Raw genomic sequence first — 49,539 nt, 5'->3', positions numbered from 1 at the left:
CCCCGTAAGGGGACTGAAACTCTACACATTTCCGGACTACGTCGTCGCCGATATCAGCCGTCAGCGTACCAAAATCCCCGTAAGGGGACTGAAACATGACACATAACGTATCGTTCGCGATAAATATATCTGTCGTCAGCGTACCAAAATCCCCGTAAGGGGACTGAAACAACAAACCTTTCTTTTCCTTCAACCAATATACGAAGGAGTCAGCGTACCAAAATCCCCGTAAGGGGACTGAAACGACGGCTCGCTGGACGGAGAATTCTTCTTCCGTGCAAGTCAGCGTACCAAAATCCCCGTAAGGGGACTGAAACTTCGTAAGCCGTGCTATCCTGCGTTTCTGCGTAAGCGTCAGCGTACCAAAATCCCCGTAAGGGGACTGAAACAAACATTTTGCTATGTTGTCGGCGCAGAAGAATCAGGAGTCAGCGTACCAAAATCCCCGTAAGGGGACTGAAACCCTCTTGGATAAGATATAAACGAGTAATCGTTGTATCAGTCAGCGTACCAAAATCCCCGTAAGGGGACTGAAACATTCCAACATCGCTTCATCCAAATCCAGAAGCGCGTGTCAGCGTACCAAAATCCCCGTAAGGGGACTGAAACCAAGACGTAAAAATGTGAGTGGTTATTCGGGGTGTTCGGTCAGCGTACCAAAATCCCCGTAAGGGGACTGAAACAAAAGTTTTGAGAATATCACAAATAAATTTTGGATAAAGTCAGCGTACCAAAATCCCCGTAAGGGGACTGAAACACGGGATTCCGAAACGCGAGAACATCATTTGGTTCCAGGTCAGCGTACCAAAATCCCCGTAAGGGGACTGAAACTTTCGCCTCTTGTGAGGCAACTTGTTCCGCTAACTTGGTCAGCGTACCAAAATCCCCGTAAGGGGACTGAAATCATCCGACGCCTATCCCACCTGTTAGACTACTCACTCGTCGTATTACCAAAATCCCCGTAAGGGGACTGAAACGGGGATGCATCATCAATCCCGATAAGATTGCCGTCCTGTCGTATTACCAAAATCCCCGGAGTTACATGGACTCCTTTTTTGAAAAAAGAGTTTGTACCATGGGGGGACTGAAACTGAGCGGACTACGACAGAACTGTCGACCAGCACGCCAAGTCTTATTACCAAAAATCCCCGTAAGGGGACTGTTTTAAGGCGTGAAAAAGCCATGGATTTATGCTTTTTTCATAGATCCATGGCTTTTCTATTGGCTGTATTCTATTCTCATGATGTTTTTTCAAAAATGGCGGACTCTGTTTTATTGTATAAACAAATCTCTCCCACAACAGTGGCAAACTGTTGCTTCTGGGCGGCTATATTCCCCACAATATGGGCATTTATGGAAGCCATTTCTAGCTTTTCCTCTATCGTTAGGTTTTATTTTTAAGCTATGAATCATTGCTATTATCCACAAGGTATCACTATAGATAAACCATTTAGCAAAACTTCTACCCTTACGATAGGCAATATTTGATGGAATTAACGCGAGTAGTGCAGTTAAAAAATAAATTGCACTAGCTTCGCTGTCGGAACCGGACAACAAAAATGATGGCAATATGGCTCCAAAGAAAATACCCATGAGATTGTTCATAAGATAATGTGTCTGTGTTGAAATGGTCAATGTTATCGCCTCTTGTTATATATATCATCATATATAGTATACGATAAAATCATAAAAATATCTATTTCAAAATGAAGTACCAATGGAATAAATTTGCTGCCGCCTGGGATTATAGCACCTATATTCAAGCGTTAAGACTCAGTTTGGCCTCTTATGGATTTACTCAAGAAGTTAAGAACTAAAATTCCCAGATTTAGTTAGACTCTTTTTTAGAAAAAGGAGGTAATCCATAGGGGGGGGACTGAGACTCTTATGAAGCTTTCGCCAAACAAGCTTAGCTAGCCATGTCATATTACCGATTTCTCCGCAAGGAGGAAAAGGACGTATTCTTAATCAATCTATTTTGATTCACTAGGATGTTGTGTTACTGGAATTCCCGAGATGGGCTGTGATGGCTTTTCTTGGGGATTTGTTCTGTTTGGCTCCTTTGTTGTGGTGCAGTGGTTTGACAAGGTGCAGCGAAAAAAGTATACTTGAGATAAGTCAAGGTAATACTGATTTTGACTGACCTTTGGAAAACCTATTTCAGGGTCAAAAACCCCATAGGTTTGAAAATTTCCAAAATGGCTACAAATGGCATAACGAAGCGGATAAACAACACTGCCTGATTTTTATTTTTTACCCGGGTCCCCCGAAAAGGCGAAAAAAGGCCGAGGTTTGAAAAAATCGCCTGTGAGCCCAGTCAGGGAGCGGGTACTGGAAGACAGAGTCAGCGTACCAAAATCCCCGTAAGGGGACTGAAACACATATAGCTCCACCAATATTATTTAATGCATAAGGTCAGCGTACCAAAATCCCCGTAAGGGGACTGAAACATCGTCACGTATCAAAATCGAGATGGTGACAAGATCGAAGTCAGCGTACCAAAATCCCCGTAAGGGGACTGAAACATTGATAGTGGCGCTCTCCATGTCAACCAACAGCTCGTCAGCGTACCAAAATCCCCGTAAGGGGACTGAAACGTGGTTCTTTTTAAATTATAAAATTCGCACATTTCAGCGTCAGCGTACCAAAATCCCCGTAAGGGGACTGAAACGTTTGGGCGTTATGCCCGTTCGGATGCCAGTCGTAGCGAGTCAGCGTACCAAAATCCCCGAAGTTAAATAGACTCCTTTTAGAAAAAGGAGTTTGTATTATAGGGGACTGAAACTTATAGTTTGGGCGTTACAGTATGACGTTTGGTCACAGAGTCGTATTACCAAAATCCCCGGAGTTACATGGACTCTTTTTTGAAAAAGGAGTTTGTACCATAGGGGACTGAATCTGACGCTCTGATGTTTCTACTTTTGTCGTAGGGTATTGGCTGCATGCCTTGCCTGTTGGGGAGGGATATTCTTACACCGGCCCCATACCTACTTGGACTCCTTTTAGAAAGGGAGTCATACAATAGGGGACTGAGACGGGTTTGTCCGTAAGCCAACTAATATGCCTTCCAGCGTCGTATTACCGTTTTCCTCGCAAGGGGTCTGAATGCACGACGAAAGACCTATCGTCTTTTTTGGATGATAGGTCTTTGCTTTTTGATATGAGGGGTACTCTATCCCCGCATAAAATATACTTTTCTGAAAAAATTTGATATAATAAAGACAGCAATTTTGCGAGCTCCGGACCTGTGCTGCAACACGGGGCGGAGCTTTTTAATTTGCTTAGATGAGCGGATTGTTGCTGCAAGTAGAAAGAAATAAAAAAGACGGTTGTTGCATATGATACAGCAACCGCTATCGATAATTGTTAATGAAAATGGACGAATCAGAAGACTGAAATTTAATGAGTATGGAGGAATATATATGCCCTCGTTGGAATGGATTGGAAAAGATAAAGTTGTAAATCATCATCTGGAAGTGCCGTATCATGTGTTGGAGAGACAGTACAGCTATGATGAGGATGGACAGCAAACAGAAGATAATGGCAGTGAAAATATGATTATCCACGGCGATAATTTATTGGCTTTGAAGTCGCTGCTGCCTAAATATGAGGGGCGCATTTCCTGCATATACATTGATCCTCCGTACAACACGGGGAATGAAGGCTGGGTTTATAACGACAATGTCAGGGATCCTCGCATCGAAAAGTGGCTCGGTGAAGTTGTAGGCAAAGAAGGCGACGACCTGTCGCGCCATGATAAATGGCTCTGCATGATGTATCCGCGGCTGAAGCTGCTGCAGCGATTGTTGGCTGATGATGGAACTATATTTGTTAGTATTGATGATATAGAAGCTATGCATTTAAAATTGCTGATGGATGAAATTTTTGGTAAAAATAAGTTTATGGCTATTTTAGTTTGGAAAAGTAGGCAAAACAAAGACAATCGTAATGTCACTAATATTTCTATCGATCATGAATATGTTTTATGCTATGGCACTAAATTAAAAGGGTGTAAAAGAGACAGCAATAGATATTCTAATCCGGATAATGATCCTAGAGGTCCTTGGACAAGTGCGAATATGGTGGGACTAGCGACAGAAAACGAACGTCCTAATTTACATTATGATTTGATTAATCCTGAAACAGGAATTAATTATGGAAAGCCGTTAAAAGGTTGGCGCTATGACCGAAATACAATGGCGAAATTAATTGAAGAAAATAAAATATTGTGGCCTTCATCTCCTGATGGAAGACCTAGAAAAAAGCAATTCTTTTCGGAGTTATCTGACAGTTATACGGGTTATTCATCTTTAATCGGAAAAGATTGTTATACCAGCAATGGTACGAAGGAACAATTAGAAATTTTTGGTTCTTCAATATTTGCTTTTCCGAAAAGCAAATTGCTTGTATCTGAATTGTTAAATCAAGCTACAGATAAAGACTCTATTATTCTTGACAGTTTTGCCGGTTCTGGTACGACGGCCCATGCTGTGCTGGATATGAATGCCAAAGATGGGGGGAATCGTCACTTTATATTGGTGGAAATGGAAGATTATGCTGATTCCATCACGGCAGAACGAGTCAAGCGTGCCATCCAAGGTTATCCGACGAATAAAAAGGACGTCCTTTATGATACGGCCATTACGACGAAAAATATAAAGGATGGAGGCGATCTCTTTGCGGAAGCGAAGGAGATTGCTGACGATGCCAAGAATTCTTATGATAAAGTTGAAGGGCCAAAAATGGTTGACGGCCATTTGAAGGTCATCGGTATCGAAAGAGCAAAAGAGCATCAGAAGGGGACCGGCGGAAATTTTAGTTTTTATGAATTAGGGGAACCGCTGTTTCATGGAGAGTTGCTCAATGAAGAAGTCACAATCGATACGATTCGGGAGTATATCTATTTCATGGAAACGCGGCAATCTTTGTCGGAAGAAAAGGCTGATGAGCCGTATTATCTCGGTTCTTATGTAGGGACTGCTTATTATTTCTGCTATGAAAAGGATGAGGCGACGACACTGAACCGTGAATTTTTGCATACCGTCAAGACGAAGGCCGATCATTATGTCATCTATGCTGACCGCTGTACACTGAGTGATGCTGAGCTGGCAAAATTCCAGATAACGTTTAAAAAGATTCCTCGTGATATTGCACGACTTTAGGAGGTGGCAGCATGGAACTGAAAACATATCAAAAACAGGTCATGGACCATCTCGCGGATTACTTGACCAGCTTGCAGGAAACAAATAGTTTAAAGGAAGCCTGGAAAAACTATTGGGAGAAACAAGATATTGCCGTTGGCGATGGCGGTGTCCCGTCTTACAATGATGCCATTGAGGGTGTCCCTCATGTTTGCATGAAAGTTCCGACGGGAGGCGGTAAGACTTTCATGGCTTGCGCGTCTTTGAAGTATCTTTTTGATAATCTGCCGCCGGACCGCCCGAAAGTCGTGGTTTGGCTCGTGCCTTCCAATGCTATTTTAGCTCAGACCGTACGTAATTTATCGACGCCCGGTCATCCGTACCGGCAGCGGTTGGAACGGGATTTCCAGAACCGTGTGGAAGTTTGTACAAAGGAAATGCTGCTTTCCGGGCAAAATTTTTCTCCGGATACGGTACGGGAAATGTTGACCGTCTGTGTTTTGAGTTATGATTCTCTGCGCATTAAAAGTAGGAAAAAGGATATCCGCAAGGTTTATCAGGAAAATGGCAATCTGAATCGATTTGCTGTCGAACTGCCGTATCGTGAGGCGCGTTTAGACAATACGCCGGATACGGCGCTGATGCAGGTTCTGCGTCAATTGACACCGGTAACTATTGTCGATGAAAGCCATAATGCCGGATCGGATTTGAGTACAGAGATGCTTAATAATCTAAATCCTTCTTTTGTCCTGGATTTGACGGCAACGCCGCGAAAGAACAGCAATATACTGGTATATGTTGATGCCCGTGAACTGAAAAAGGAAAATATGGTTAAGCTGCCGGTTATCGTCTACAACCGTCAGAACCGACAGAGTGTCATTCAAGATGCCATTCAACTGAGAGGGAATTTGGAACAGATGGCAAAATCGGAAGCCGCTGCCGGAGGGCGCTATGTGCGGCCTATCGTCCTGTTTCAGGCACAGCCGAATATTCGAGAAGACAGCGAAACTTTTGAAAAACTAAAAGAAAAATTGATCGATATCGGTATACCGGAAGAAGAGATTGCCATTAAGACCGCTGAGGTCGATGAATTAGGAATGGTAGATTTGCTTTCTCCAGACTGCCGGATTCGTTATATCATAACCATCAATGCCTTGAAGGAAGGTTGGGACTGCCCCTTTGCCTATATCTTGGCCTCTTTAGCCAATAAGACGTCTAAGGTTGATGTAGAACAGATTTTAGGTCGTATTTTGAGGCAGCCCTATGCCGAGAAGAATGAACAAAATTTACTCAACTTGGCCTATGTCTTAACGTCGTCGAAGGATTTCCACTATACGTTAGAAAGTGTTGTCCGAGGATTGAATGAAGCTGGTTTTACCCGCAAAGATTATCGCGTGGGATCCGCTGCTCCAATATCGGATATTAGCATGCCGGGATATGAAGAAATAAGTTTAGACTTAGAGAGTGAGCCGGTAGAAACGGTATCAAGTGATGATAGTTCGGAAAGTACGGAAGCGGATAATTTTTCAGATATTGATAGCCGGCAGGTACAGGTAGGGCTTCAGTCTTCTGCAAATGATTCGTCCGAAGATTCGCCGACTTTGCAGGATATGACTTCTCAGGCTTCTGAACAAGCCGAACAGTATGAGAGTGAATTAAAGGCTTCCGAGGAATCTTCGCTAGAAGGTGGTGAGTTAGGGAATATGCTGCATCAGTACTCCATTCAGACAAACTGGCAAGATGAAATAAAACTATTAACGCTGCCTCAGTTCTGCGTAGAAACGGCTCCCGACCTGTTTGGCGGAGCCTATGCAGTGTTGAATCCGGTTCATTTATTGGAAGGATTTTCACTCAGACAGCAAGATGCAACGATTAATTTTGCCATGGCTGAAGGTGACATGTATAAAGTTGATATCAGTGACTACGGGGAAGCTGTGCCTAAATATCAACGGACCCGGCAAATGGAGAGCGACTATCTTCGGGAATATCTGGCGAGGGTTCCGGAAGCTAAAAAAGTAAATGAGTGTACAAAGTTACTGTGTGGTCAGCTCAATAAGTTTAATAATTCATGCTCAGCAGGCGATATTGCAGCTTATGTAGGGCGTGTCATCGAACAGATGGATGCAGATGAAGTCGCGAATATGGAAACAGCACTACCGGTCTACGCCAACAAAATCCAGACGAAAATCAAACAGCTCCAAGCCGTTTATCAGGAAAAGACCTTCTATGAATGGCTGGATTCCGGCAAAATCATTTGTCAAAGTAACTATCAGATGCCAAAAATCATTACGCCGGCAGATGCTACAGATTCTATCCCTAAATCGCTGTATGAGGCCGAACGCAATGACATGAACATTTTTGAAAATAAGGTCATCGATGCCGTTGTCGGATTAGATAATATTAAATGGTGGCATCGGATCATTGACCGTAAGGACTTCTGCATCAACGGTTTTATCAATCATTATCCGGATTTCCTGCTCTGTACGATGAAGGGAAATATTATCCTGCTGGAATCGAAAGGAGACTATTTAGACGGTGATGACAGCAAAACCAAGCTAAAACTCGGTCGTCGTTGGCAGTCTGTTGCAGGCAGTAAATATCGTTATTTTATGGTGTTCGATAAGAGAGCGCTGCAGCAAGAAGGTGCCTATACATTAGAGGACATGCTCGGGGTATTGCAGTCATTGTAAAATTAAAGGTCGTAAAACGAAAAAATGGCAGCCCTTTAATCTGGGACTGCCGTTTTTTTTATAAGATAACGGAGGTCAGTCTGTCTAGTCGCTGCGGTACGAAACTTCAATCTACGCCAGAATAGACATTGATGGCCGCAATGGCTGGCTGAAAGTTTCAACCAAGCGGAGCCTGAGAGACCTTGTATTTGTCGATGAGCTTGTGGAAGATGGCAGCCTTGTTGGGGATTCGGAAATTAGATGGGGCGGACGGTATAAGTGGGCTTATTGTAGACAGGTGTAGTACCTTCGCTTATAATGAGAATAAGAGAACTGTAGGGGGTGACCGTGATGAACAGAGCGATGCCGATTGGTGTTGAAGACTTTAAAAAAGTTCGCGAGAACTATTATTTTGTCGATAAGAGCGATTTTATCCGTCAGCTCATCGACCGCCACGGAGATGTCACCTTGATTACCCGCCCTCGCCGCTTTGGTAAAACTCTGACTATGAGCATGCTGGAATACTTCTTTTCTGTCGATAAAAAAAGGGACAGTCAAGACTTGTTTTCAGAACTCGATATTGGAAAAGCCGGGTCGGAATATATGAAGTACCAAGGCGCTTGCCCGGTCATTTTTATATCGCTGAAAGATTTAAAAAACTTGTCTTGGGAGAGCATGCTGGATCAATGGGGGCTCTTTCTGCGGAGGCTGTATCTGCGGTATCAATATCTTTGCGACAGCGACGATATCGATGATGAGATGAAAGCGGATTTTTATCGTATCATCAAACGAGAGGCGACGGAAAATGAATTGGCCGGGTCTTTGACTCGATTGATGGAAATTATGGAAGCTTATTACCAAATGCCGGTTATTCTGCTGATCGATGAATATGATGCTCCCATTCAGCAGGCTTGGGTATGTGGCTTTTATACGGAGTGCATGGCCTTTATGCGCCTGTTTTTAGGCAGTGCCTTAAAAACCAATCCCGTCCTCGATTTTGCCGTTCTGGCCGGGGTGCTTCGCATTGCCAAAGAAAGTGTTTTCAGCGGATTAAATAATTTAGAGGTATGCTCTGTATTGAGTGATACCTATAGCGATGTTTTTGGATTTACGCCCGGAGAAGTCGCAAATATGGCTGCTGAACTGAACATCACCTCAGCCCTTCCGGAATTACAAAATTGGTATGATGGATACCGTATTGGAACCAGTGAAATCTATAATCCATGGTCGGTCATCAATTATATCAACCATCACTGTATTCCTATGCCATATTGGATTAACACGTCGAATAACGCCATCCTGCGGGAGCTCCTTTCCTACGCTGATTATTTGCGTATCAAATCATTGCAGGGACTTTTACATGACGAGCCGATATCTGTCAGTTTGAATGAAGGTGTCGTTTATGAACGAATCGGCAGGGACCAAAGTGCACTCTACACGCTGTTGCTTACAACGGGTTATTTAACGGTAGCTTCCGATGTACAGACCAGTTATGAGCGGTATTCACTGCGCATTCCCAATGAAGAAATTAAAAGAGTGTATAGTATGGAGATTTTGAATTCTTTGGCCGATGGGGCAGACCGGGATACCTTTGACGGGCTCTTCGATTTATTGCTGAACGGGAAGGGCGCTGACTTCTCTTATCAGCTTCAGCGGATTCTCCTTTGTTTTGCCAGTACGTACGATACTGCGAATAAAGAAAGTTTTTATCACGGATTCATGTTGGGGATGACGGCCTTGTTTTTAGGAAAAGATTATGGTGTCGAATCGAATCATGAAAGCGGATATGGGAGGTTTGACCTGGCCATTTTTCCGAAAGATATTTCAAAAGCCGGTGTCATCATGGAATTTAAGAGTGCCGATGGGGAAAAACAGTTAGAAGAAAAAGCAAAAGAAGCATTACAGCAGATTGAAGATCGAAAATATGAAACAGCTTTTGAACAGCGTGGCATCTCGATGGTATGGAAATATGGCATTGCCTTTTGTGGGAAAAAAGTGCATGTCGTCGTGAAGTGAGATGACTGAGTTTTGAAGGAAAAACGGCAGCCTTTATGGGGGCTGCCGTTTTCCTTCATTGACCTCACCAATTGGTTTTTGATAGAGGTGTTTTCATCGGAATCGAGTTTCCCGAATTTACCTATATAATATGCCTGGACGAAAAAATAGCAGCCCCTTAATCTGGGACTGCCATTTTTTTATGATGATGGAAAACCGGGGTCTTTATTGCTTGTATGACGTGTCAATCGTCTTTGTTCAGATCCTCCATCAAATCGGAGACGCTGTCGTAGTGCTTGAATTTTTCCGGATGATTCTTTAGTTCTTCGGCTTCGGCGATGGCGGCGCGGGTTTCGTCATTAAAGGCTTCTATTCTGCCTTCGAAAGGAAGTCCGTCGCAACGGACGGAGGTTCTTAAAAACAGGGTAATGGCAGAAGGCAGATCCATCCCTAAACGGTTGAATACGGCTTCGGCATCTTTTTTGAGTTTTTCATCTACGTTGATAGTAAGATCCGTCATAAGAAATCTCCTTTCTAAGTGTCGGTATTACTTTGAGTATGCCCGATAAAGAGGGAAAAAGCAATAGATGTCTTGGATATGGAGTCAGATATTATCAAAGATTTTTCGTGCTTTGGTTCTATATTCATCTTCGGAAATAATTCCTTCGTCTTTAAGTTCTTTTAATTGTTTGAGCAAGGCGGCCGGGTCCTTGGTAACGGAGTATGTGTCCATAGGTATCGAATCATCTGCAGTTGTTGATTCGTCTATGTCTTCGTCCTCATCCACATCTTCATCGTAGGACTCTTCGGTTGTGCGACGGGTTTCTAAATAAGCGTCATAAAATTTTTGATAGGTTTGTAAATCACATTCAGCAAGAAATTCTTGGCCACTTTTTAATTTCACGGCCATGCATATGTATTTGGTATTTCCGCCAAAAATCAGGCCGGCAAGAAGTCCGACCGGCCCCAGGGCAACGGCACCTAAGGTTGTCCACCCGGCCTTGGATAAGACTTTCGCCTTATTCTGCTCTGTGATTTGTTCAACTTTGGCGATATTATTTTTCAGCTCATAGGTATCGGATTTTAACGTGAATCCCGGCCTGGGGACTGATAACTGAAATATCAAGCCGAACGTAGTTAAAAGCGATGTTTCTTTAGAAAAATCTCCTCCTAAAATTTTAAAATGTGACATGAATAGAATCCCTTCTTTTGGAAAAAATTTGACAGATGAATCCTTATGCTGGGAGTTGCTGCCTTTCGATTCGTAAAACTCATTTTTATAATAACACGCTCCCCATGAGAGTCAATGACCGTTTTTATAGGTTCCTTACCTTAGTTACATGATGAGCGGATACAGATGGCTCGATTGGAAATAAAGAAATCTATGGTTGGCGAAGTATTGGTTCTGATATAATTATGCGCTATAATGAGTGATATATACTGGTCGGCGTGATCGGCGCCGGCGTTTTTGATATGGGGGAATTGGTATGAATATAGCTGTGTTTTCTATTGTCATGGGGTATTGCGGACTGGCTTTTTCTTATATGGCGGCGTCTGTCCTTTGGGGGCTGCCGGCGTCCATCGGTGAGGGTATCGGCATCGTTGCGGCTGTGATTTATGCAGGCCTGGTTATCGGCTATGGACGGAAGATAATCCGGCGGCCGGATGCGGTTCTTGCTGAATGGAAGAGTCCGGAAGGGGCGCCTTTTTTTGCTACCTTCGGCATGGCGTCGGTACTGTTGGCGGCCATCGTAGAGGCTTGGTCGCTTCCGGTGGCGGCTGTGATTTGGGTCATCGGGGTATTGGTCCTTTTCGCCTGTATTTTTCTCTTGTGGCGGCGCTGGATGCATGAGAAACAGGACATCAGCCGCTTGACTCCGGCATGGCTGCTGATTCTTATTTCACCGCTGACGATTCCTGTGGCCGGCAACAGTCTGAAGCTGTTCGGATATCAGGAGTTGACCTTGTTCAGCCTGAGCATCGGGCTGGGCCTCGGCATGGCCGGCGTCATGTTCTTCCTAAAAGAAGCCGTCTTCGATAAGCATTTCGGGCCGGGCCTTTTGATCCTCCTGACACCTTTCGGCATGGCCTATCTCGACTACACGGCCACCTTCGGAACGGATACCTTTTCGAACCTATTGCTGCACTGCGGTTTGTTCCTGGCGATTCCCCTTTTGATTACGGTATTGACCGACATGGTCAAAGGGACTTTCAGCCTCCTCTGGTGGTCGACAGGCTTCCCTTTCATGGCCTTTACCAATGCCATGCTGCACTATGCGAAATCGTACCCGTCGGACATTACGAACGTCCTCAGCGCTGAATTCCTGGCCGGCGGCACGGTCCTCATCGCCTATTTGTCTATAAAGACGATATTGGGGCTGCTGAAAAATCGCTGATGAACCTGTAGAAATAAGCTTTACATGAAGAATAGCCCTCTCGAAAGAGAGGGCTTGTTTGTACAATCTATGATTCTATATTCATATTTACCAGTGCCTTAAGTTGATCTCGGCGGGAATAAATTACGTTCATGACATACACTGTTCTTGTTTGTTCATCGATTCGATAGTATATAAGGAATTTCTTAGCTGTAATCTTTCGGATTCCATGGGAATGCCACGGTTCATCCTGAATCGGGGGGACACTACTTGCCATATAGGCTAATTTTTGGATTTCCGTTCGGATACTTTGAATATATTTCAAGGCGACGTTAGGAACTTGAAGACCGTGGGCAATGTAATTGCGGATTTTGAGTAAATCTAATTCTGCATCAGGGGTAACAATAATTTGATAAGCATCCACTATTTGAGGCCCCTTTCCAAGTCATCGAATACCTCATCTAATGGCCGACCTTTTCCTTCAAGGGATTGCTCGTAGCTGTGTTGCAGCTTGGCATGTAATTCGCTATCGGTTAGACTGTCTTCGGTTTGAGGAATTTCGGGAAGCGTAAGGGAAAATGGAATCCCATGGCTATAGATAATCTGACGATACAGGGCGTTGATGACGACGGAAACCGGGATGCCAAGTTGCTGAAGAATGGACTCAGCCTCTAACTTTACGTTATTTTCGACACGGGCGCTTACTGTTGAGTCTTTCATGATGACCACCTCCTACTTATAGTGTAATGCATTGACTTGCAAATTGCAATACATAAAACCCCGAAGGATGAATGGTTTTACCTAAAAATGGAACTCCTCTTATTTTAAAGAAATACTTCGTAAAATATAAAACTATATGATTTTATGCGTGAATTTAATTCAAAAAGAAAGTTTGGATATGATACAATAGAAGTATCTTAGCCGTTTTTTTTGGTGCGCATGGGTGTTTCACCGCGATTTTCGTTTTGTCGAGGTGAGTTTTGGAATGATTTTATATATATTTTTTATAATTTTTTTAAATATATCTTATGAAGTTTATGTACTTATGATAAAATGGAAAGTAGTGGGGCTCATCTATTATATCTTGTTATAAATAGAAAGGATAGAAAGACATGATTAAAGTACTGTTTATTTGCCATGGAAATATTTGCCGCTCGCCGATGGCCGAGTTCGTCTTCCGCAAGATGGTCGATGAGGCGGGGCTCTCTGATTCGATTGAAGTCGCGTCGGCAGCGACGTCGGACGATGAGATTTGGAGCGGCAGCGGAAGTCCGGTCTATCCGCCGGTGGAACGGCTGCTCAAGGAACACGGCATGGACCCCAAGGATAAGCGGGCCGTACGGCTCACTGCCGATGATTACGACAAATACGATTATTTCGTGGGCATGGATGATGCCAATCTGTCCGACATGAAGCTGACTTTGAACGGCGACCCGCAGCGCAAGTGTTCGCTCCTCCTCGATTATACGCACCATCCGCGGTCGGTGGCCGATCCCTGGTACACCCGGGATTTCCAGAAGACCTGGGATGACGTCGATCACGGCTGTCGAGCTTTTTTGGAATTTTTGAAGAAGCGTCATTTTTAAGAGACCTATGAGTCTCAAGGGGTACACTTTGTTAGGAGATGAGGAATATGGCCATTGATGTCGACTCTCTTTTGGCCGTATTGGAAGATCCGGCGCCGGAAGAATGCTGGGTCAAAGCCGAGCCTAAAAAGGGCGATCATATCCGCGTGCGGCGCATCGGCGGCTTATATTACCATCACGGTATCTATGTCAGTGACGACGAGGTCATTTCTTTTGCCGGCGACGACGATTATAATCCCGTCGACTGGTGGGATACGGAGATACAGGCTACGTCGTTTGAGCAGTTTCGCCAGGGTGGCGAAATCGAGGTTCGGCAGTATACGGAAAAGGAACGGGAAAGCCTCTGTGACGTCGACGATACGATCGCCTTTGCCCGGGCTTGTTTAGGCAACAAGGACTATGACTTGTTGTTCCATAATTGTGAGCACTTTGCCAATGCTTGTAAGCTCGGCGTCTACCGCAGCCAGCAGACGGAGAACCTCCTCTTGGGGGATGCCTTGACCAAAGCAATCCAGTGCCTGTGGGATGAAGAGGCCCGCCGGCAGTGGTTTACTGAGGCCTGGCAGGATCTAAAGGCTCAGGTAGAGGATAAATTGCGCCGGGACAAGGAAGAGGAAGAAAATCAATAGATCGTCTGCTCGTCGATTTGGCGGAATAAGGGTTCGTAACGCTTGGCATCCCTTTTCAGGCAGACCAGGTAATAGTCGGTTTGGCATTCTTCGTCGACGATGGGCACATTGATGCGCCCCGGCATGTCCTCGCCGCGGTGCATGAAGTAGCTCGAGACGAAGAAGGGATAGTCGGAATTTTGGGCCAGCTCCAGGAAGGACTCGCGCTGGACCTGCAGTAAGTAACGGGTGTTCGGCGTCTTGTCTTTGGTCATCTGCATCCAAAAGCCGATGTGCGATAAGAGCAGGATGGGCCGGCCGTCCAGATCTTTGAGGTGGATTTCCGGGTAAAAGGCCAAGGCATCGGATGGAGGGATGGAGAGAAACAGTTTTTCACTGCCGCATTTTTTGACGAATAAATCGTCGCCGTCGGGAATCGTATGGGTGACGGCCAGTTGGTATATGTTGTTTCTCAGGCCTTCGGCAAAGGAGGCATCGTCTTTCATGTCGGCCGAGATCGTCTTGCCTTCAAAGAGGCTGTTGATGATAGGTGTCAGCACCATTTGCGGGACCGGAGCGCAGTAGCCGATGGAAATGGTGTGAAGGCTGCGCTCGTAACTGCGGACGCGGCTGCAGAAATCGAGGTTTTCCTGTAATACCCGTTTGGCATAGGGAAGGGCATAGCGGCCCGTTTCTGTGAGCGCGAGGTGATTTTTGCTGCGGACAAATAAGGGGACGCCTAATTCAAGCTCCAACTTCTTCATGGCTCTGGTCAGGGCCGGTTGAGAGGTATGGAGCTTTTCTGCTGCCCGGGTCAAGGTGCCGGCGTCGGCAAAGGCGGCAAATTGGGCCAAGAGGTTCATTTCAATCATATCGGTCTCCCTTTCAGTATAAAATAATCGAATAGTGAAATCCTTTGTTGGTATTGTACAATTTTTTCCGGATGCTGTAAACTTCTACATGTGGACAGGAAATATCCAATACGCACAGTCTGCGTATCTCATAGATTGATTCACCGTAGAAAGGAGCCTTATTTATGGAATATACGAAACTCAGCAATGACGTCCGCCTTCCTTTGTTGGGACTGGGAACCTTTATGATTAGTCCGGAAGATACGGAAAAATCGGTGTACGATGCCTTGAAAATGGGCTATCGCCTCATCGATACGGCCAATGCCTATCTCAATGAGGAAGCCGTCGGCAAGGGCCTCAAGAAAGCCTTGGATGAAGGCTTGGTCAAACGGGAAGATATCTTTTTATCGACTAAGATTTGGCCGACCCTCTATGAAGCGTCGGATGCCGTCGATAAGACCTTGGAACGGCTCGGCGTCGAGTACGTCGATCTCTTATTCATTCACCAGCCCGCCGGTAATTACAAGGCCGGATATGCCTTGATCGAAAAGGCTTATAAAGAAGGAAAGGCCCGGTCCCTGGGGATTTCTAATTTCTTCGGCGACAAGCTCGAAGATCTGCTGGCGGCAGCGGAAGTAAAACCCCACGTCATCCAGCTCGAAACCCATCCCTACCATGTATACGATGAGGTTATGGTCCGCCTTGGGGAATGCGGTACGAAACTCATGGGCTGGTATCCCTTGGGCCATGGCGATCCGGAGCTCCTTCACGATCCGATCATTACGAAATTGTCGGACACGTATCATAAGAGTACCGTCCAGATTTTGCTCCGCTGGGCCGTCCAGCGCGGCTTCATCACCATTCCCGGCACGAAGAATCGGGACCATCTGCTCAGTAATTTCGATATCTTCGACTTTTCCCTGACCGACGAAGACATGGCCGCTGTCAACGCTTTGAACGGCACGCGCCGCTATTATACGCCGTCGCAGGAACTGGAAAGTCGTTACGCTAATATGCATTTGCCCTTTGAAGGCTGATAGGAGGATAAGACTATGGAATTTGTAACCTTAAACAACGGAATTAAAATGCCGAAACTCGGCTATGGTGTCTATCAGACGGATCCGGCCGATACGGAACGGGCCGTCAGCGATGCCCTGGAAGTCGGCTACCGCCTCATCGATACGGCTGCCATTTACGGCAATGAAGAAGGCGTCGGCGCCGCCATTGCGAACAGCGGCATTGCCCGGGAAGACCTCTTCATTACGACCAAGCTCTGGGTCCAGGACCACGGCTACGACAACACCCTCCGGGCTTTTGACGCGTCGATGAAGCGACTCGGCCTAGACTACCTCGACCTCTATCTCATTCATAAACCGTACGGCGACTATTATGGCGCTTGGCGGGCCATGGAAAAGCTCTATAAAGAAGGCCGCATCCGGGCTATCGGCGTCACCAGCTTCTGGAACGAACGCCTGGCAGACCTTGCCGGCATGAACGAAGTCAAACCGGCTGTCAATCAGATCGAAACCAACGTCTGGAATCAGAAATGGTCGGAAGAAGCCTTTATGAAAGAAATCGGCATCCAGCACCAAGCATGGGCTCCTTTTGCCGAAGGAAATAATGACATTTTCCGCACGCCGTTGATCCAAAAAATTGCTGAAACCTATGGCAAGACCGTCGGTCAGGTCATGCTGCGCTGGCTCTTACAGCGAGACATCGTTGCCATTCCCAAGTCGGTCCGTAAAGAACGGATGCAGGAAAACTTTGACATCTTCGACTTTGAACTGACATCAAAAGATATGGAAGCCCTCCGCACCCTCGATACGGGCAAGAGTACCATTTACGATGAAATGGACCCGCACGTTGCCATGAACATCGGTAAGGTAACGTTTCACGACTAAGAACGATTTATAATACATATTATATATAATAAAGAGGCTGTTATGGAAGAATTATTTCTTTGATGACAGCCTCTTTTGTCGTGGTACTGCGCTCTTTGGAAGCCGCCATCAGACGGGTCCTCTTTTTTTGCAGCCTCGGGACTGCTGTCTATCAGGATGCATTTAGCTGCATATATTATAGATAGATAAGAGTCGAAGCGACGGGAAACAGAAGGGGTGAAAATTGGATTCGAAAGGGCTAAGTGACGAAAAAAAACGAAAAATAGGCGACATGAAAGGGTCAAGAAAATGAAAAAAAGCGGGACGAAGATGACGATCCGGAATGTAAAATATGTGTTTTTGCAATAGACAAATGTGCGATGATTCGGAAGAGGGAAGTTCAGCGAAGATTATGCGAGAAGATTTTATACCTAAAGAATTATTGAAAAATACGGGTTGTAATACGGAATCGGTAAGTGAATTTGGAGACGATGAAAAAATGGCATTGCAGATTTGAACCCTCTTTTTGAAAGGGTTTTGGACGAGGGGGGACTTCGTCCATCCCGTATATCGAGGGTTTTGCGGCCGGATAGAGGATACGCAGGCGGAACTGTGGCGGCGTCGACGCTGTTCGGGAACCTTGAAGGGAAACGGGTGAAGCCGGATGCTGAAATCGATGAAAAGATTAAAGATGGAGGGGGATTTTTCGATGAAAAGTTGTCTGTCCAGTGATTTTTTTTGAATTTTCGAAAAAAACGGGACTGAGAAAAAGTAGACGGTAAATTTATTCATTGGCGGTGAAATACGATGCGTCCTTTCCTTCCCTTTACAATTTGTTGGGTTTTTATGCCGAAAAGAAGGGGGAAACAGGCCTCTTTGTACGAAAAATATCAAAGGGATTCAGCACGGAATCGAGGGGGCAAAAAAAGATTTGGTAAAAATTTTCTAAAAAAGTGCATAAACCCCGATGGATATGTGGATTTTCTATGGTTTGGAAAGAATTTTGCTGATTTTGTATACACGGCGTAAGCGGCATGGTTGTGCCATTTGTGGTAATGAGCAAAACTCTCAAAATTGAACGAGTTTTGACAAATCGATGCAAACCGAGTATAATGCATAACAACTGGTGTAGTGCTTATGCAGGTGGCACCAGGTGATAGAGATTGTGAAATGGTTATTATCAAGGCAGTAAAAGAGAGGAAACTAGGACAACTCGCCAATGAACCCTTGAAAAATTACCTTTCAATCATCTCGACTGTAACGAAGTAAGACGAAAAGAAACTTATTTTTTACGGAAAAGAGGTAATTTTCATGAAATCCAAAGTATTAGCAGCTCTCGTAGCAACCATGGCTGTTGGCGCAACGTGCGCATTCGCAGCTAACCCCTTCGTCGACGTACCGTCCGACAGCTGGGCTTATAAATCCGTCGTAGAATTGGCTGACGCCGGCATCATCCAGGGTGTTGACGGTGAACATTTCCAGGGCCAGCGTAACATCACTCGTTACGAAGCCGCTGAAATGGTCGCAAAAGCTATGGCTCACATGGACAAAGCTTCTGTTGAACAGCGTGCCCTCATCAACAAATTGGCTGATGAATTCGCTGACGAACTCAACAACCTCGGCGTTCGCGTAAGCGCTTTGGAAAACCGCGTTGGCAACGTTAAATTGACCGGTGACGCTCGTGTTCGTTTCATCCATCAGGATGCTGACGACAATGGCGAAGGCAAAATTAAAGATGACAGCTCTTGGTCCTACCGTGTTCGTCTCCGCGCTAATGCCCAGGTTAACGATCGCACGAAAGTAACCTACGGTATCAGCACCGGCAACCACACCTTCTCCCAGAATGGTGCTGCTGAAGACGAAAACGACATCTACACCGACCGCGCTAACGTAGAATACCAGCTCGGTAAAGACTGGACCGTTATGGCTGGCCGTTACAACTACAAAATGGGCGGCGACAACTCCTACGGCTTCCTCTATGGCGATACCTTTGACGGCGCTCAGTTGCAGTACAAAGGCGACAGCTTCGCTTTGACCGGCGGCTATGGTAAATTCAAAGAAAGCAACTTGGCTGGTGTAGCTGCAACGGATACGTCTGATGGCACTGAAGCTGTTAAGACTGGCTACGGCTTAATCGAAGGCTTCTCCGGTAACGGCTCTGCTATCGGCGGTTACTACAATGACTTCTCCGCTGGCGACGGCTTCCGCTTCGACGACGCTTGGGGCGCTTATGCAAGCATAAACCTCGGCACGAACTGGAACGCTTTGGCTAACTACGAAAAATACAACAGCGAAAGCGGCAACCAGGATCCTGAAATCTGGGTCGGCAAATTGACCTACGGCGCTGCTAACTTCGCTACGCCGAAGTCTTGGGACATCTGGGTTGAATACCTCAACGCTGACGACGGTTTCGATTACACTACTTCCAAAAACAAACAGGCCTTCATCGGCTCCACGGACAGCTGGAGAAGCGACAACCTCTTGAACAACGTTAAATCTTGGGGTGCCGGCATCGACTACACCTTCGCTAAGAACGCTCAGTTCCAGGTAATGCAGTCCTTCGCATCTGAAGCTAAGAGCGGCAGCAACGATCCTGGCGAAGAAACTCGTGCTCAGTTCGTATTCGTATTCTAATCTTTAGAATTACCGATACTTGCTTGTTTCACAATCAAAAGGCTCTGTCTTCGGACAGGGCCTTTTTTGCGTCCTTAGAAATTTTTCGAAAGAATGTAAAGTTTTTCTGTTTTTTGAGAAGGATTTCGCCTTTCCTTGTTGAATACTATAAGTATAAGGGAGGCCGGAATGGAGTTACATTCCAAACGGGCTCTCTCCACGAAAGGAAGGGATGTTTTATGGCAACCATCGTTAGAGGTAAGAATTTAGAAATTACACCGGCTTTGAAAGACCACGTTGAAAAACAGGAAAAGAAAGTTACGAAATACTTTGATAACGAAGTCAATGTCCAGGCCCTGCTTTCTGTAGAAAAAGATCGTAAAGTCGCTGAAATTACATTGAAAGTAGACGGCGTCGTCCTTCGCGGTGTCGAAGGCAACGACGATATGTATGCTGCTATCGACTTAGTCTACGATAAGCTGGTCCGCCAGATTCATAAATACAAGACGAGAATCGCCCGCCGCATGAAGAAAGGTACCTTCAACGCCGCCCTCATCGAAGGCCCGGCTGTACCGGAAGAATCCTTTGAAGTGGCTCGTGTCAAGAAATTTGCCGCTCGCCCCATGGATGTGGAAGAAGCTATTTTGCAGATGAACCTCGTCGGCCACGACTTCTTCGTATTCCTCAACTCCAAGACCGACACGATCAGCGTCGTCTATAAACGGAAACACGGGAAATACGGCCTCATCGAACCGGAATATTAAGTCCCTCGATATTGCTCGGAATACAATTTAATATATGACTGAAAAACGGCCCTCAACCGAAAATGGTTGGGGGCCGTGTTGTGTCTTAGGGGCATCAGAAGATGACGTACGCAGCTATATGTCTACGTCTATTGACGGTATAAGAGTTTTGTGAAGTATTTCTTGAATTCTTCGAGCCCCATAGATTTGTATTGGTCATAAAGGGCCTGGCAGACGGAATCGGTGGGATAATTGATCTGATCCTTTTCATCGGTAGCCGCTCCGTAGATGACTTGGGCCGCTTCTTCCGGGCCCGGAAATTCTTCATTGCCGTGAAGGAGGTATTCCTGCTGGTGGGCAGCCGCTTCTTCATAGCCCGTGCGGTCGTTGATGGGCGTCTGGAAGTTGGTCTTGGTACCGCCGGGAATCATGGCTTTGACGAAGACGTTGAAGGGCTTCATTTCATAGTATAAGGACTCGAGCATGCCCTGCTGAGCCCGTTTGGCTGCGCCGTAGACGCTGTCTCGCGGGAGGGCGATGATGGCCGCCAGGGACGTCGTCGTCAGGATGGCACCGGCTCTGCGCTTTTTAAAATGAGGAATGAATTGCTGGGTTACCAGCATGGTGCCGAGGACGTCGGTGCTGAATACCTTATGGATAGCATCTTCGGGCATCCGTTCGAGGGGTGCCATGACGCCGTAGCCGGCGTTATTGAGGAGGACGTCGACGTCGTAGTCGGCCAGGGCTTTTTGGCAGGTTTCCTTAATCTGCTGTGAGTCTGACACGTCGAGGGGCATGATGACCACATTGGGCAGGTCCTTCAAGTCTTCTCCTTTTTTCAAATTTCGCATAGTGGCGATGACGCGCCAGCCTTGACGAGAAAAATATTTTGCCGTTTCTTTGCCGATGCCGGACGAGGCACCGGTAATAAAGATAGTTTTCATCTCTTTTCTCTTTCCTTTCCTAAGTGAGTTAATATTTGGGGATGAATTTATTATGGCATCGAAAAAGGGAATCGACAATGGTCAGTATGGGACTGAATGGGACTTATGCCACACTTATATAAAAAGGGTAGCGAAAAAGTAACGAAAAAATGATACAATAAGGGAAAGCCAGAAAGGAGGTTAGCATATGAAGTTAAGCGGTCATGAAGACCTGCGTGTACAAAAGACGATTCAGTCGATTCGAACGGCCTTTTCGGTCATGCTCTTAAAGGAGGATTATCGGAAGATCACCGTTACGGCCCTTTGCCGTCAGGCTGTGATTAATAAAAAGACTTTTTATCGCTACTACGATAGTGTCGATGCTCTCTTGGAAGAAATACTCAGTGAATTTTCTAAGGGCTATGTCGACACCATTGCCGATTATCGGGTGCCCGAGGATCTGGATAAGATCAACGCTGCTTTTTTCCATTATGCTGTCCATCAAGGGCCGCTGTATGAAAAAATCCTCTGCTCCGTATCATATCAGCACCTGAGCAGTCACTTGGTGGAAGAATATATTGCCAAGAGTTGGGGGAAGGCTCCGGCCTTTCAGCAGTTGAGCCCTGGCGAACAGGAACTGTTTACGACCTTCATCCATGCGACGGGACTTTCCATGTATCGTCAATGGGTCGAAGGCGGGAAAAAACTTCCCGTCGAAGAGGTCATTGACATTACGAACAAACTGCTGAGTCAGGGCGTAGCCGGCCTGTTGCAATCAAATAATCCTGAGAGCGGTCAATAGCCGTAAAAGGGCATAAAAAATGCAGTCATCCTTTTGGGTGACTGCATTTGTATTTGGCTGTCTGAAAACAGGGGTTAGGCCATGGTGATGCATCGTTCGAAGCGATTAGTCTTCTTCGCTGTGGAGGACGCTGATCTTGGGCGCGTGATGGATGGCTTGATCGAATTCGTCCTGGATTTCCTGGCTGGCTCCGCCTTCGAGCTTGCTTACGATGTAGATGGCGGCCAGGGAGAAGAGGAAGCCCGGTACGATTTCATAGAGGCCGAACCAGTTGAACTGCTTCCAAATGAGGACCGTCAGGCCACCGACGATGATACCGGCCAGGGCCCCGTTTTTGGTCATCTGCTTCCAGTACAGGGAGAGGAGGATCGTCGGGCCGAAGGCGGCACCGAAACCGGCCCAGGCGTAGGAAACCATGGTCAGGATGTAACTGTTGGGGTTGAGGGCCAAGACGATGGCCAGAGCCGAGACGACGAGGACCGTCAGACGGCTGACGTAAATGAGTTCCTTGTCGCTGGCGTTCTTGCGGACGAAGGTGTGGTAGAAGTCTTTAGAAATAGCCGATGCCGTAACCAGGAGCTGGGACGAGGCGGTACTCATGACGGCGGCTAAGACGGCCGACAAGATGAGGCCTGTGGCAAAGGGCGGGAAGAGCTGACCGCTCATGACCAAGAAGACTTTTTCCGAATCGGCACCGGTCAAGGGCGTCGTGACGACGACTTTGCCGACGAGGCCGACGAGGACGGCGGCGGCCAGGGAGATGACGACCCAGGTCATGGCGATGTGCTTCGATTTCTTTAATTCAGCCGGGTCGCCGATGGCCATGAAGCGGACCAGGATGTGGGGCTGGCCGAAGTAGCCGACGCCCCAGGCCAGGGCCGAGATGATGCCGATGATGCCTGTCGTCGATGTGTCAGGGACCATGTCGAGGAGGTTCGGTGCCGTATCGGCTAATCGGGTCATGACGGCTTCGCCGCCGCCAAAGGCGATCATGCCGACGACGGGGACCAGGACGATGGCCAGGAACATCATGCAGCCTTGGATGAAGTCGGTCCAGCAGACGGCCATGAAGCCGCCCAGAAAGGTGTAAACGACGACGACGCCGGCGCTGAGGACCAGGGCCGAGAAGTAATCCATGCCGAAGACCGATTCAAAGAGCTTGCCGCCGGAGACGAAGCCTGACGACGTATAGATGAGGAAGAACACTAAGATGAAGATGGCCGAGATGATGCGGATGAGGTTCTGGTCATCGTGGAAGCGGTTTTTTAAATAGTCCGGCATGGTCAGGCTGTTGTTGGCCACTTCCGTATAGTTGCGCAGGCGCTGGGAGACGAAATGCCAGTTGAGGTAGGTACCGATGGCAATGCCGATGGCAATCCACGACGCCGAAATACCCGTCGAGTAGGCAAAGCCCGGTACGCCCATGAGCATCCAGCCGCTCATGTCGGACGCTTCGGCACTCATCGATGTAATCCACGGTCCCAGGCTGCGGCCGCCGAGAATATAGTCGCTCAGCCGCTGCTGGGAGCGGGAATAATAAATGCCAATAGCCAGCATGGCCCCGAGGTAGAGGACGAAGGCGGCTAAAATGGACACATTATACTGCATCATAATGGTGAAAACCCCTTTCAATATATTACTATATTATAAAAATTACATAAAGAATAAACCTATTTTAGCATATTCATGCGGCCTTGTATAGAATTTGTCAAGAGGGAAATGGTGATTTCTGTTCAAGGGGGCGGCGAAAAAGATCCTTTTTATTGCGGGCAAGCCATTCCCTATAAGATGATATAAATTAGCCGATAGCGGCTGCCGGGTGTTGTATGAAAAAAAAGCGCTGCACGGGAGGCCGTGCAGCGTCTTTTGGCCGTACTCAGACTTTCAGCTTGTCAATCGTATTCACGAAGGCTTCGTAACTTGCCATGCCGTTGACGAGAACGGCTTTTTCTCCGTATTGGATCAGGACTGTCGGCAACTGACGAATTCCCAGAGACCGTGTCAGCTCAAGATCCTTTTGGAAGGCCGCAGCGGCATGGCCGTCTTCAAAGGCGCGGCGGAACTGCGCTTTGTCTAAGCCGGCCTCTTCCGCAATGGAGATAAGTTCATCGGTCTTTGTCGTCTGCCGTGTCTCGACAATGGTTGCCCGGCGAAGCTTCAAGAGAAAGGAAAAAGCCTTTTCGGGACAGCAAATTTCGGCGGCCTTGTAGGCCATGCAAAGGGGGTAGGAGGAACGGTGGTCGGCATCGAAGAGGTGGAAGCCGTCCATGTTGATCGGAAGGCCGCCGATGGTTTCTTCTCCCTTGTAAATTCGGGCCAGGCGACGGTTATAGAGCCGGATGCCTTCTTCGGCAGGCAGGGCCCTTTCTTCAGGGAGCATGAAGTCGCTGACATCCCGGACGAGGCCGCTCATGACATAGCGGAAGACGAGGCGGTCGCCGAAATGGGTGGCCAATTTTTCGTAGACCGGCTCCTGTTCATAGGAAAGGCCCATCATGGGGTCCGTAAAGGTGGTGAGGATTATTTTTTCCATGGTATCACCGATAGGGGCTGTCGATAAATTGGCCGTTAGTCGACCAGGTTTTGATATCGTCGAATTTGATGTAGATGTTTTCCGGCGGAATGCCGAGGACGTCCTGGAAGGCAGCGGTCATTTCGGTGCTGAAGACTCCGAAGCCGGCGTGGTCCGGGCGGCCGAAGAGGGAGGCTTCGATGTAGGCGATGTTCCAGGTATCCTTGCCGCGAAGGTAGAGGCGGCACTTATCTTCAATCCCAAAGAGGAGATAGTTTTCGTTCAGGCCGGGAACGGCTTCGATGGCTTTTCCCAGACGGGATTTCAATTCTATTTCTTGGTCGCGGCTGACCGGTACGTTTACTTTGGCCATGACAAAAGGCATTAGGCAGCCCTCCATTCTTGTAACTGAGCTAAAATCTTGTCGGCTACTTCCTGATGCTTCATCTGGTATGTGTGGCCTGTCTTTTCGATGAAGATCAGGGAATTGTCTTTGGCAGTCGGCATGTGGGCATTGAGGTTTCTTAAAAAGTCAGACGGATCGCCGTCGGTGAAGTTGTCGTACGTGCCTACCAGGAGGGCTCCCGTATGGGACACGGCCGAGGCCTGTGAAAAGTCCCCGTCTTTTGCGGTGTGGACGTTATTGAGCAGATTAGAAAACTGCCAGTCCCAAGCCGTGTCGGCAATGCAGGTTACCCAGCCCATGAAGGGGAAGGGCAGCATTTTGTCGCCGTCTCCGCGCTCGACCTGTTCTTTGATCAGCGTTTTTTCACGGTTGGTGACGCCGGACATCATATAGGTCAGGTTGGCCGGCGACAGGAGGAAGAAGTGTTCCACCCGTTCATCATGATGGCGTGACAGATAGTAAATGACCTTATTGGCGCCGAGGGAATGGCCGCCGAGGATGATGTGTTTGTAGCCTTCTTGTTGGGCAAAGGTGATGTAAGCGTCGAGGTCGTCGTCGGTATAGGAAAAGCGTTCGTTCCAAGAGCCGATCGTTTCTTCCTTGCCGGTACGGACGTTGACCGTCGGGATTTCACTGAAGGCGTTGTTGGTCTGGGCGTAGATGAAATCGATGTCGCCGCCGTTTAAGGTGTCGCCGATGTTATAATAGAAGGGGTTGGAATAAAAATTGCCGTGGATGCCGGTGATGGCAATCATGACGGTGTCGGCTTTACGTTCTTTCTGGTTGCGAAAGAGGACGCCGTTTAAGACGACGCCGCGATTAGTCGGCACGTTCAGTTGAAACATCATGACCTGTCAGTCCTTTCTGAAAATGCATTTGTGAGACGGTGACGAGTAACAGGCGTTGCAGGATATGCAGGCAGCTACGGTCGTTTCGCCGCTTTTGAGTTTATTCGGCAGATCCGGTTCCCGCAAAAGGGGGCGGGAGAGGGCGATCATTTCGATCTTGGTTTGGTTCAAAACCTCTTCCATCGTATCGAGGCTTCTCAACCCGCCGACGAGGATGACCGGAACGTCGGTGGCTTCTGCCAGCTTGGCTGCAAAGGGGGCGAAGTAAGCTTCATTTTGATGGGCGCGGATGCCGGGGACGGACGTGCCGTTGCCGCTGACTTCAATGGAATCGAGGCCGGCCTGACAGAGGTGCAGGGACATATAGAGGCTTTGGGCTTCATCTAAGCCGCCGGCCATGAAGTCGTTGCTGTTGATCTTGGCCGTGATATGGAGGGCCGGGGCCTTTTCCCGGATGGCCTTTATGATTTCTGTGACCAGCCTGGTCCGGTTCTCCGTGCTGCCGCCGTATTCATCCGTTCGGTGGTTGACCAAGGGCGAGACGAAGCGGCTCAAAAAGAAGAAGTGGGCGACGTGGATCTGGACGCCGTCAAAGCCGGCTTTTTCAGCGCGAAGGGCGGCGGCGATGAATTGATCTCGCACGGCGTGGATTTCTTCCGTCGTCATGTCGTCAGGTTCTACTTGCTCAAAGCTGTTTCCGACGGGGCGGTAGTAGGCTCCGAGGGCGAGCTGGGTGATGACCGGGACTCCTTGGGCGTGGATGATATCGGTCAACTTTTTGTACTGCGGAATGAGGGCGTCGTCAGAAAGGCGCATCATGCCGCCGAAGTAATAGTCGTTGGCAGACACGCTGGTAAAACCGGTGATGATAGTGCCGACGCCGCCTTTGGCAATTTCAGCGTAGATGCTGTAGGCTTCTTCAGTGACGCTGCCGTCGCGGTTGGCGATGCCTTCCCAGGTTGCAGAGCGTACCAGACGATTGTTGGCTTTCAAATTTTTTAAGGTTATGTTGTCAAAGAGGTGCTTCATGATTTTTCACTCCTATCAGATTGTCGGATTAGATTGATTTTTTGTTCTGCCTACATTATAATTAGAAACGTAGAAAAAACAAGAAGGGAGATTTTTCTTCGTAACTATAAAAAATATAGTAAAGGTGATTTTATGGGAAATAAACCGCTTCCGAAAGAACAAAACATCTATGAAACAGACTGCCCGATTCTCTATGCCATGGAGCTTATCGGTCAGAAATGGAAACTGCCGATTTTATGGTATATGGCCGATGCCGAGAACCAGACCCTGCGCTATGGGGAATTGGAACGAAAAGTCGTGGGCATTACGCCGACGATGCTGACCAAGTGCCTGCGGGAATTGGAACACGACAAGCTGGTAACACGAAAACAGTACAGTACGATTCCGCCGACCGTCGAGTATTCCCTGAGCGAACGGGGAAGGAGCCTGATCCCGGCCCTGCAGTCGGTCTATGAATGGGCCGAGTCGCAGTTGGATTCGAGCCGTGAATAGGTGCGCTGTCAAAACGCAGCCGGCGTCTCCTTTTTGCCTTATTGATAAAAAATAGGACAACCAAGGGAGCTGAAAGGGGGGGCGGAGAGGCGGCGGAACGCAGAAAATGGCGGAACTGCCTAATTTCTCCCAATCTATTGCAAAGTTTGACACTCCCGCGGTATAATGTATAATTGATATGATATAACAGTGTAAATTGCAGATTTTGTAAATTGGAGGTCTCGGATAGGTGTTAAATAAACTCATACAAAGACTGCTCGGAAATAATACAGAGCATGAACTGAAGAAGATGTGGCCCATCGTTCGCCGCATCAATGATCTGGAGCCGAAATTAGCCGGATTGAGCGATTCGTCGCTGCAAGAAAAGACCTTTGAATTCAAAAATCGTTTGGCTGCCGGTGAAACGCTGGATGATATCCTGCCCGAAGCCTTTGCCGTCGTTCGTGAAGCATCCCGTCGAGTAACGGGGATGCGTCATTTTGACGTCCAAATCCTGGGCGGTATCGTCCTTCATCGCGGGGATATCGCCGAAATGCGTACCGGTGAAGGGAAGACCTTGGTCGCCTCCCTTCCGGTATACCTCAATGCCTTGACCGGTAAGGGCGTTCACGTCGTCACCGTCAATGACTACCTGGCTACTCGTGACAGTGAAGACATGGGCCGTATCTATAAGTTCCTCGGCCTGTCCGTCGGCCTCATCGTCCACGATCTCACGTATGAACAGCGCCGCCGGGCTTATAACGCCGACGTCACCTACGGGACGAACAACGAATTCGGCTTCGACTACCTGCGTGACAACATGGTCATCAGTGCCGACCAGATGGTACAGCGCCCCCTCAATTACTGTATCGTCGACGAAGTGGACTCGATCCTCATCGACGAAGCGCGGACGCCGCTCATCATTTCCGGCCCCGGTGAAAAGTCGACGGAGTTGTACAGCACCCTGGCTGCCATCGTCAAGCACTTCGACAAAGAAGACTACACGATGGATGAAAAGCAAAAGACTATTGCGCCGACCGATTCCGGTGTCGCCAAGGTCGAAAAGATGCTGGGCATCAGCAACATGTTCGACAACGAACACCTTGATTTGAACCACTTGGTCATCCAGGCCCTGCGGGCTCGCTTCATGATGCACCGCGACAAGGACTACGTCGTAAAGAACGGCGAAATCGTCATCGTCGACGAATTTACGGGCCGTCTCATGTTCGGCCGCCGTTACAGCGATGGCCTCCATCAGTCCATTGAAGCCAAGGAAGCCGTCAAGGTCCAGGGCGAAAGCAAGACCCTGGCTACGATTACCTTCCAGAACTACTTCCGTATGTACGACAAGCTGGCCGGCATGACCGGTACGGCCAAGACGGAAGAAGACGAATTCAATAAGATCTATAAGCTCGACGTCTACGTCATTCCGACCAATAAACCGGCCATCCGTAAGGACTTGCCCGACGTCATCTACAAGACCAAGAACGCCAAGTACCGTGCTGTCGTGCGGGAAGTCATCAAGCGCCACGCTACGGGCCAGCCGATCCTGGTCGGTACGACGTCAATCAATCAGTCGGAAATCTTAAGTCAGCTCCTCAATAAAGAAAACATCGTTCACAACGTGCTGAACGCCAAATACCATGAAAAAGAAGCGGAAATCATCAAGAACGCCGGTCAGCGCGACATGGTCACCATTGCGACCAACATGGCCGGCCGCGGCACGGACATCAAGCTCGGCGAAGGTGTTGCTGACCTGGGCGGCCTGATGATCATCGGTACGGAACGCCACGAAAGCCGCCGTATCGACAATCAGCTCCGCGGTCGTGCTGCCCGTCAGGGCGACCCGGGGACGACGCAGTTCTTCCTGTCCCTCGAAGATGACTTGATGCGCATCTTCGGTTCGGAAAACATTTCCCGCTTCATGGATAAGCTGGGCATGGACGAAGACGAACCGATTACGGCCAACATGATCACCCGGTCCATTGAAAAGGCCCAGAAGAAAGTCGAAAGCCACAACTTTGAAATCCGTAAATACGTCCTTGAATACGACGACGTCATGAACCAGCAGCGTGAAGTCCTCTACAACCAGCGCCGCCAGGTCCTGACTGCCGACGACCTCAAGGATACGATCATGGGCATGGTCGACGACATTATCCTTGCCGAACTCGACAAGTATGCCGATGAAAAACTGTATCCCGAAGAATGGGATTTTGCCGGCCTCTTGGCCCAGATGCAGCAGTACTTCGTACCGAAGCACGCCGTAACCGTCGAAGAACTGGAAAACATGAGCCGTATCGAAGTTCAGGAAAAACTGAAACAGATCGCTGTCGATCTCTATAACGAACGGTTCAACGAATTTGGCGAAGAAACCATGAAGGAATTGGAAAAGGCCGTCATGCTCCGCGTCGTCGACAGCAAGTGGATGGATCATCTGGACGCCATGGATGCCCTCAAAGAAGGGATCAACCTCCGCGCCTACGGCCAGAAGAACCCCTTGGTCGAATACAAATTCGAAGCCTACGAAATGTTCTCGGAAATGGTGGAATCGATCAAACGGACGGTCATTACCTTCCTGTACCACATTCAGGTTACGTACAGCAAGCCCGTTCCGCAGGCCGAAGACCATCTGCAGGGGGCTCATGAAGTCCACGAAGAAAGCAAGCCCGTCAGCGCCGAAGACATTCAGCGCGATGAAGAACAGGGACGGGAATAAAGAACGAGACGTTATTAATATGACGAAAAAACGATATTTAACTGAAAAGTTGGTGATTAATTGTGTTATTGGATGAAATGCGTAAACCGCTGGAAGATTTAAAACAAAGAATACAAGAAATCGGGGATTCACTTTAACTTACCTCGGAAAAAAGAACGTATCATGGATTTAGATATCCAGATGAGCGACCCCTCATTCTGGAACGACCCGGACAAGGCCAAGCAGATTTCCCAGGAAGCGACCCTGCTCAAGACGGAAGTCGAAGGCCACGAAACGCTGGTCCGCAAAGCCGATGACCTCATCGACTACCTCGACATGGCCATGGAAGACGGCGACGCCTCCTTTGCAGCGGACATCGAAAAACAGTATAATGACCTTCTGCGGGACATTGAAAAGCGGGAAGTCCTCTTGCTCTTATCCGGTGAGTACGACAACTGCAACGCCCTCATTACCTTCCACGCCGGTGCCGGCGGAACGGAAGCCCAAGACTGGGCGCAGATGCTGATCCGCATGTATACCCGCTGGGCCGAACGGAACGGTTATAAATTGACCGTCCTCGACATGCAGCCTGGCGATGAAGCGGGCATCAAGAGCGCGGCCTTCCGCGTCGAAGGCGACTATGCCTACGGCTATTTGAAATCGGAAAAAGGCGTTCACCGCCTGGTCCGCATTTCTCCTTTTGACGCTGCAGCCCGCCGCCATACGTCCTTTACGGCCGTCGATGTCATGCCGGAACTGCCCGACGATGTCGAAGTCGAAATCAATATGGACGACGTCCGCGTCGATTATTTCCGCGCCTCCGGTGCCGGCGGTCAGCACGTCAACAAGACGAGTTCCGCCGTCCGCATGACCCACATTCCGACGGGCATCGTCGTCCAGTGTCAGAATGAACGGTCTCAGCTTCAAAACAAGGAAATGTGCCTGAAATATCTGCGGGCCAAACTCTTTGAACTGGAACAGGAAAAGCAGGAAAAACTGAAAGCCGAAATCGGCGGCGTCCACCAGGCAATCGAATGGGGGAGCCAGATCCGTTCCTACGTATTCCACCCCTACAACCTGGTCAAGGACCATCGGACCAACGTCGAAACGGGGAACATCCAAGCCGTCATGGACGGTGACCTCGATATCTTTATCGAAGGCTACTTACAACAGGCGAAGGAACAGAAGTTATCGAAGCAGGAGCTTTAAATGAAGAAATGGATCATTGTCTGTGTCCTGGCTGCGGTCTTTTTGGTCGGCGCCAACTCCTTTGCGCCGCAACTGGCCGAGGTCGGTCTGTCACAGGCCTTGTCTGCTAAATTTAATTTGCAAAACGATGATGTCCGCGTCCAAGCATCGCCGGGAGCCAAGATTTTTCTCGGCGATATCGACGCGGTTACCGTTCATGCTACGAATTTTATGGCCGGCGATTTGAAGTTCGCTAATTTTGACAGTAACCTCTATGGGGTCCACTTCCAGCCTTTGCAGGCCCTGGTGTATCAGGAACTGCGCGTGACCCGCGTCGAAAGCGGGGATATGGCGGCGTCCATTCGCCGGGAAGACCTGGAGGACTACTTGGTCAAAAAAATCGATGGCCTGACCGACCCGAGCGTCTCTTTTGAAGGCGATTCGGTCCGCGTTCAGGGCAAGGTGAAGCTCGGCGGCCTGGTATCGGCCCGGGCTGACGTCCGCGGCCATTTTGGCATGAAGGGTACGAAACTGATGTTCATCCCCGAGACGGTCACCGTCGAAGGGCTGGGCATGCAGGTCAGCACGACGAAGCTGGCCAGCGCAGAGATTTACGATTTTACGGATTTCCCCTTGGGAATCCAGCCTGATCGCGTCGTCCTCCACGACGGTCTGTTGACCATTCACGGCCAGGTGAGCAATTCATAGATAAGGTGAAGAGAATGACAAACATAAATAAACGCAGTATGCGGATGATGATGCTGATCGTGTTCATCGGTCTCATCACGGCGATCGGCCTGTGCATACAGCGCAATGCCGTAGAAAAACAGTCGACGACAATTGAACAGGCGATGGACTTCGATGCCGTCGTCTTGATGGCCCGCAACGACGGCTATGATTTGGATACGGCCCTTCAAATGGCCCGCGATGCCGGCGTTACGAGTTTTACCATTTATGATACGACGCTCAACAAACTGACCCAGCGCGGGGAACTGTCGCTGGTTACGAAATTGGGGGCCGATCTCTATTATCCCCAGTTCGGCATTACCGATAAGTCCTATGACTACTATCTCATCGGAAAGCCTCAGGGCGAAAAGGACCTCTACTTCGATGAAGTCGTGTCCGATCTCAGCACGCGTCTTGGCAGCGATAAGGTCAAAGTCATGTCCAACGGTGCCTATCGCATTGCCGGCCTCAAGGGCGTCATGCCCGGTCTCGGCGACGTCAACTTGGGTATCATGAGCGCCGATGCTAAGATCATCAGCGACCACGGCTTCTACGTCATCCTGCGGCCGACGAATTACAGCAACCCGACGAAGGCCGACGTCGACCATTTCTTTGCCCGGGCTGACAAGATCCAGGACGTATCGGGCATCATGTTCGTTGGAAAAGAAGTGTTGGGCTATACGCCGGTTGCCGGCGAACGAAAGGATATGCTCGACTATACGGCGGACAATTTGAACCGCCGCGACATCCCGTTCTATATGATCGAGTCCGTCGATCAGCTCCAGTACAACCAGCAGGACGGCATGTATGATCTGTCAGGTCTCGTCCATTATCGGACGGCCCGGGTCTATGCCATGGCCAAGGAAGAACTGGAAAAGATTACGCCGGAAGAAGCGGCTATGCGCTTTTACATCAGCGACCTTGAACGAAACGTCCGGGTCAATCTCTATCCCTTGTATAAGAAGCCCCTTCACGGCATGAACCTGACTCAGACCAACTTGTCCTATATCAAGACCGTATCGGATAAGCTGACTGAACGGGGTTATACCCTCGGCCGGGCTTCGGTCATGGAAGCGTACTATCCGAACCGCCTGTTCTTAGCCATCGTAGCAGCGGCAGCGGCCTGCGGATTCGTCTTCGTCCTCAACCTGCTCATTCCGTTGAAGGACCGGCAGAATTATATTCTCATGGCCCTCGGTATCGTCGTCGCCGTCATCGGTGCCGTCGTCGCCAAAGGAGCCTTGTTCCTCCAGACCTGGGCCATCGGCTGTGCTGCCGCAGCGCCGACAGCGGCCATTCTCTTGTCCCTCGATTACTGGAAACAGAAGAAGCTTACGAAGAAACTCGGCTACGGCCGGGTCATCCGTGACGGCACGCTGGGCCTTTTCTTTGCCGTAGCCGTCTCCATGATCGGCGGTCTCTATATCGCCTCTATGCTGGGCAACATCCGCTTCTTCATGGAATTTGATTTCTACCGCGGCGTCAAGCTGACCTTCATCCTGCCGCTCCTTCTGGTGGCTATCGGCTACCTGCGCCGGTTCCCCCTCATGGGGCAGACCATTGCGTCGCCGGCAGATCTTAAGGTCTTTGCCAAGGATTTCCTCAACATCCCCATTAAGATGGGGACCATCCTGATCCTCGGCGTCATCGCCGTGGTCGGCATCATCTTTGTCGGCCGCAGCGGCCATACGTCGGGCGTTCCCGTACCGGGAATCGAAGTCGCTATGCGCCGCTTCTTAGAAAATGTCATGTACGCTCGTCCCCGGGAAAAGGAATTTCTCGTCGGCCATCCGAGCTTTTATCTCATGGTAGCTGCCTTGTACCGTAAATGGCCGCAGCTGCTGCACTTCTTCCTGGTCATCGCCGCCACGATCGGTGTCGGCTCCATGGTGGAAACCTTTGCCCATATCCGGACGCCTTTCCTCATGTCCTTTATCCGCGGCATCAACGGCTGGGTAACGGGGATGGTCGTCGGCATCGCCCTGATCATCGCCATTGCCATCGTCCGTTACGTCACGACGTGGCTGGGAAAGCAGGTGGAAAACCGTGACTAGGGTCGTTATTTCCGGCTATTACGGCTTTGCCAATGCCGGCGACGAGGCCATGTTGGCGGCTATCGTCGGCTCGTTAAAAGACATCATTCCCGACGTGGATATTACGGTCATTACCGGAAACTGCCGAATGACTCGGGAAAATCATAAGGTACAGGCTGTTCATCGCCTGAATTTCTTTGCTATCGCAGCGGCCATTCGCCGCTGTGATATTCTTATAAGCGGCGGCGGCAGCCTGCTCCAAGACGTGACCAGCGCCCGTAGCCTCCACTACTACCTGTGGATCATGAAAATCGCCTTGTTCTTTAAAAAGCCGGTCATGCTCTATGCCCAGGGCATCGGTCCCGTCCGCGGCATCAAGGCCCGGAAGGCTGTGCAGAAGGTCCTGCAGCAGGTCGCCGTCATCGGCGTCCGCGACCGGGAATCGAAGGCGGAACTTTCTGACATGGGCGTAACCCGTCCGCCTATCCATGTGACGGCCGACGCCGTCTTGTCCATGCATCCCGTCGATAAGGCTATCGGCCGTCAGATTTTGGAACGGCACGGAGTTACGGGAAGCCGACGGAAAGTCGGTATTGCCGTTCGCAACTGGCAGGGCCATCAGGCCTATAAGGACGCCATTGCCGAGGCAGCCGACCGTTTGCAGCAGCAAGAAGACGTGGACATCATCTTCATTCCCATGCAGCATCCGGAAGACGTTGACGCCGGCCGCGATATTGCCGACCGTATGAAAAAGGCGGCCATCGTCCTCGACGACCGCTATTCGACGGTAGAATTCATGTCCCTCATGGGCTGCATGGATGCGGTCATCGCCAACCGGCTCCACGCCCTCATCTTTTCGGCTCTTATGGAAACGCCGGCGACGGCCATTTCCTATGATCCGAAAATCGACAGCTTCATCCATCTCATCGGCGATCGGGTCTGCGGGACGACGGAATCGGTGACGGCAGAAGCCTTAGCCTCCCGCGTCAGTCAGCAACTGGCCCAAGGGGGACTGGCACCTGCCATCAAGGCCCGCCTCAACCATCTGCGCCGCCAGTCCCTGCGAAATGCCTACTTGGCCCTGCGCATTTTAGAAGGGCGGGACGGCGTCCGCAAACGACTCGAACAGCATCGGAGGTCTCTATGATTGAATTTAAAAATGTATCCAAGGTCTACGACAATGGTTCCGTTGCCCTCGACCAGGTATCCCTTCAGATCGGTAAGGGCGAATTCGTCTTCGTCGTCGGCGCCAGCGGTGCCGGCAAGTCGACGCTGATCCGCCTCTTGTCTCATGAAGAACTGCCGACGAAAGGGTCTGTCTTCGTGAACGATATCGAAGTCAACCGCCTGGCCAAGAAGAGCGTGCCCTACCTGCGCCGTAAAATGGGCATCGTCTTCCAGGACTTCCGCCTCCTGCCGAATAAGACGGCTCAGGAAAATGTGGCCTTTGCCATGGAAGTCATCGAAGCACCGCGCCGCGTCATTCGCCGCCGGGTCCGCGAAGTCCTCGATCTGGTCGGCCTCATCGGCAAAGCCGACGCCCTGCCGAAAAACCTCAGCGGCGGGGAACAGCAGCGCGTAGCCATTGCCAGAGCCATCGTCAATCGGCCGCTCCTGCTCATTGCCGACGAACCGACAGGGAACCTCGATCCCGATACGTCCGAGGATATTATGGAAGTCTTTAAGAAAATCAACCACATGGGAACGACGGTCCTCATGGTAACCCATGACAAGACCTTAGTCGACATGATGAATAAACGCGTCATCGAATTGGATGACGGCAAGGTCGTCCGTGACGAACAGCGAGGAGGATACGACGATGAAAATTAGAACCATGCACTACTACACCGTCGCTGCCTTCCAATCTTTTTGGCGCAACCGCTTCATGTCGGTGGCCTCTATTGCAACGGTCGCCATATCCCTGTTCATCTTGGGCATCTTCATGACCCTCGTGGCCAATCTCGACTATTTTGCTGAAAATCTCGAAAGCCAGGTTGAAATCACGGTCTACTTGAAAGACGGTGCCACCCAGGCTGACATCGACAGCGTCGCCCGCCGCCTTCAGGCCCTGCCCGACGTCAAGTCGGTCACCTTTACCGATAAGAATCAGGCCATGGAGATTTTAAAGGAACGCATGAAGGACCAACCGGGTATCCTCGACGCCCTGGAAGGGAAGAACCCCTTGCCGAGCTCTTATGAAGTGACCTTTACTCAGCCGGAAGCCGTCCGGCGGACGGCGGACATCGTCGCCGATTACCCGGAAGTTGAAGGGACGCATTATGGTCAGGAAATCATTGAACAGCTCTTTAAGATCACGACCATCATCCGTTGGGGCGGCATTGCCCTCATCGTCTTCTTGACCCTGGCCATGTTGTTCATCATTTCCAATACGATCCGCCTGACCGTCTTTGCCCGGCGTAAAGAAATCGCCATCATGAAATACGTCGGGGCGACGAATTGGTTCATCCGCTGGCCCTTCCTCTTAGAAGGTTTATTCCTGGGCTTTATCGGCGGCGTCATTGCCGACATCGCCCTTTATCAGTTCTACGACTTTGCCGTCGCGTCGATCCATGAGTCCCTGGCCTTCTTGCCGATGGTCAGCGTCTTTCCCTTTATGTACCGCACGGCAGGCGTCCTCTTGATCATCAGCATGGTCATCGGGGCCATTGGCAGTACCATTTCTCTGAAACGTTATATGAAGGTGTAATATGTTTAAAAAATACGTTATCCCGGTTGTCGTTGCCGCCTTATTGACGCCTAACTTCGCCGTCCTGGCCGAAGATGAAGACTTACAGAATCAGCTGTCGGACGTCCAGAACCGGATGGCGCAGGAAAGCGAGAAGAAGGCCCAGGCCGAAGCTGTCATCGGCAGTGTCAATGACAAGCTTTACGCCATCCAGCAGCAGCTCGAAGCGGCTCAGCGCGACTACCAGGCCGTAGCCAATGAATTGAAGGCGACGGAAGAAAAAATTGCCGCCACCCAGGCTGAACTGGAAAAGACAAGGGCCCGGCTCAAAGTCCGGGAAGGCGTCTTCACCAAGCGCGTCCGCGACATCTATATGCACGGCCAATTGAGCTATCTCGACGTCGTCCTCGGGGCCAAGGATTTCAGCGATTTCTCGAACCGCCTGGAATTACTGCGCCGCATCATCGACGCCGATATCACCTTGATTTCGGATATTCGTAAAGAACGGGCGGCTATCGAAACGGCTAAACAGGAACTGGAAACCCAGCGTGCCCGCCAGGCCGAGCTCCGCGACCAGGCAGCGGCCAAGCGCGATGAAATCGAAAGCCGCCGCAAGGAACAGCAGGCCATTCTCTATCAGGCTCAGAACGATAAGGCCGTGGCCGAACAGGCTTATAATGAATACCAGCAGTCGTCTCAGGCCATTGCCGAAATGCTGCGTCAGCGGGCAGCCGACCGGGCCGCTCAGGCGGCGGCAGCGGCGGCACAAGCCTCGTCCGGCGGCGGTGGCGGCAGTGACTACTACCAGCCGGTCAGCGGCTCAGGCGCCATGATCTGGCCGGTCAACGGCGTCGTCACCTCGCCTTACGGCTATCGGACCCATCCGATCTTCGGGACGACGATCTATCACAGCGGCATCGATATCGGCGTCGACTACGGGACGCCGGTCCACGCAGCCGACGGCGGTGTCGTTGTCGAAGCCGGCTGGATCAGCGGCTACGGCTATGCCGTCATCATCGACCACGGCAACGGCTTGTCGACCCTTTACGGCCACAATCAGGAACTGGCCGTCTCCGAAGGTCAGTCCGTCTCTCAGGGCCAGGTCATTGCCTACGCCGGTTCGACGGGCAACTCGACGGGCCCTCACGTCCACTTTGAAGTTCGTGCCAACGGCGATCCCGTCGACCCGTCGGCTTATTTGTAAGTGTTTTCACGGCAGTTTTGCCCCTTTCTCGCGGCCTTGATTTCCATAGAAGGAGATACCCATGAATAAACAAACTATACGCCGGGCTTGGGAAACCATTCGCCGGCCCCTGGCCTTCTTTTGCAGCGGTATGATCGTCATGATCCTGGCCGTCTTCGGTATGTTTTGGTACTATACGGGCCGAGGGACTGCCATGTTTGAATTTTTCCGCACCTTGGAAATCATCGAAAGCCATTATGCAGAAAATGTCGACCGCAGCGCCCTCTTTGACGGGGCTTTGAACGGCATGGTCAGCACCTTGGGGGACAAGCATTCGGTCTACCTCGGCGGCGAGTTGTATAAGGACTTTTCGGCCCAGATGAGCGGTACCTATGCCGGCATCGGCGTCTACATCGGCTCCACCGATGACGGCGTCCTCATCGCCGGTGTCATGGATGACAGTCCGGCAGCCGAAGCGGGACTCCAGCGCGGCGATATCTTGGTATCCATCGACGGGACGCCTGTCGACGGCAATAAGCTCGAAGACGTCTCCAAGCGTATCCGCGGCGCTGCCAATACCAGCGTCAATTTGGTCGTCCGCCGCGACGGAGAAGATAAGACCTTTACCGTCGAACGCCGTCAGATCCACGTCCCGACCGTGGCCGGCAAGATGATCGACGGTACCGACGTCGGCTATATCCGCATTGCCGTCTTCGGCGAAGGAACGGCCGATGACTTTACGAAAGAATATACGAAACTTCGCGAACAGGGGATGAAGAAGATGATCCTCGATCTGCGCGACAACCCCGGCGGCATCGTCGAACAGGCCGTAGGCGTGGCCAGCAACTTCGTCCCGCCAAACAGCACCATCGTCTCCTATACGGAACAAGACGGCAAAGTCGACCAGTATACGGCCCAGGGGACGGAAGACCTCATTCCCCTCGTGGTCCTAGTCAATGAAAATTCGGCCAGTGCGTCGGAAATCATTGCCGGTGCCGTCCAAGACATGCAGCTCGGCCCCATCGTCGGTGTCAAGACCTACGGCAAGGGCACGGTCCAAGGCGTCTTCCCCTTAAGCCAGCAGTCGGCCGTCAAGGTCACCGTGGCTAAGTATCGGACGACCAATGGCCGTGAAATCGACGGAGTCGGCATTGAACCGGACGTCGTCGTACCCCTTACGCCGTCGGATCCGACAGATACCCAGTTTGAAAAGGCCTTGGAAATTATCAAGGAAAAATGACTTTACAGATTGGCAAATATGATTTAAAATCTTATCGTAAAGAGTCTCATGACTTTTTCGTACCCTTTTCCTTTTCTTATAAGGGGGAGGGCAGTTAATTTTGATATTGATGGACAGATAGACAGGAGACATGGTATATGTATGCTGTGTCTCTTTCTATATCCCCATGTATTTTCATATGAGGTGACCTATGTTTATAGACAGAGCAAGAATTTTTGTACAGTCCGGCAAGGGCGGCGACGGCATGAGCAGTTTCCGCCATGAAAAGTTCGTCCCCAAGGGCGGACCGAACGGCGGTGACGGCGGCCAGGGCGGCAACGTCGTCCTCGTGGCGGACCGCAATGTCAACACCCTCGTCGACTTCCGTTTTCGCCGCCTGTTCAAGGCCAAGCCCGGCGGAAAGGGCGAAGGCAGCAATAAGTACGGCAGAAACGCCGAAGACTTATTGATCACCGTTCCTTTGGGAACGATCGTAAAAGATGAAGAATCGGGTCAGGTCATGGCCGACTTGTCGCGGGACGGCCAGCAGGCCATCGTCGCCAAGGGCGGCCGCGGCGGTCGGGGCAACTGGCATTTCAGAACGAGCGCCAACCGGACGCCGACCTTTGCCGAACGGGGCGAACCGGGGGAAGAACGGTGGCTGCGTTTGGAACTGAAGGTCTTGGCCGACGTCGGCCTCTTGGGCTATCCCAGCGTCGGCAAGTCGAGCATCCTGCGGAAAGTTTCGGCAGCCCAGCCGGAAGTAGCAGCCTATCACTTTACGACCCTCAATCCGATCCTCGGCGTCGTCGACCTGCCAGATCACCGCAGCTTCGTCATGGCCGACATTCCCGGCCTCATCGACGGAGCCAGTGAAGGCGTCGGCCTCGGTCACGACTTCCTGCGCCACATCGAACGGACGAAGATCCTCATTCACGTCCTCGACGTATCGGGCATGGAAGGCCGCGACCCCATCGACGACTATGAAAAGATCAACGCCGAACTTGCCAAATACAGCGAAAAACTGTCGCGCAAGCTCCAAATCGTAGCGGCCAATAAGATCGACCTCTTAGATGAAGATTCAGACGACCTCGAGCGCCTCATGGATTATATGGCGGCGAAGGGCATCGAAGTCTATCCCATTTGCGCCGTAAGCGGCGACGGCATGGACAAACTCTTAGAACGGGTCTGGACCCTCCTTGAAGAATACGTCGAAGAAGCCGACGAAACGACGGAAGAAGTCGTCTATAAGGCAGAGAACAAGCCGGACTTTGAAGTGACCCGCGATACGGACGGGGCCTTCGTCATCACCGGCGCCCGCATCGAAAACCTGGTCGCCATGACCAACTTCGACGACGACCAGTCCCTGCGCCGTTTCCAGCGTATCTGGCGCTATATGGAACTCGATAAGCTCCTCCAGGAACACGGCATCCAGGACGGCAATACGGTCCGCATTTACGCCATGGAATTTGAATATCACAAATAAAGGGAGACGTTATGAATAATAAAGACAGACAGCAGTTACGGGGGATGGCCAGCCTCATGCCGGCCGTCGTCCAAATCGGAAAGGACGGCTTAAGCGACGCCGTCATCGACAGTGCCAGAGCGGCCATTACGGCGCGGGAACTGATTAAGGCCCACGTCCTCAACAACGCCAACCTTCCGACGAAGGAAACGATGGAAGACTTGGCCGACATGCTCGGTGCCGAACTGATTCAGGTCATCGGCCACTACGGCATCTTATTTAAGAAGAAAGACAAGAAATCGAAATACGAATTTATTAAAGACTAGGACGTGAGGCATGGTGAACAGCAGACGCAGGGATTTTGACCACAAGAAGCGCATCGTCGTCAAGGTCGGATCCAGTACGATTTCCCATGGGACGGGCAAATTGAACTACCGCCGCATGGAGCATTTAGTACGAGAATTGGCAGATTTGCAGAATCAGGGAAAGGAAATGATCTTGGTCAGCTCCGGGGCGACCAATGCCGGTATGGCACCGCTCAACCTCGATCAAAGGCCGAAGTCGATTCGGGAAAAACAGGCCTTAGCCGCCGTCGGACAGGGCGTCCTCATGCATACGTATGAACGGCTGTTCCGCGAATACGGCCAAGTCGTCGGCCAGGTTCTCCTGACCCGCATGGACTCACAGGACCGCAGCAAATTCATGCACTCGCGAAATGCCCTCCTGACTATGATCGACATGGGCATCATTCCCATCATCAATGAAAACGACGTCGTCGCCGTCGATGAGTATAAAATCGGTGACAACGACACCCTGTCGGCCATGGTCAGCGGCCTCGTCGACGCCAATCTCTTGATCCTGTTATCGGACATCGACGGCCTCTATACGGACAATCCCCGAACCCATGCCGATGCGAAAATCATTTCCTACGTCGATAATATCGATAAGCATATCTACGACATCGCCGGTGACGCTGGATCCTCCATGGGGACGGGCGGCATGTATACCAAAATCCAGGCCGCTGCCATCGCTACCGCTGCCGACGTCGATATGGTCATCGCATCGGGGAGCGAAGACGACATCGTCAGCCGCATCTGTGCCGGAGAAGACGTGGGGACCTTGTTTAAAGCGAAAGAAACGCCGCTCCACTCGAAGAAGCGCTGGCTCGTTTCGGGCAGCAAGGCGACGGGAAAACTCCTCGTCGACAAGGGCTGCCGCGACGCCATCCTCGACAAGGGGTCGAGCCTCCTTCCTGTTGGCATCATCGGGGTCGAAGGCTTCTTTGAAGAAGGGGACATCGTCAGCGTCGTCTACGACGGATTGACCATTGCCAAGGGCATTTCCAACTACGGCAGCGTCCACATCAACGCCATCAAAGGCCGACGGTCGGCGGATATCGCCGACATTCTCGGCCACAACGGCATCTTTGACGAAGTCATCCACCGCGATAACCTGGTCGTCATGTATTAGAAAGGGGTTTTTCCCATGATATCTGAAGTATACCGCAAGGGCCGCGATGCCAAAGACGCGTCGTACGTCCTGCAAACGGCCGGGACCGACGTCAAGAATAAGGCCCTGGCTTATATCGCTGAGGCCCTCTTGACCCATTGCGAGGACATCCTGTCGGCCAACGCCGAAGATGTGAAGCGGGCTGAGGAAAAGGGGATGGCGCCGGCCATGGTCGACCGCCTGACTTTGACCAAAGAACGGATTGCCGCCATGGCAGAAGGCGTTCGCCAGGTCATCGACCTTCCCGACCCGTCCGGCGTCGTCCTCGATGAATTCCGCCGTCCCAACGGCCTTTTCATCAAAAAGGTCAGCGTCCCCTTAGGGGTCATTGCGATCATCTTCGAATCGCGGCCCAACGTCACCGTCGACGCAGCGGCCCTTTGCATCAAATCGGGCAACGCCTGCGTCCTTCGCGGCGGCAGTGAAGCCATCGCTTCCAATACGGCCTTGACCGCCGTCATCCGGGAAGGGCTGAAAGCAGCCGGCCTTCCGGAAAACAGCGTCAACATCCTTGAAAATACCGACCGGGCCCTGGTCAAAGAGCTCCTTACCTTACGGGGCTTCATCGATTTGGCCATTCCCCGCGGCGGCGCCGGCCTCATCCGCATGGTCGTCGATACGGCTACCGTTCCCTGCATCGAAACGGGAAGCGGCGTTTGCCACGTCTACGTCGATAAGGATGCCGATCTTTCCATGGCCGTCAAGATCGTCGAAAACGCCAAGGTATCGCGGCCGTCGACGTGCAACGCCATGGAAACCCTCTTGGTCCACCGCGACGTAGCCAGGGAATTTTTAGAAATGTTAGCGCCGGTCATGGATTCCGATGCCGTCGAGCTCCGCGGCGACGATGAAGCCCGGGCCGTCCGTGCCATGAAGGCCGCCGATGACGACGACTGGGCGACGGAATACAACAGCCTCATCATGTCCGTTAAAGTCGTCGGCTCTCTCGACGAAGCCCTGAATCACATCCGCCGCTTCAGCACCCATCATTCGGAAGCCATCGTCACAGGAAATCCGGACACGGCGAAAGCCTTCCAGAAGGCTGTCGATTCGGCTGCCGTCTACGTCAATGCCTCGACGCGCTTTACGGACGGCTTTGAATTCGGCTTTGGCGCCGAAATCGGCATCAGCACACAGAAACTGCACGTCCGCGGCCCCATGGGCCTTACCGCTTTGGTCTCGTATAAATACCTCATCGACGGCCAAGGCCAGATCCGCTGATGCTGCGCTTCCTTCGCGGTTACGGGCGGACCCTTCGCCAATATGCCGCCTCACCGAAGACCCGTTTTGAATACCGACACTATGCCAAGTTTTTATTGCTTTATGCGTTAGCCGTAGCTATCGCCTGGGGAGGAATCTATTTGTACCATGGAAATCACTAGGCTCGGCGTCATGGGAGGGACCTTTAATCCCATCCACTTAGGACACCTCATGATCGCCGAAGAAGCGCGTCAGGCCTTTCACCTGAAGAAGGTCCTGTTCGTGCCGTCGTACATTACACCCAATAAGGATGTCTGCGGTGCGACAGCCGAGCAGCGATTGGCCATGACGCGACTGGCTACGGCCGATAACCCGTACTTTACCGTCAGCGATATGGAGATGCGCCGCCGGGGCAATTCCTATACGGTCGATACGCTGCGGCTTTTAAAAGAAATATACGGCCCGTCGCACAGCCTGTATTTCATCTCGGGGACCGATACGATCCACGACCTGCACAACTGGAACAATCCGGAAGAAATCCTCAGCCTGTGCCAGTTTATCGGTGCGACCCGGCCGGACGGCTCGGAACAGATCGATTCCATCATCTCGTCCTTTGGCGAGCTGGGAAAAAACATCCTCAAACTGCCCGTGCCGACCATGGAAATCTCTTCGACAGAACTCCGGCGCCGCATCCGCCTGGGCCTGTCCGTCCGCTATATGATGCCTTCGGCAGTCGTCGAATACATCAGAAAAAATGGAGTATATCAATGTACAACGAAGAATTCAAAGATGCCATTAAAGCAGATTTAAAAAAATCCCTGACGCCCGGTCGCTATACCCATGTCCTCGGCGTGGCCGCAGCGGCCCGGCACTTAGCCGGCCTCTATGGCAGTGATGCCGATGCGGCAGAAGTGGCTGCCCTCCTTCATGATGCGGCGAAACAAAAGCCCCTCGAAGAGATGCAGGCCTTAGCCGGCCGTTCCTTTACGGATCTTCCGGCGCCCGTCTTTAACATCGGCAGCCTCCTCCACGGCTATGCCGCCGTGACCCTGGCCCGGGAACAGTACGGCATTGACGATCCCGATATCCTCTCGGCCATTGCCCATCACACGACGGGGGCCGAAACCATGGGGAAGCTCGAAAAGATCATCTTCATGGCCGACTATATCGAAGTGAACCGCGACTTTGACGGCGTCGAAGCGCTGCGTCAGGCCGCCGAACGGGACCTTAACGAAGCCGTCCTCTTAGGCTACGATTCGACGATCCGCCACCTCCTCGATCAGAAGAAACCGATTTTCATCGGTACGGTCGTCAACCGCAACGCCCACATCAGCGCCATGATGAAAGCGGCAGCGAGGAAGGCCGGCCGATGACACGAGAAAAGAGAAGAAGAATCTTAAACCGCATTTTAGCCGTCGTCGCCGCCGTGGCGATTTTCCTGGCCTGCCGCTCGGCCTATGTTCATTTCACCAGTCCCGAAACGCAGCCCGAAGGGCCCGATACGACGCCGGCCGGCAGCAACGACTTCGTCCAGACCAGCCCCGATAAGCCGCTCTACGTCCTGCTCATCGGTACGGACGGAGAAAATCCCCAGCAGGCCAACTTCGTCGGTGTCGCCGCCATCAACAAGGACAAGAAGCACATCGACCTCATCATGCTGCCGGACGATACGAAAATCGAAGGGCGCAAGGAAAAGGGGATACAAGAACTGCAGGACGTCTACACCGAAGGCGGCATCAGCCTGGTGCGGGCCGTCGTGGAAGACATTTTCCACATTCCCATTCCCTACTACGCAGCCTTTACGCCGGAATCCTTCGCCAAGATGATCGACATGAACGGCGGCGTGCCCCTGTACGTCGAAAAGAACATGTACCACGGCGATGCAGCCGGCGAAACGGACATCAACATCTTCCAGGGCTACCAGACCCTCGACGGCAAGGACGCCACGGGGTATATGCGCTACCTCGACAGCAACGGCTACGTGTCGCGGACCCAGCGCCAGGAACGGTTCATCAAGAACTTCTACGAAGACCGGCAAAAGGACTTCGGCCTGAGCAACGCCTTCTTCATGTACCGCCTGTGGCACAACGTCGATTCCAATATCCCGGCCAAGGACATGGCCGAACTGGCCTTTGACTTCCGCAGCGTCACGGCCGACAACATCAACTTCTATATCCTGCCCGGCGAAATGGCTCCGGGCGGTAAGAACGGCGACAATAAATATTACTGGACCTACGACCCGGTCGAAGTCCAAAAAGTCATCGGTCGGACGAACAACGCCATCTCGGCAGCGCCCAAGCCCGATGATGCCTAACCTTACATTCGTATAAAAAAGGAGACTTTTCATATATGCCAATTACCATGAAACCCGCCAACGCGGAACCGATGAAAGAATTATCCCCTTATGAAATCGTCTGCGCCGCAGCCGACGACAAGAAAGCCTGGGACATCACCGTCCTCGATATCAAGGAGTCGTCCCTCATGGCCGACTACTTCGTCATCTGCAGTGCCCGCAACAACCGCCAGACCCAGAGTATTGCCGACAACATTGAAGAACAGATGGAACAGAAGGGCTATCCCATCCTCCACGTCGAAGGCTACCGTGAAGGCAAGTGGATCCTCATCGACGCCGGTGAAGTCATTGCCCACGTCTTCGTCGAACAGGAACGCCAGTACTACGATCTGGAAAACTTGTGGGCCGACGCACCGCGAATCGACTATGAAGGTGAATAATATGACGACACTTCAAGAAAACAGTATTGCTACCCTCGAAGTCCTGCGCCAAAGCGAAATGGGTGCCTTTTTGGACGGCGGCACGGGCAATACCAACGACGACATCCTCCTCCATATCAATCAGCAGACGGAAGAGGTCCATATCGGCGATGCCGTGACGGTATTCCTGTACCACGACCCGTCGGGACGCCTGACGGCCTCCATGCGCCTGCCCAAGATTAAGATCGGTCAGATCGGCTATGCACCGGTCATCAATACGACCCGCTTCGGAGCCTTCGTCGACGTCGGTACCGAACGCGGCATCTTCATGCCCTTTGCTGAAATGAAAGGCCGCCCCAAAGAAGGGGAATACGTCTGGGTCAAGCTCTATGAAGACAAGTCCCACCGCCTGGCCGTATCGATGGAAGTCGAAGATGAAATGCGCCGGGCGTCGAGAGCGGCGACGGACGCTAAGGTCGGCGACTGGGTCGAAGGGGCCATTTACAACATGACCGACCAAGGGGCCTACCTCATGACCCGCGAACGGTGGATCGCCTTTTTGCACCGCAGCGAATTCAACGGCCCCATCCTCATCGGACAGATGATAAAGGGCCGGATTACCTTCCTGCGCGAAGACGGGCGCATCAACATTTCCCTGCGCCAGACGAAAGAAAATGCCATCAACCCCGATGCCGAGAAGATCTTGCAGTTCCTCGAACAGCGCAAGGGCAAGATGCCCTATGGCGACAAGACGGCACCGGCCGTCATCAAGGCCAAATTCGGCCTCAGCAAGGCTGCTTTTAAACGGGCCTTGGGCCATCTCATGAAAGAACAGAAAGTCCGCCAGGAAGAAGGCTGGACCTATTTAGAAACGGAAAGTGAAACGAAATAGATGAGAAGCTCCCCATTGCGCGGGAGCTTTTCTGTCGTTCCGGGCTTTTTTTGACGGAGTAGAGAAGAAGGTGTACAGAAAAAAACGAATCTGTCCTATTTACAGAAGGAGTAATATACTCTAAAATAGAGTACAGATTAATCATAACCATACATTGGCCAATGTGTGAATTCTGTACCCGTGAGGAGGATTTCACATGCATTCATCATCTATGGAACAAAAGGCACCGGTTTTTTCGGCTGCCAATCTCTGTTATGCTGCCGTCTTAACGGCCCTGGTCTTTATCCTGACTTTCGTACCGCGCATCCCCATTCCCTTGGGCTATGCCCATCTCGGTGATGCCGTCATCTTTGCGTCTGTCCTGTTCAGTTCGCGCCGTCAGGCGGCGGCTGCAGCTTCCATCGGTTCGGCCTTGTCCGACCTGATCGGCGGGTTTCCCATTTGGATCGTGCCGACCCTGATCATTAAATTCGTCATGGTCGAAGCCGTCTTTTGGGTCGTTCGCCCCGATAAGGAACCGTGGAAACTGACATCCCTCAAGGTCTTTTTGGGCTTCCTCTTATCGGCCGTCTGGATGGTCGTTTCCTATACGGCAGCCGGCGGTCTCCTCTACGGCAGCTTAGAAGCCGGCCTTACCATGGTGCCCGGCCTCATCGGGGAAGGGATCGTCAACATGGCTGCTGCTTACGCCATCGCTGCTTGTTTCATGAGAGTCCCGTTCCGTGGTTATGGTTACAACCTGAAAAGATAAGGAATGATTCTCTATGCATCAAAAAAAGTTGGCCCTGGTCAATGACGTAACCGGCTACGGCCGCTGCAGCATCGCCGTGGCCCTGCCCATCGTGTCGGCCTTAAAGGTACAAGGCTGTATCCTGCCGACGGCGATCCTTTCCGTTCACACCGGCTTTCACGATTACTACCTCGACGACTATACGGACCGCATGACGCCTTATATCGACAGTTGGAAGAAAAATAAGCTGACCTTCGACGGCATCAGCACGGGTTTTCTCGGCTCGGTCCGCCAGATCGACATGGTCCTCGATTTTCTGCACGACTTCAAAGGACCGGATACGAAGGTCATCGTCGACCCCGTCATGGGAGACAATGGCCGCATCTATTCGTCTTATACCCAGGAAATGTGCGACGATATGCGGCGCCTTCTCACCGATGCCGATGTCCTGACGCCGAACCTGACCGAAGCCTGTGAGCTCTTGGGGCGGCCTTACCGGCCCTCGAGCGACTTATCTGACGATGACTTTTCCGATATGGCCAAGGCCTTGGCCGACAAGGGACCGCAGGGCGTCGTCCTGACCGGTATCCACCGCGGTTCGTACATTGGAAACTTCATTTACGATCACGGCCAAACGTCGTGGGTCAAGACGAAAAAAATCGGCAGCGACCGCAGCGGCACGGGCGACGTCTTCACGGCCATCGTCTCGGCCTCTGTCGTTCGCGGAGAAGGCCTTGAAGAAGCCGTACAAAAAGCGGCCGACTTCATCTGCAAGGTCATGGAATACACAGAGACCTTAGATCTTCCGCACAACGCCGGCCTTGCGTTTGAAGAATATTTGACGACATTACAATAAAAGGGGATAGCATCATGATCGTTTATACCGTAGTAGGACAAGGACAATACGTCGATTTAAAAGACGACCGGGCATTACAGAAAGAAAGCCCGTGGAGCATGTACGTCAATCTGACCAATCGCTGCACCTGTTCGTGCACCTTCTGCCTGCGCTCGATGAAGAAGATGGCTGAAGACGAAACGCTGTGGCTGAAACAAGAACCGACCGTCGATGAAGTCAAAAAAGAACTCGACGGGGCCCCTTGGGACCGTATCAACGAAGTCGTCTTCTGTGGGTTCGGCGAACCGACGGAACGCCTGGAAGACTTGAAAACCCTTCTGGCATACGTTAAAGAAAAGCACCCGACGGTCAAGACGCGGCTCAACACCAACGGCCTGTCCGATTTGGACTACGGTCGGCCGACGGCACCGGACTTTGGCGGCGGCATCCTCGATACCATTTCCATCAGCATGAACGCCTCCAACAAAGAACGGTATCTCGAACTGACGCGGAGCAAATTCGGCCTGCCGTCCTTCGATGCCATGCTGAACTTTGCCGTCAGCTGCAAACAGTACGTGAAAAACGTCGTCCTCACCGTCGTCGATAAAGTCGAAGACAGTGAAGAAATCAAAAAATGCCGGGCCATCTGTGACGACTTGGGGCTGACCTTACGTGTCCGGGTCTACGAAGATAAATAGAGAATACGACCATCATACACAAAAGCTGTCTCATCAGAGGCGGCTTTTTGGCGTATAGAAGCTATACGATGGGCTCTATCGCGGAGTCCGGACGGAATGTTCACCCCATTTCGAGGACGGTTCGCGGCACGGTACCGAAACACGACGAAGACGAAAAAAGAGCTCTCACAATCGATTGAACTGCTACCCGTCAAGTAGACACTCGAAAAAACATAAATAGATTTTGTTTCTGCCACCGGTTTCCGGTGGCAGTTTTTTATGCTGCCAGCCAATAGCTGGCATGTTTTTCCATTGGCGTTACTACTCCCAGATTTCT

General features: G+C 50.8%; 45 protein-coding genes and 2 CRISPR repeat arrays. Of the genes, 33 read left to right on the top strand and 12 right to left on the bottom strand.

From position 1 onward, the window contains the following. Positions 1–59 precede the first annotated feature (59 nt). Positions 60–977: direct repeats of the CRISPR family, unit length 36 nt; unit sequence GTCAGCGTACCAAAATCCCCGTAAGGGGACTGAAAC. 295 nt (positions 978–1,272) lie between these two features. After that, complete coding sequence (locus UCI88_RS03725; protein WP_195891150.1) at positions 1,273–1,605, bottom strand: zinc ribbon domain-containing protein; 333 nt, start codon at positions 1,603–1,605, stop codon at positions 1,273–1,275. Between the two features lie 737 nt (positions 1,606–2,342). After that, positions 2,343–2,671: a CRISPR direct-repeat array (repeat unit 36 nt; unit sequence GTCAGCGTACCAAAATCCCCGTAAGGGGACTGAAAC). Positions 2,672–3,338: 667 nt separating this feature from the next. Here UCI88_RS03725 and UCI88_RS03720 point away from each other — a divergent pair. The 3 genes from UCI88_RS03720 (at position 3,339) to UCI88_RS03710 (ending at position 9,826) form a co-directional block, all read left to right on the top strand. Beyond that, the gene (locus UCI88_RS03720; RefSeq protein WP_256179421.1) at positions 3,339–5,162 is read left to right on the top strand and encodes a site-specific DNA-methyltransferase; all 1,824 of its coding nucleotides are present in this window, start codon (positions 3,339–3,341) and stop codon (positions 5,160–5,162) included. An 11-nt stretch (positions 5,163–5,173) separates the two neighbouring features. Then, positions 5,174–7,831 (top strand): DEAD/DEAH box helicase, encoded by a 2,658-nt coding sequence (locus UCI88_RS03715; RefSeq protein WP_256179422.1) that lies wholly within the window; start codon positions 5,174–5,176, stop codon positions 7,829–7,831. A gap of 330 nt (positions 7,832–8,161) precedes the next feature. Beyond that, entirely contained in the window at positions 8,162–9,826 is a 1,665-nt protein-coding gene (locus UCI88_RS03710; RefSeq protein ID WP_256179423.1) for an AAA family ATPase, read from the top strand. Positions 9,827–10,049: 223 nt separating this feature from the next. Here the strand turns inward: UCI88_RS03710 and UCI88_RS03705 are convergent, their stop codons facing one another. Together UCI88_RS03705 and UCI88_RS03700 are read right to left on the bottom strand one after the other, a co-directional pair. Beyond that, positions 10,050–10,325 carry a type II toxin-antitoxin system RelB/DinJ family antitoxin gene (locus UCI88_RS03705; RefSeq protein ID WP_256179424.1) on the bottom strand — a complete coding sequence of 92 codons (276 nt, stop codon included), beginning with the start codon at positions 10,323–10,325 and terminating at the stop codon, positions 10,050–10,052. A gap of 84 nt (positions 10,326–10,409) precedes the next feature. Further along, positions 10,410–10,997 (bottom strand): SHOCT domain-containing protein, encoded by a 588-nt coding sequence (locus UCI88_RS03700; RefSeq protein WP_044503100.1) that lies wholly within the window; start codon positions 10,995–10,997, stop codon positions 10,410–10,412. Between the two features lie 295 nt (positions 10,998–11,292). Between UCI88_RS03700 and UCI88_RS03695 the strand changes: the two genes are divergently transcribed. Continuing rightward, complete coding sequence (locus UCI88_RS03695; protein ID WP_256179425.1) at positions 11,293–12,201, top strand: SLAC1 family transporter; 909 nt, start codon at positions 11,293–11,295, stop codon at positions 12,199–12,201. 67 nt (positions 12,202–12,268) lie between these two features. Here the strand turns inward: UCI88_RS03695 and UCI88_RS03690 are convergent, their stop codons facing one another. Further along, complete coding sequence (locus tag UCI88_RS03690) at positions 12,269–12,604, bottom strand: type II toxin-antitoxin system RelE/ParE family toxin (protein ID WP_256179426.1); 336 nt, start codon at positions 12,602–12,604, stop codon at positions 12,269–12,271. After that, positions 12,604–12,900, bottom strand: coding sequence for a type II toxin-antitoxin system RelB/DinJ family antitoxin (locus UCI88_RS03685; RefSeq protein ID WP_044503099.1), 297 nt, complete (start codon positions 12,898–12,900; stop codon positions 12,604–12,606). Before UCI88_RS03685 ends, UCI88_RS03690 begins: the two co-directional genes overlap by 1 nt. A gap of 392 nt (positions 12,901–13,292) precedes the next feature. Between UCI88_RS03685 and UCI88_RS03680 the strand changes: the two genes are divergently transcribed. Next, positions 13,293–13,766: a low molecular weight protein-tyrosine-phosphatase gene (locus UCI88_RS03680; RefSeq protein WP_044503098.1), complete on the top strand. Its 474-nt coding sequence runs from the start codon at positions 13,293–13,295 to the stop codon at positions 13,764–13,766. Between the two features lie 47 nt (positions 13,767–13,813). Then, positions 13,814–14,395, top strand: coding sequence for a lecithin retinol acyltransferase family protein (locus UCI88_RS03675; RefSeq protein WP_044503097.1), 582 nt, complete (start codon positions 13,814–13,816; stop codon positions 14,393–14,395). Here UCI88_RS03675 and UCI88_RS03670 read toward each other — a convergent pair. Further along, the gene (locus UCI88_RS03670) at positions 14,389–15,246 is read right to left on the bottom strand and encodes a LysR family transcriptional regulator (RefSeq protein ID WP_256179427.1); all 858 of its coding nucleotides are present in this window, start codon (positions 15,244–15,246) and stop codon (positions 14,389–14,391) included. The genes UCI88_RS03675 and UCI88_RS03670 overlap by 7 nt on opposite strands. Positions 15,247–15,410: 164 nt before the next feature. On the opposite strand from UCI88_RS03670, the gene UCI88_RS03665 reads away from it, so the two are divergent. From UCI88_RS03665 to hpf, 4 genes are all read left to right on the top strand, one after another. Further along, positions 15,411–16,262 (top strand): aldo/keto reductase, encoded by an 852-nt coding sequence (locus tag UCI88_RS03665; RefSeq protein ID WP_256179428.1) that lies wholly within the window; start codon positions 15,411–15,413, stop codon positions 16,260–16,262. A gap of 15 nt (positions 16,263–16,277) precedes the next feature. Further along, complete coding sequence (locus tag UCI88_RS03660) at positions 16,278–17,126, top strand: aldo/keto reductase (protein WP_256179429.1); 849 nt, start codon at positions 16,278–16,280, stop codon at positions 17,124–17,126. Positions 17,127–18,416: 1,290 nt separating this feature from the next. Beyond that, the gene (locus UCI88_RS03655; protein ID WP_302356953.1) at positions 18,417–19,739 is read left to right on the top strand and encodes an S-layer homology domain-containing protein; all 1,323 of its coding nucleotides are present in this window, start codon (positions 18,417–18,419) and stop codon (positions 19,737–19,739) included. 218 nt (positions 19,740–19,957) lie between these two features. Continuing rightward, entirely contained in the window at positions 19,958–20,482 is a 525-nt protein-coding gene (hpf, locus tag UCI88_RS03650) for a ribosome hibernation-promoting factor, HPF/YfiA family (protein WP_044503092.1), read from the top strand. A gap of 128 nt (positions 20,483–20,610) precedes the next feature. On the opposite strand, the gene UCI88_RS03645 is transcribed toward hpf, so the two are convergent. After that, positions 20,611–21,405 carry an SDR family NAD(P)-dependent oxidoreductase gene (locus tag UCI88_RS03645; protein ID WP_256179431.1) on the bottom strand — a complete coding sequence of 265 codons (795 nt, stop codon included), beginning with the start codon at positions 21,403–21,405 and terminating at the stop codon, positions 20,611–20,613. A 187-nt stretch (positions 21,406–21,592) separates the two neighbouring features. On the opposite strand from UCI88_RS03645, the gene UCI88_RS03640 reads away from it, so the two are divergent. Continuing rightward, positions 21,593–22,186 carry a TetR/AcrR family transcriptional regulator gene (locus UCI88_RS03640; RefSeq protein ID WP_044503090.1) on the top strand — a complete coding sequence of 198 codons (594 nt, stop codon included), beginning with the start codon at positions 21,593–21,595 and terminating at the stop codon, positions 22,184–22,186. A 105-nt stretch (positions 22,187–22,291) separates the two neighbouring features. Here UCI88_RS03640 and putP read toward each other — a convergent pair whose 3' ends face one another. The 5 genes from putP to UCI88_RS03615 all read right to left on the bottom strand — a co-directional run bounded on the left by putP (position 22,292) and on the right by UCI88_RS03615 (position 26,981). Then, the gene (gene putP, locus UCI88_RS03635; RefSeq protein WP_071822271.1) at positions 22,292–23,797 is read right to left on the bottom strand and encodes a sodium/proline symporter PutP; all 1,506 of its coding nucleotides are present in this window, start codon (positions 23,795–23,797) and stop codon (positions 22,292–22,294) included. Positions 23,798–24,062: 265 nt separating this feature from the next. Continuing rightward, positions 24,063–24,719: a DsbA family protein gene (locus UCI88_RS03630; RefSeq protein WP_256179432.1), complete on the bottom strand. Its 657-nt coding sequence runs from the start codon at positions 24,717–24,719 to the stop codon at positions 24,063–24,065. A 4-nt stretch (positions 24,720–24,723) separates the two neighbouring features. Beyond that, the gene (locus UCI88_RS03625) at positions 24,724–25,083 is read right to left on the bottom strand and encodes a tautomerase family protein (RefSeq protein WP_256179433.1); all 360 of its coding nucleotides are present in this window, start codon (positions 25,081–25,083) and stop codon (positions 24,724–24,726) included. After that, positions 25,083–25,952, bottom strand: a complete 870-nt coding sequence (locus UCI88_RS03620) for an alpha/beta fold hydrolase (RefSeq protein ID WP_256179434.1) — start codon at positions 25,950–25,952, stop codon at positions 25,083–25,085. Before UCI88_RS03620 ends, UCI88_RS03625 begins: the two co-directional genes overlap by 1 nt. A gap of 6 nt (positions 25,953–25,958) precedes the next feature. Then, positions 25,959–26,981 (bottom strand): NADH:flavin oxidoreductase, encoded by a 1,023-nt coding sequence (locus tag UCI88_RS03615; RefSeq protein ID WP_256179435.1) that lies wholly within the window; start codon positions 26,979–26,981, stop codon positions 25,959–25,961. 132 nt (positions 26,982–27,113) lie between these two features. Here UCI88_RS03615 and UCI88_RS03610 point away from each other — a divergent pair, with 132 nt between their 5' ends. The 22 genes from UCI88_RS03610 to UCI88_RS03505 all read left to right on the top strand — a co-directional run bounded on the left by UCI88_RS03610 (position 27,114) and on the right by UCI88_RS03505 (position 49,223). Then, the gene (locus UCI88_RS03610; RefSeq protein WP_256179436.1) at positions 27,114–27,473 is read left to right on the top strand and encodes a winged helix-turn-helix transcriptional regulator; all 360 of its coding nucleotides are present in this window, start codon (positions 27,114–27,116) and stop codon (positions 27,471–27,473) included. A gap of 229 nt (positions 27,474–27,702) precedes the next feature. Next, the gene (gene secA / locus UCI88_RS03605; RefSeq protein ID WP_071822270.1) at positions 27,703–30,168 is read left to right on the top strand and encodes a preprotein translocase subunit SecA; all 2,466 of its coding nucleotides are present in this window, start codon (positions 27,703–27,705) and stop codon (positions 30,166–30,168) included. A 77-nt stretch (positions 30,169–30,245) separates the two neighbouring features. Beyond that, positions 30,246–31,356 (top strand): peptide chain release factor 2 gene (prfB, locus tag UCI88_RS03600; protein ID WP_373690753.1). Its coding sequence is split into 2 segments (ribosomal slippage): positions 30,246–30,290 and positions 30,292–31,356, totalling 1,110 coding nucleotides; the frame shifts between segments, so codons are not numbered across the junction. Beyond that, complete coding sequence (locus tag UCI88_RS03595; RefSeq protein ID WP_044503086.1) at positions 31,357–32,043, top strand: LmeA family phospholipid-binding protein; 687 nt, start codon at positions 31,357–31,359, stop codon at positions 32,041–32,043. A gap of 14 nt (positions 32,044–32,057) precedes the next feature. Further along, positions 32,058–34,115, top strand: a complete 2,058-nt coding sequence (locus tag UCI88_RS03590; RefSeq protein WP_256179437.1) for a DUF5693 family protein — start codon at positions 32,058–32,060, stop codon at positions 34,113–34,115. Then, positions 34,108–35,241, top strand: a complete 1,134-nt coding sequence (gene csaB, locus UCI88_RS03585) for a polysaccharide pyruvyl transferase CsaB (RefSeq protein ID WP_044503084.1) — start codon at positions 34,108–34,110, stop codon at positions 35,239–35,241. Before UCI88_RS03590 ends, csaB begins: the two co-directional genes overlap by 8 nt. Next, positions 35,238–35,924 carry a cell division ATP-binding protein FtsE gene (gene ftsE, locus UCI88_RS03580; protein WP_044503083.1) on the top strand — a complete coding sequence of 229 codons (687 nt, stop codon included), beginning with the start codon at positions 35,238–35,240 and terminating at the stop codon, positions 35,922–35,924. The genes csaB and ftsE overlap by 4 nt, the downstream gene beginning before the upstream one ends. Next, on the top strand, positions 35,914–36,801 hold the full coding sequence (gene ftsX, locus UCI88_RS03575; RefSeq protein WP_256179438.1) for a permease-like cell division protein FtsX: 888 nt from the start codon (positions 35,914–35,916) through the stop codon (positions 36,799–36,801). The genes ftsE and ftsX overlap by 11 nt, the downstream gene beginning before the upstream one ends. 1 nt (position 36,802) lies before the next feature. Next, a complete protein-coding gene (locus tag UCI88_RS03570) occupies positions 36,803–37,984 on the top strand; it encodes a murein hydrolase activator EnvC family protein (protein WP_256179439.1) in 1,182 nt (393 codons plus the stop codon). A 61-nt stretch (positions 37,985–38,045) separates the two neighbouring features. Then, positions 38,046–39,203, top strand: a complete 1,158-nt coding sequence (locus UCI88_RS03565) for a S41 family peptidase (protein ID WP_256179440.1) — start codon at positions 38,046–38,048, stop codon at positions 39,201–39,203. A gap of 190 nt (positions 39,204–39,393) precedes the next feature. After that, on the top strand, positions 39,394–40,668 hold the full coding sequence (gene obgE, locus UCI88_RS03560) for a GTPase ObgE (protein WP_256179441.1): 1,275 nt from the start codon (positions 39,394–39,396) through the stop codon (positions 40,666–40,668). Positions 40,669–40,679: 11 nt separating this feature from the next. Continuing rightward, positions 40,680–40,973, top strand: a complete 294-nt coding sequence (locus UCI88_RS03555) for a YhbY family RNA-binding protein (protein ID WP_044503078.1) — start codon at positions 40,680–40,682, stop codon at positions 40,971–40,973. A 10-nt stretch (positions 40,974–40,983) separates the two neighbouring features. Continuing rightward, a complete protein-coding gene (proB, locus tag UCI88_RS03550) occupies positions 40,984–42,117 on the top strand; it encodes a glutamate 5-kinase (protein ID WP_176698834.1) in 1,134 nt (377 codons plus the stop codon). A 15-nt stretch (positions 42,118–42,132) separates the two neighbouring features. Next, positions 42,133–43,377, top strand: coding sequence for a glutamate-5-semialdehyde dehydrogenase (locus tag UCI88_RS03545; RefSeq protein ID WP_256179442.1), 1,245 nt, complete (start codon positions 42,133–42,135; stop codon positions 43,375–43,377). Between the two features lie 147 nt (positions 43,378–43,524). Beyond that, the gene (gene nadD, locus UCI88_RS03540) at positions 43,525–44,166 is read left to right on the top strand and encodes a nicotinate-nucleotide adenylyltransferase (RefSeq protein WP_044503076.1); all 642 of its coding nucleotides are present in this window, start codon (positions 43,525–43,527) and stop codon (positions 44,164–44,166) included. Further along, entirely contained in the window at positions 44,124–44,729 is a 606-nt protein-coding gene (yqeK, locus tag UCI88_RS03535) for a bis(5'-nucleosyl)-tetraphosphatase (symmetrical) YqeK (RefSeq protein ID WP_256179443.1), read from the top strand. Before nadD ends, yqeK begins: the two co-directional genes overlap by 43 nt. After that, positions 44,726–45,670 carry an LCP family protein gene (locus UCI88_RS03530; protein ID WP_256179444.1) on the top strand — a complete coding sequence of 315 codons (945 nt, stop codon included), beginning with the start codon at positions 44,726–44,728 and terminating at the stop codon, positions 45,668–45,670. Before yqeK ends, UCI88_RS03530 begins: the two co-directional genes overlap by 4 nt. Before the next feature lie 35 nt (positions 45,671–45,705). Further along, positions 45,706–46,089 (top strand): ribosome silencing factor, encoded by a 384-nt coding sequence (gene rsfS / locus UCI88_RS03525; RefSeq protein WP_044503073.1) that lies wholly within the window; start codon positions 45,706–45,708, stop codon positions 46,087–46,089. A 1-nt stretch (position 46,090) separates the two neighbouring features. Then, positions 46,091–46,960, top strand: coding sequence for a CvfB family protein (locus UCI88_RS03520; protein WP_044503072.1), 870 nt, complete (start codon positions 46,091–46,093; stop codon positions 46,958–46,960). Positions 46,961–47,156: 196 nt separating this feature from the next. Then, the gene (locus tag UCI88_RS03515; RefSeq protein WP_044503071.1) at positions 47,157–47,711 is read left to right on the top strand and encodes an ECF transporter S component; all 555 of its coding nucleotides are present in this window, start codon (positions 47,157–47,159) and stop codon (positions 47,709–47,711) included. A 13-nt stretch (positions 47,712–47,724) separates the two neighbouring features. Continuing rightward, positions 47,725–48,546: a pyridoxamine kinase gene (locus tag UCI88_RS03510; RefSeq protein ID WP_256179445.1), complete on the top strand. Its 822-nt coding sequence runs from the start codon at positions 47,725–47,727 to the stop codon at positions 48,544–48,546. A 14-nt stretch (positions 48,547–48,560) separates the two neighbouring features. Continuing rightward, on the top strand, positions 48,561–49,223 hold the full coding sequence (locus UCI88_RS03505; protein WP_176698833.1) for a TatD family nuclease-associated radical SAM protein: 663 nt from the start codon (positions 48,561–48,563) through the stop codon (positions 49,221–49,223). Positions 49,224–49,539 lie beyond the last annotated feature (316 nt).

Source organism: Megasphaera massiliensis (assembly GCF_036305205.1).
In the GTDB taxonomy this organism is placed as follows: Bacteria; Bacillota; Negativicutes; order Veillonellales; family Megasphaeraceae; genus Megasphaera; species Megasphaera massiliensis.
Note: the sequence above shows the minus strand (reverse complement) of the source record. Positions and strands in the feature narration are given on the sequence as shown.

Bases quoted from the DNA above. Each gene is read 5' to 3' on its own strand.
- UCI88_RS03725 (WP_195891150.1), bottom strand. From the start codon at position 1,605: ATGAACAATCTCATGGGTATTTTCTTTGGAGCCATATTGCCATCATTT.
- UCI88_RS03720 (WP_256179421.1), top strand. From the start codon at position 3,339: ATGATACAGCAACCGCTATCGATAATTGTTAATGAAAATGGACGAATC.
- UCI88_RS03715 (WP_256179422.1), top strand. From the start codon at position 5,174: ATGGAACTGAAAACATATCAAAAACAGGTCATGGACCATCTCGCGGAT.
- UCI88_RS03710 (WP_256179423.1), top strand. From the start codon at position 8,162: ATGAACAGAGCGATGCCGATTGGTGTTGAAGACTTTAAAAAAGTTCGC.
- UCI88_RS03705 (WP_256179424.1), bottom strand. From the start codon at position 10,325: ATGACGGATCTTACTATCAACGTAGATGAAAAACTCAAAAAAGATGCC.
- UCI88_RS03700 (WP_044503100.1), bottom strand. From the start codon at position 10,997: ATGTCACATTTTAAAATTTTAGGAGGAGATTTTTCTAAAGAAACATCG.
- UCI88_RS03695 (WP_256179425.1), top strand. From the start codon at position 11,293: ATGAATATAGCTGTGTTTTCTATTGTCATGGGGTATTGCGGACTGGCT.
- UCI88_RS03685 (WP_044503099.1), bottom strand. From the start codon at position 12,900: ATGAAAGACTCAACAGTAAGCGCCCGTGTCGAAAATAACGTAAAGTTA.
- UCI88_RS03680 (WP_044503098.1), top strand. From the start codon at position 13,293: ATGATTAAAGTACTGTTTATTTGCCATGGAAATATTTGCCGCTCGCCG.
- UCI88_RS03675 (WP_044503097.1), top strand. From the start codon at position 13,814: ATGGCCATTGATGTCGACTCTCTTTTGGCCGTATTGGAAGATCCGGCG.
- UCI88_RS03670 (WP_256179427.1), bottom strand. From the start codon at position 15,246: ATGATTGAAATGAACCTCTTGGCCCAATTTGCCGCCTTTGCCGACGCC.
- UCI88_RS03665 (WP_256179428.1), top strand. From the start codon at position 15,411: ATGGAATATACGAAACTCAGCAATGACGTCCGCCTTCCTTTGTTGGGA.
- UCI88_RS03660 (WP_256179429.1), top strand. From the start codon at position 16,278: ATGGAATTTGTAACCTTAAACAACGGAATTAAAATGCCGAAACTCGGC.
- UCI88_RS03655 (WP_302356953.1), top strand. From the start codon at position 18,417: ATGAAATCCAAAGTATTAGCAGCTCTCGTAGCAACCATGGCTGTTGGC.
- hpf (WP_044503092.1), top strand. From the start codon at position 19,958: ATGGCAACCATCGTTAGAGGTAAGAATTTAGAAATTACACCGGCTTTG.
- UCI88_RS03645 (WP_256179431.1), bottom strand. From the start codon at position 21,405: ATGAAAACTATCTTTATTACCGGTGCCTCGTCCGGCATCGGCAAAGAA.
- UCI88_RS03640 (WP_044503090.1), top strand. From the start codon at position 21,593: ATGAAGTTAAGCGGTCATGAAGACCTGCGTGTACAAAAGACGATTCAG.
- putP (WP_071822271.1), bottom strand. From the start codon at position 23,797: ATGATGCAGTATAATGTGTCCATTTTAGCCGCCTTCGTCCTCTACCTC.
- UCI88_RS03630 (WP_256179432.1), bottom strand. From the start codon at position 24,719: ATGGAAAAAATAATCCTCACCACCTTTACGGACCCCATGATGGGCCTT.
- UCI88_RS03625 (WP_256179433.1), bottom strand. From the start codon at position 25,083: ATGCCTTTTGTCATGGCCAAAGTAAACGTACCGGTCAGCCGCGACCAA.
- UCI88_RS03620 (WP_256179434.1), bottom strand. From the start codon at position 25,952: ATGATGTTTCAACTGAACGTGCCGACTAATCGCGGCGTCGTCTTAAAC.
- UCI88_RS03615 (WP_256179435.1), bottom strand. From the start codon at position 26,981: ATGAAGCACCTCTTTGACAACATAACCTTAAAAAATTTGAAAGCCAAC.
- UCI88_RS03610 (WP_256179436.1), top strand. From the start codon at position 27,114: ATGGGAAATAAACCGCTTCCGAAAGAACAAAACATCTATGAAACAGAC.
- UCI88_RS03595 (WP_044503086.1), top strand. From the start codon at position 31,357: ATGAAGAAATGGATCATTGTCTGTGTCCTGGCTGCGGTCTTTTTGGTC.
- UCI88_RS03590 (WP_256179437.1), top strand. From the start codon at position 32,058: ATGACAAACATAAATAAACGCAGTATGCGGATGATGATGCTGATCGTG.
- ftsE (WP_044503083.1), top strand. From the start codon at position 35,238: ATGATTGAATTTAAAAATGTATCCAAGGTCTACGACAATGGTTCCGTT.
- ftsX (WP_256179438.1), top strand. From the start codon at position 35,914: ATGAAAATTAGAACCATGCACTACTACACCGTCGCTGCCTTCCAATCT.
- UCI88_RS03570 (WP_256179439.1), top strand. From the start codon at position 36,803: ATGTTTAAAAAATACGTTATCCCGGTTGTCGTTGCCGCCTTATTGACG.
- UCI88_RS03565 (WP_256179440.1), top strand. From the start codon at position 38,046: ATGAATAAACAAACTATACGCCGGGCTTGGGAAACCATTCGCCGGCCC.
- obgE (WP_256179441.1), top strand. From the start codon at position 39,394: ATGTTTATAGACAGAGCAAGAATTTTTGTACAGTCCGGCAAGGGCGGC.
- UCI88_RS03555 (WP_044503078.1), top strand. From the start codon at position 40,680: ATGAATAATAAAGACAGACAGCAGTTACGGGGGATGGCCAGCCTCATG.
- proB (WP_176698834.1), top strand. From the start codon at position 40,984: ATGGTGAACAGCAGACGCAGGGATTTTGACCACAAGAAGCGCATCGTC.
- UCI88_RS03545 (WP_256179442.1), top strand. From the start codon at position 42,133: ATGATATCTGAAGTATACCGCAAGGGCCGCGATGCCAAAGACGCGTCG.
- nadD (WP_044503076.1), top strand. From the start codon at position 43,525: ATGGAAATCACTAGGCTCGGCGTCATGGGAGGGACCTTTAATCCCATC.
- yqeK (WP_256179443.1), top strand. From the start codon at position 44,124: ATGTACAACGAAGAATTCAAAGATGCCATTAAAGCAGATTTAAAAAAA.
- UCI88_RS03530 (WP_256179444.1), top strand. From the start codon at position 44,726: ATGACACGAGAAAAGAGAAGAAGAATCTTAAACCGCATTTTAGCCGTC.
- rsfS (WP_044503073.1), top strand. From the start codon at position 45,706: ATGCCAATTACCATGAAACCCGCCAACGCGGAACCGATGAAAGAATTA.
- UCI88_RS03520 (WP_044503072.1), top strand. From the start codon at position 46,091: ATGACGACACTTCAAGAAAACAGTATTGCTACCCTCGAAGTCCTGCGC.
- UCI88_RS03515 (WP_044503071.1), top strand. From the start codon at position 47,157: ATGCATTCATCATCTATGGAACAAAAGGCACCGGTTTTTTCGGCTGCC.
- UCI88_RS03510 (WP_256179445.1), top strand. From the start codon at position 47,725: ATGCATCAAAAAAAGTTGGCCCTGGTCAATGACGTAACCGGCTACGGC.
- UCI88_RS03505 (WP_176698833.1), top strand. From the start codon at position 48,561: ATGATCGTTTATACCGTAGTAGGACAAGGACAATACGTCGATTTAAAA.